Raw genomic sequence first — 57,671 nt, forward strand, 5'->3', positions numbered from 1 at the left:
AATTTTTTTCAAAAGCTGTACTTTGTGGTTATAAACTTCTGGTCGTACCCTTGCCTCTTTTCTGGTATAGAACGGGTCATACGAGCATGTTAAGTAACACTCTGAAAGAAAGGAACTTTTTTAGATCTCTTAGAGCCTACATCGCTGGTGCTGGAGATAAAGAATGGCTCAAAGGGGTTTTGCTACTCGCGCATTATCTTTACTTGGAAAAGATATTTTTTTTGTCTCGCAGCTTCGAAACAAAAGAAAGAATTTTTGGAATGGAAAAGTCTAAACTAATAATCAGTTTGCTTGAAGAAGAACTAGACAAAGAAAGAAAGGAAAAGGAATTATTTTTGGCTCGAATAAAAACTTTGGAAGAAGAACTTGAAAAAGAAAAAAAGCATGGGCTTATTGGAACGATGCGTCGGATAAGCAAAGAATATGAAAGAGCTAAGAAAAGGCTTTTGGGAAAATGATCGGTTGTTTACTCTAAATCAGCAAAGCTTCTTATTGAATGATACAGTTTTTGGGCTAGTTCTAGAAATTTTACCCTAAACAACACTCACTTGACCAAAGGTAAGCTGTTGAAAGTTTAAGCTAAGCCCCCTTGTTTTATGTCTTTGTGGCCGCTCAATCTAGGGGTTTATTAAAAAAGCTTGCAGCCAAAAGTTGCTTTGTACATAAACCTTTAGCTGCAGAGGCTGCGGCGTTGCCTATCTGCAGTTCTGATTTGCAGAATTATACATGCAGAATTATACACAAAGGCAAAGTCTATAGTCCTTCTTATCCTCTCAAAGGGAAAGATATGCACCTACCGACAAAACTTAAAGACACTATTCTTTAAAGAAATCAGGTTGTTCTTCAAAAGGAGAGTTAAGAAGAAAGTGGGTTAGGGGATTGAGCCCGATGTGTAAGAGGTCAGGATGAAGTTTTAGATAATTTTCAGTTGAAAATTTGGGATGTGGGTTTTTTAATTCTTTCCAACCGAATAAAAGAAAGTGAACAAGGGGGTTTATGCCCATTGGTTGGATTTCTGGACATTGACTTACGTAATACGAGGAATCAAAATAGGGGCTTGGAGAACGACCCTCTCTGCCTCCATGTTCAATATAATGTTGAAGTGGATCTACACCTGCAGCAAGAACATCTGGATTTTTTTCAAGGTAATAATGGGAATCAAAAAGCAAGGAATTTCTGATCAACTCACTCAGCTGTGCCTTTTGTCCTTCAGATAAATTTTCAAAAGAAAAGGCTTTTGATAAAGGAAAAGATTTTGGTTTCAGTAGGGTAGTTTCACTGAACAAAAGATTGATTACGTAACGGGCTCTTTTGAGTTTTTCAGTGAGAGTTTTTTCAGTATTGAAGAGTCCCAAAGGAACGTATCTTTGTCGCGTTTCGGCTTGATGAGAAGCCAGTTGGAACTGAGACATACAACTACCCAGCAGTGCCTGGATAAAAGCCTTGTAGGAATGGGGCAAGGAATCGAAATAACCGTGAAGAAATGAAAGGAAAGATTCATCTGTTGAAGCCCTAGAGGCTACCCATATCAAAGGTTCAGGGAACACCGAAGCTTTAATGCCTTTCATTCCCAAGAAAGCGAGGAATTCCGACCGTGCTCTTTCTGGATTTTTCTCAGTGAAATCTGATTGGTTTTGAAGAAAAACTTCTTTTTCAATGATAAAAGGAAAATCTCTAATCGGTAAAAGAAAATGTCCTAAATCTAAGGAGTTTCTCAAGAATGGGATCTGGAGGGCGTAGAGCTGATCATTGTTATTTAAAAGCAAAGGATTTAATCCAATGAAGAAGCTTATTGAAGAGCTTTCATTGTTAGCTAAAAAGCTAATTAACGGCTCAACAAGAGCGGGATTTAGATTTTCTTCTTCTTTTAAAAAAAGAACAAATTTGGCTTTGGCCTGCCTAACCAAAGATTTCCATCTGTCTAAAAAAGAGATCCATGGAGGGAAAAAGAGCTGGTACACTCCATTAGAAAGAGCTATAGGTGAAGAGTTTGTTTCAATAGCTCTTTGTTCATCCATTCCAAAAAGCCATTCGATTGATTCATTTGTAGGGAAAGCGGTAGGTGGTTGTTTTTCCCCATGAAGAACATAACAAATACTCAATAAAGGAGTATCCTTTTGGGGATCTGTAGGATTATCCTTTTTATTGCTTAAAGTTAACGTTTCTTTCTCAAGAGCAAAGGAGAGATAATTTTCTATGTTTGGGTAGGCGTTTTCATTATGCTTAGTAGTTCCATAAAGAAGGATTTCAGTCGATGAAAGGCAAGGCAAATGAACAGCTTCGAGCGCAAAAAAAGCTATGCCTTTTGCGACTGGTAATATGATCTGGTCATAATACCTGTTTTTTAGATAAGAGTATAAAGCAAAGGGAGGCCTAATCGCTTTTGTACAAATAGGGAGGTTGAGTAATTCAGGGCTTTCATCAAAAGGCAATTGCCCTATAGCCATTCCAAGCTCAGCAACTGAAGATGAAAATTCTTTCTCTGGGGTTCCTTCTGCTAACAGTAGACTGATCTGAAAATTTGGATCCTTTGGCTGTCTTTTAGCTAACTCCCAGGCTTCGTCATCGGCCGGAGAACTAAAAACAATAGCTAGCCTTTTTTTATTTTCAAGCAAATTTGGATTTTCTTCTCCTTGTTGCAGCCTGAAGAGTAACCATTCAAAATCGGTAAGTAATTGTTTTTTAAATGTGCTGTCAAAAGCTTTTTTTCTTAGAGAAAGAATAGATTGATATGCCCATTCTGCCCACAAGGGTATGTTCCATTCTATGCTTGGTTCATGCTTTAGTTCTGGCTGAATAATCTTTAGGATTTCAGTTTTTGTTGCTTCTGTTAAGTCAATGTCAAGAGCTTGAGTTAAATAAGAAAGCTCAGCATCAAAATCTTGAAACCAGTTTTCGAAAACGACAATGGCTCGAAGCCTGTCTAATGAATGTCTAATGGCATCGAAATTATAACGAAGCCAAATTTTCAGTATGCGTTCTTGGGGGATCTTATCCCTGAGATGAATAGAATGAACAACATCACGTGGATTTCTAACCGACAAGATAAAGATGGGTTCAGCTTGAAGTTCTATCCAGATTTTTTTGTAAATAGGCAAAAATCTACTTGTTCTTGGATCTTTGAACCCAAAAACTCCACCGTTTTCTTCCATTCTTTGGGATAGCACTTCCTTGAGTTTTTGTTGTGCATTAAGGAGAGGAGGTGATAAAAAAAAGTCTTTCGGGTACGGATCAACCGAGTTTTCTTTCCACCAATCGAGTCCTAGTTGGATTAAAAGTCCATCTTGTATGGCGACAATCTCTTGATCTTCCCAATATCCTTTTTTATTGTGTTCATTGGCACCAATGAGATTTTTGCCAAAGGGAATTCCAAGGGTATTGAGAATGTTTCCCAGCAGAGAAGTCCCACTGCGATGCATGCCCAGAACACAGTAAATTTTGTTTTTGGTGCCTACCCATTCATTCATCTGCTGAATTAAACAAAACAATCATTATAAGAGGATCGAAATATACACTCAATAGAAAACAAATTGTTTTCTTTTTTCTGGAAGCTAATCATAATAATCAAATGTTTTTTGGAGATAAGAGTGAAAAGATGAGTTTCTTTTCTATTTTTTTAAAAAAAAAGGAATCAGTACCTGTGCAGGGTCCAAAAGGGATTAGTATTCTTGGTCATAGAGGGTATGTTGGAGGTCTTTGGGAAGAGATAGGAAGACTTCAGTTTGATTTTGTTTTGAATCAAGGACTAAAACCACAGGATGTTCTTTTAGATATTGGATGTGGCGCTCTTCGAGGAGGAGTTCATTTCATCAGGTATCTGGATAAAGGGTGTTATCTAGGAATAGATCGTGAAAAACTACTCATTAGAGCTGGTAAAAAGGAATTAGGAAAGGAGTTATTTAAACTTAAAAAACCTGAGTTAGTTGTTTCTTCATGTTTTGAATTTCACAAATTTTCTAAGAAACCTGGCTGGGCACTTGCCCAGTCTCTCTTTACGCATCTTACAAGGAAAGATATCGAGGATTGCCTGAAAAAATTAAGAACGGTCATCATTCCTCCATGTTTATTTTTTGCGACCTTTTTTATAGAAAACGAGCCAATGAAAAACCCTGAAGTTTCGGATTCCTTGGGTTACTTTGGCTACACCCTTGAAGAGGTTCAGCAAATGGCTAATAACCAAGGTTGGCACCTAGAATATATTGGAGAATGGAATCATCCAAGAAATCAAAAGATGGTCAAGTTTTATCTATAAATCCACTGTCTTTAATCCTGAGAAAAGGGAAGATTTCCCTTGATCAAAATACACAAGTTAACTGTTAAAGGGATTTCTGTGAGTGTTTTGGTTGCCGTTTGAATATATCGAACAATCAACAGAAGGCCCTAAGTAACACAGGCTCATTCCATTCGAATGATCATTGTTTTTTCCCATAGGCTCCTAATCATGAGCTAAGAGTTGACCTCTCAATAGATAAAGAGTAATAATTCCAAAATTCCCAACTTTAAGACAAGGACCACCGTGCTATTAGGAAAAAAGAGACTAAGATATAGAACATAAAATCTTTTCTTTCTTAAAAACTCGAAGGATAATTTTTTTGATTTTTTAGAAAATTGGGGAAATTTCACCCAAAAATATATTTATAGTATAAAATTTCTCTTCTCCTTTTCTTTTTTTCCCTTTTGCAACAAGCTTCAGCAGAAGTGATCACTTTTGGCATTAAAATTGCTCAGGACTCATTCACCATGACGGGTTTTTCAAGGAATTTAATCCTTGTCATAATCTTTATTTCTCTCTCTTTGCTGCCCTCAATGTTGAAAGGAGAGGATGGATTAACCGCGGATAATAAGGATAGGGTTAAAGAGAAGGAACTGGCTTCGAAAAACAAGGAGGATAAGTCTCAATCTATCAAAAAAGGGAAACCACCTTCTGTTGGTCCTGATCAGCCTACTCCCTTGGAAGAGAATGGACAAGAAGAAAATATTTCGAATGCAGCAGCTAAGAAACCGGACATTGTTTATCAACAAAGAACCTTAGAACAAACCGTGAGCCAACTCCCAGAAGTCCAGGTTGTTGCAGTGACTCCTTTGCCGGGAATGGGTCAACCCCTTGAAAATTTGGCTGGAAATTATCAATTAGCCAAGGGCGAAACTTGGTTAAGACAAGAGGAATTTAGCTTGCCACAGTTTATGGAAAGAAACATGGCAAGTGTTAATGAAGTCAATCTCAATGGCAATCCATTTTTACCTAACATCAATTATCGAGGATTTGCTGGTTCTCCTATACCAGGGACACCTGTTGGGATTTCGATTTTTTATGATGGGGTAAGGATTAATGAACCGTTTACGAACAATATCCTTTGGGACTACGTGCCCCAGCTAGCTGTTGCTTCCATGGAGGTCGTTCCTGGGTCAAACCCTATTTATGGACAGAATACTCTTGGAGGAGCAATTGTGATTCAAACTAAGGATGGAAGACGCAACCCAGGCTCTATGATCCAGGATTATGCAGGTGCATGGGGAACGAATGACTTGGAGTTTCAACATGGAGGGTATAAAGGCAAATGGGACTGGTTCCTAAGTGGCAACTGGTTTAGTCAAGAGGGTTGGAGACAACAGAGCTCAAGCTATGTCAAACAGCTCTTTGGAAAAGTAGGTTATCATGACGATGGGACGGGTACTGACATTCACTTGGAATATACAGGAGCTGATAATCTATTAAATATCTTGGGTCCTACTCCTTTGGATATGCTCCAAACTGCAGGAAGATCCATGATCTATACAGGGCCTAACCCTCAGCATGACAATCTTAACCTAGTCAATCTGATTGCTAGCCAAGTTTTAACCGAGGAATGGACAATTGGAGCTAACGCTTATTTTAGGCAGTCTGACTTTTCGTTTAACAACGGGAATATTGCCAATAATGTAGATCAATTCCTTGGGTTTAACTATCCATTGGATGCTCAAGCTCTGGACCAAAACGGTATGCCTATTCCAGCTGGAGAATGGGACTTTGGCAATATAAACCAGACGGGAGCTGGGGCAAGAATTCAAGCCCAGTGGGATAAAAAATTTGATGCAATGGACAATTACATGGTTGCTGGAGCCAGTTTTGATTGGTCTCAAAACATTTTTAACTCGGGTTTTTATCCAGCGGCGATGGGACCTAATTACAACAACATCACCATCCCTGGATTTCCCTTCCAACAGCAGTTCGTTGTTCCTGGATTTTCAGATTTTGTTGGACTTTATCTGACCGACACCTTTTCCCCTACTCCATGGTTCCATCTTACGGGAGCCTTAAGAGATAATTATGCACAAATGATTATAGGTGGATTTGGCGTAGATAACAATGGACAGACTGTTTCTTTGAGTGCGGCTGAGCGGTTCCATCAATTAACTCCAGCTGCTGGTTTTACTTTTCAACCGCTAAGAGCTTTTAGTCTTGTTGATCCGCAAATGGAAGATTTAACGTTTTATTTCAATTACAGTGAGAGTTTTAGAGCCCCCATGCCTGGGGAAATTGTTGGAGCTAATCCAGCTATTCCTGTTATTTTACCCATTGCACAGCTGGGGGATCCAGAGCTTGCTCCGGTCCTTGCCCAGACTTTCGAAAGTGGTCTTCGAGGATCGATCAAGCCAGCTAGCTTATCTTGGGCTCTTTCCTTTTACCGAACGATTATTTCTAACAATATCGTTTTTCAGAATACAGGACATTCAAGTGCTGGTTTTTTCCAAAATGTCGCTGCTGAACAAAATCAAGGAATAGAAATCACTCTATCGGGTAATTACAAAAAACTGGGTTGGTTTGCCAATTGGTCATTTCTAGAAGCTACATTCCAGTCTGAGCTTTTTTTAGAGAACGCGATTAGCACCTCTGTTCCTGTCTTTCCAGGGAATAGACTTCCTAATCTGCCAGAGCAGATGTTCAAGGCAGGAATTAGCTATCAGATATTTCCTAGGTGGCTCATTTCGGCTGATTTCCAATACTATTCCAGCCGGTTTCTTTACGGGGATTGGGCAAATGTTTATCCCATGATGCGGGGCTTTTCTGTGCTTAACATTCAAAGCTATGTTACAATCAATAAATATGTCCAGCTCTTTGCTTTTGCGACCAACGTGTTCAATGAGTTTTATGCCGGCGCAGGGATGATTTCCCAGAATGTTTTTACTGGGGCACCTAATGGAGGGACTATTGTTCCTTTTATTACACCAGGCTCACCTTTTGGTATTTGGGGAGGACTAAGAGTTACTTTTTAAAGCAACGAGGATAAACCTTGGTCATTGCTAAAAGCATGGGTCAAAAATATATTACTAAAAAAATTGATTAAAAACTTCTAGGAGTTTCAATCGGGTGGAAGATACCATTATTGCTGCTGCTACTCCTCCAGCTTTTTCTGCCATAGCAATCATTCGGATGAGTGGTCCGGAAAGTTTAGATATCATCAACTCGTTGCTAAGGGAAAAGTTAACTTGGGAACCTCAAAAACTTTACTATAAAAAACTTTATTTTGCAGATGAACTTCTAGACGATGTTGTACTGGCGTACTGGAAATCCCCACGGTCTTATACGGGTGAAGACATGGTAGAAATTTCTTGTCATGGGAATCCTTTTATTGTGGAAAACATTCTTGAAGCTTGCCAAAAGAGGGGTGCAAGACTAGCTCTTCCTGGAGAATTCACAAAAAGAGCTTTTCTAAATGGCAAAATGGATTTGACCCAAGCCGAAGCGGTAATCGATGTGATCCAGGCGGGGGGAAGGCTGGCACTCAAATCGGCCCAAGCGATGCAGTCTGGAAGGTTGTCTCATGAACTGCTCGAAGTGCGCACTGAACTCATTGAAATATTGGCCGAGATTGAAGCCTACATCGATTTTCCCGAGGAAGATATTGAGCCACAGGTTGGCAATTTACTTATCACAAGACTTTTAAGCATAGAAAATAAACTCAAAAGCTTGATTGCTTCAGCTCCTTTAAGCCGGGTATTACGAGAAGGTTTTACGATAGTTTTGGCAGGGTCACCCAATGTCGGCAAATCCAGTTTATTTAACGCCTTGCTTAAGGAAAATAGAGCCATAGTTTCTCCTCACCCGGGGACGACTAGGGATACAATTGAGGCTGAATGTCGGATTTCATCTTTTCTTGTAAGGCTTATTGATACGGCTGGTCAAAGAGAGTCTTCTGACCAGATAGAAGAAGAAGGGATAAGAAGGGCAAAAGAGGCGGTCAAGAAAGCTGATCTCATCCTCTATCTGGTTTCTGCTCCAGGCGATCCTTCTCTAGACCCATTTAGACTGCCGGAGTTGGATCCTCATCAAAAAGTCATCGCAATTGCTTCAAAAGTCGATCTTGGGTTGCATCCAGCCAATAAAGACAAGCTTGCTCTCTCGACGGTGACGGGTGTGGGGCTAGAGGAACTCGAAGAAGAAATAAAAAAGATTTTAAAGGCGTTTTTCCCTCAGGATTTTTCCTTTGGTATCAATTCCCGCCAGCAGGCAGCGTTGCTGAAAATAGCTGAAGCTATTCATAAAGCTATCTGTGGAATAAAGAACCAGCTTGCTCCAGAGTTGATCAGCAGTGAGCTAAGATCTAGCCTGGATATAGTGGGGGAAATTGTTGGGCTTGTGAGTGCTGAAGATATTTTAGACAAAATATTTCAGAAGTTTTGTATAGGCAAGTAACCCGATGATCTATAGAAGACTTTTAAGACCACTGCTCTTTTCTCTTGATCCTGAACTGGCTCATCATCTCTGCTTAAGGCTTCTTAGTCATCCTCTTTATTCTTCCTTTTTAAAACTCTGGTCCTCTTTACAAAAAGGTACTGTCCTTCTTCCTAAACAACTTTGGGGGCTTAAGTTTCCTAATCCCATTGGTCTTGCTGCAGGTTTTGATAAAAACGGGATTGGAATTCAGGGCTGGGAATGGTTGGGTTTTGGATTTGTTGAAATAGGGACGGTTACCCCACTCCCTCAAGAAGGAAATCCAAGGCCCCGGCTTTTTCGACTACCTACAGAAGAAGCACTCTGGAACAGTTTAGGTTTCCCTAGCGAGGGAGCAAAAGCGGTATCCGAAAGGTTAAGCCAACTGATTCAAAAAGCTAAACCCAGGATTCCCATCGGCATTAATATTGGGAAAAATAGATTAACCCTTTTAGAAGATGCAGTTGAAGATTATAAAAAATGCTTTTCTTATTTCAAGAATCTTGGTGATTTTTTTGTCGTCAATGTGAGTTCACCTAATACCCCAGGGCTGCGATCGTTACAACAAAAAGCCTTTTTAGAGAATCTTTTTGACAGCTTAAATTGCCTTAACCTAGCTCCTCGAAAACCTATTCTGGTTAAAGTCTCTGCGGACATAGAACATAAAAAACTTGCTGAAATATTAGAAATGCTTATCCGCAAAGAATCGTGTGGAGTTGTGATATCGAACACTCTTCCTGCCCAAGGGCCAAGCGGAACAGTGGGCGGGATTAGCGGTAAACCTTTAAGAAAGCTAACATTGGAGTTGATTCGGTTTGTGAAAAGGGAAACAAAAGATAAGCTCCCCATCATCGGCGTAGGAGGCATATTCAATGCACAAGATGCTTTAGAAAAATTGGAAGCGGGTGCTGATCTTCTTGAAGTTTATACTGGCTTTGTTTATAACGGGCCTTCTTTCCCAAGAGAACTTTGCAAAGAGCTGGCTCGTTACAGAAAAGATGGTTATGTCTAGACCTCGAAAAGCTTTTCTTAATTTATAGGGTTAGCTCTCCCCCCACTTTAAGGAGACGAAAAGGAATATCTTCTTGTTGGAACTTCTTTTTGGCTTCCTCATGATCAATTTTAATCGCATCAAAAGTATCGAAATGAACCCCCATGACTTGTTTGCAGTTAAGAAGCCTAGCTGCTCGAATCGCTTCGTCTATACCCATAGTAAATACTCCCCCAACAGGAAGAAGGGCTAGATCGATTTGGAAACATTCACCAAAAAGTTTCATGTCGCTCATCAGTGCAGTATCTCCGGCATAATAAAGGATACCTTCTGGTCCCTCCACGACAAATCCACCAGCGGTGCCTCCATAGGAACCATCAGGAAGGCTGCTTGAATGGGCTGCTTGAACATAGTGGATTTTGCCAAAATCAAAAGTTCGGCTGCCTCCTAGATTCATGGGAAAAACCTGGGTCACTCCCTGCTTTTCTAGCCAAAGGGTAATTTCAAAATTAGAAAGGATTGGAGCTTGAGTTTGTTTAGATAGCTGAGCGGCATCAGCAATATGATCGAAATGCCCGTGAGAGACCAAAATGTATTGGGGATTAAGGCTATTGATGTTGATGGACTTTGCACGTGGATTCTGAGTTATAAAAGGATCGACAAGGATAAATGAACTGCCTATTTCTACTCCAAAACAGGAATGCCCGTAATAAATAACTTTCATAAGTTCATTATAATAGAAATATAAGATTAAGTTTTAAAAAAAATTAACGATGAACAATGTTTTTTCAATGTGCCTAGGGTTAAAGATTCAATCCTCGTTATATCTAAAAGTCGTATTGGGAGCAAAAAACAAACCAAAATCCTGTTTCAGGACTTCTAAAAGTTCGTTGTTATCATTGAGTTGCCTAGTCCTTGTGAAATAAGGATTGATTAAAGTTAAGCTTTTGTTACGTAAAAATTTCCTTAGATCAGCCGATAGGGATTGCACAATCAATGTTTTTGTAAATAGTGAGTCGGGGTGTGTGGAAACGTAGTAATTTGCGATTTTATAATCAACCAGTTCTTGTGGTTCAAGAGAAAAGGAATAAAGGGAAGTCCAGCTGTTGTTTTCAAAAAGTTGAAGTAGCCAATGTTGGTTTTGGCGCAAAACTCTATATTGCCAGCCAAAATGAACGCTCTTTTGGTTATCTTCTAGGAGGATGGGCAAGAGAAGTCCATGACCCCCAAATCCAACATCAGCGATCCAGAAGCTTCCATTGCATTCGACTAAAAGACTCATATGAGTTCGGGGAAGCAGCTTGTTGGTTTTGTAATGAACTCTTGCAGCAAGCCTGGTCAGTTTAAAGCCAAGCCGTTCAAGAACATGGGCAAACAAGATATTCTGTTCGAAACAGTATCCTCCTCTATTGCCTATCACGAGTTTTTTTTCAATGTCTTGAAGCTCTAGAGAAATACTTTTACCAAGCAGTATATCAAGGTTTTCAAATGGAATAGACTTTGCGTGAGCAAGATGGATCTCAAAGAGTGTGTCCAAAGAAGGCGATGAACTTTTTCCCTTGTATCCGATACGTTCAAAATAGCTCTCAAGATCAATTTTGAAGAAATTATCTTCCATTACAAGAAGATTACGAAATTTTGAACCCCTTTACAATTTTGGGTTTTCAAGAACAGTTTTAAAGGACAGAAAAAAATAAAAGGCTAAAGAGTCGTTTTTTTAGCACCCTATCCCCCCAGTAAAACATCTCTGAACACATGAGAGTCTTACGAGACCTAAAAAACGTTTAGGTTGACATAAATTAAGGCTTGCCTAAATTAGGTAAATCTAAATTTATATTTGATGCCTGCCTTTATTTTTATCCTATTCATTGTTTTATTATTACTAGGCAAGCTTGGTGCTCAGAACACTCCAGAAGATATCCCCCCTTCAGCTGTTGCTCCCCTGTCTCAATCCAGCAAGGTAAACCCCACTAGTGATTCTCAAAGGGCTTCTTCTGCGACCGCCGAGCCTATTGTACTACCTGTGGTTGAAGTCAGTGAACAGGCGCCTTTGGGAGCGGCCTCATCGACTACCACCGCTTATGGTCCAGAACTCAGCGTGTTTGATACGCCCAGAGAAATTACCCAAATTTCTAGAGAAGCCCTCGACACGCTTTCTCCTGGAAATATCATGGGTTATGACGAACTAGCTCCACTGGTCCCTTCATTGACCACTATGGCTCCTGCAGGAGATTATTCAGTAGAACCTTTCATTCGGGGACTACCAGCCACCGTGTTTAGAAACGGGATGCTTGTTGGACTCGAAAGCTATGGGACCAGTGGACCATTACCCAATTTCTATGCCTACGAAAACATCGATATTGTTCAGGGACCAGTTCCAGCCGTGTTTGGAGCACGGGAAATGGCTGCCGGTTATGCCAATCAGATTACCAAGCAACCTTATTTCGATAAGTTCCGAGGAGCTGCCCAGTATTCTATAGGGATGTATGATCAGAACAGGTGGAATGTCGATATTGGGGGGCCTTTTGCAGGGGGCAAAGCAGCCTACCGCTTCGATTATGCCGGTCAATATTCAGGCAGTTATTACGAGGGGGCTTATATGCATAGCCAAGATTTTTATTTAGCTTTGTCAGCAAGACCGTCAGAGAACTATTGGATCGATTCCAATTTCGAATTTGATACCATGGGGTTCAATTTACCCTTGGGCATTAATAGGCCAGATCAAGCCTTGATCGACTCTGGTCTCTACCAAAGTGGGAACATGATCGGTTGGCTTGGCCCTAATGGGACATTTCATCCAGGGATTGGAACCTCTGTTCCAGGGGAAGGCTACGTGATTCAATGGGGTCCGCAAGTGCCTATCAGTCTAAGGAATAACCTAGCTAATCTTGCTGGATCAGGTAATAGAACGAACTATGGGGTAGCGCAGATAATCCAAACCCTTAAGCTTTCAGATGAATTAAGAGTAGTTAACAATACGATGTTTGAGTATTTTAATGTTGTTCAAAACCCATTAGCTAATTCCAACTGGTCATATTCGCCAGGAGATTGGCTCATCGAACATCGAATAGAAGCCCAAGCACAACTAAACCAATCGATAAAAGGGCTTTCTCTTTCGCATTCTTTGGATGGAGGCATCTTTTTATGGTTTCAAGACAATACCGATTACACGGAAACGAGTCGGATTGCTGATAATTTTTGGAACATGGCAGCACCTCTTTCCCGGTCTAATCTCTTGCCACCCATAACGCTAGCTGAAGCTCTTCGAGCCCAGGATATTTACTTGACCGATATTCCCATACCTGGGATCCCTTATATCACCTACAACACGAATAATTTTGCAACAGCCCGTTCCGAGTTTTTTCAGCTTTCTCCGTTTATCCAGGATATCATAGCTCTTGGAGATAAATGGAGCTTGATTCTTGGAGCCAGGCTGCAGTGGTATTCAATTGCTAACAGTGAGCCTCCAGGTACCCCTTCATTCTTGATGCTTCAAAGTTACTATTCGATTCTTGAACCTCAGTTTAACGCAAGCCTCTCCTACAAACCTTTTCCATGGATGAATGCTTATTTTAGCTATGCTTATACCCAGGTGGCTGCTATGGATGTTTTAGGGGCTTTTTGTCCAGAATTTAGCTCACAATATTATCATCTTGAAAACATCGAATATGAATCGGGGGTCAAATTTAATTTATTTCATGACAAATTATTTCTTTCTACCGAAGGTTTTTATTACTCCACTTTTTTCCCCGTAACCGTTTTGCCAGGAGGCTTTACCCCTATAACTCCTGCTCAAGTCATTGGGGCTGAAATTGCAACCCAGTATCAGTTAGATCGGTCCTGGAATTTTTCAGCCGGGTTTGATTATTTGACTGGAGAAGAATTTTGGACCCAAAGTGTTGCCCAAACGGGTCCAACCGTTATCCAAAATTACTCGGCAGCTGTTGCTGCCCGTTATAATCTGCCCGTGGATCCTTATACGACTTTGCCACCGGCCGTTTATCCATTCATCGGATTTCCTCATGAACATGGAACGGCAATGATCAGTTATAATTCTGGTCAAGGGTTTGGAGGTTCTTTCTGGTTGTGGATTCAAAGTAACATGTTCCTTTCTTATAATTATGCCACGCAGATTCCGATTGACTATACTCTCAATGCCAGCCTCTATTATGGAACAAAGTGGTGGAAAATCCAGCTTCAACTCTATAATCTTACTGACAATCATTATTGGCTTCCAACGGGAACAGGATTCCAGGGAGATAGAGTCTATAATTATGATAAGGTATTGATTGGCTTGCCATTTTGGGTAATGGGAACCGTCAGTGTGTTTTTCTAATATTTTACAACTGTCTTATGGGTTATCATGAAAGTTGGAGAACAAAGGGTTGTTACCATAGAAAAGATTGTCTATGGGGGGGAAGGGTTGGGAAAGTTAGAAGAAAACATGGTGGTCTTCGTTCCTTTTTCTGCCCCGGGTGATAAGCTAAGGATAGTCATTCAAGAAATTAAAAAGGGTTACCTAAGGGCTACCCTTAAAGAAATCCTGGAAGCAGGGAAAGGAAGAATAAATCCTCCTTGTCCTTATTATGGGCTTTGTGGAGGTTGTAGCTACCAACACCTTGATTACGAAACCGAACTTTCTATTAAAGAAGATCAGTTAAAAGAAATCTTTTTTGGGTTTTTAAAAGAATATCCTTCCTTGGTGGAAAAAATAATTCCTTCTCCTTTTCCCTATGGATATCGTAATCGTGTTAGTCTTCATAATCGGAATGGTAGGGTAGGGTTTTATGCAAGAGGATCCAGTCGAGTTATCCCCATAAAGTCATGCCTGATTGCTTCAGAACAAGTCAATAAACTTTTAGCAAAGAAGAGCTATGGCTCAAAAAATCGATTTTCAGGGGGAATAAAACATTTTTCCATCCGGGAGCCTTCGATTCCCTCTACGGGTTTTTATCAGGTCAATCGGTTTCTGCTTGGAAAACTCAAGGAGGTTGTATCGACACTGATCGGTACTGATGTTCCTTTCATTATCGAAGGGTATTGTGGAGCTGGGTTTTTTACAGAACAATTAAGTAAAAACGCCCAGCTGATTTATGCTATTGAAACCAATCCTAAAAGCTTAGAAGAGGCAAAAAAACTTGGACTCAAGAATGTTTTTTTTATTGAAGGGAAGATAGAGGATAAAATAGCTGATTGCTTATTGCGGCTTGGTAGTTCAAAAGCTGCCTATCTTTTTGATCCTCCTAAAGAAGGTTTGTCCAAAGCACTGATTTTATGGCTGATCGATCATCCTCTGTCTAAACTTGTTTATGTTTCTTGTAACCCCTTGACATTGAAAAGAGACATCCTGAAGCTTGAAAAAAGTTATGTCCTAAAAAAAATAGTTCCCGTAGATCTTTTCCCAAGAACGCCAGAAATCGAATCGGCTGCGGTTTTAGTTCCAAGATAATTGTTCTTCATGTGTGCGGTGATGTTAGTTGGCAAGCCTTTTATTTTATTTTTTTAACTATAGAGCGTAGAAAAAGACCGAAAATCAGCAGGCTAAAGGCTAAGCCACTTAAAAAACCTACCTTTTGATGCCAACACAAATGCCCATGAGAAAATAAAGAAAAGATAAAAACCCCTCCCAGGGGTAAAAAGATAAGGAGTAGGGGAAAAATCAAGAAGAGAAATATCAAGATCCCCTTGGTCATTTTCTTTTCCCTAGAAGGAATGACGATGGGTTTACCTAGGCCCAAATCAATGATAAGAGGACTGTCTTTTTCCTCGGTCCGAATCTCTTTATTTTCATCTATTTCTTCAAATTGAGCCAAATCATCCAAAATTATCCATTCTTGTTTTCCTTGAGTCGAATTGAGCTCAGCTATCTTATCTTTTGGATAAAAATCTTTAATTCGATTTTTCATAGAAAATTTCTTAAATATATATTTGGCTAAACCAAAGAAAAAGGGCTTTTATACCACAGTCCTTTAGTGCTCGTTTAAAATTGCTTTATTGCCCAAAGCCAGTTGCTTTTGAATGAAAGCATAGAGATCAAAGGTGTGTTGATCAAAAAGACAAAAAATAACTTTTTCAGGGCGTAAGTGAGATTCCAGGAACTCACATACCACTTTCCATGCAATCTTAGCTGCTTTTTCAGGGGGAAAACCGTAAACCCCCGTGCTAATTGCAGGAAACGCTACAGAATGGGCGTCAACTTCGATCGCACGAAGCAAAGCTTGGTTGTAGCAAGAAGCCAAGAGTTCTTTTTCCTTTGCTTGACCTCCTTTCCATACGGGACCTACGGCATGAATGATCCATTTTGCTTGCATGTCAAACCCAGGAGTGACCTTGGCTTGTCCTGTTGGGCATCCATTTAACTTTGCGCAGGCTTCAGCAAGCCTTGGCCCTGCCGCCCTGTGGATTGCCCCATCCACCCCTCCTCCTTTAATCAGCCTTGAGTTGGCTGCATTGACTACCGCATCAACCTTGAGTTGAGTAATATCTCCTTGGACAAGTTCTATCCTTGAGATTACATCCTCTATGCCCATGAATTAAATGTAAGGGGTTGTGGGGATGTTCTGCAAAAAAAAAATTTCTTTTTATGAAACCTTTAAAGAAGTTTTTTTAAAGTCTAAGATCCTTGTTCCATGGGAACAAACTCTAGAAAATATTGGTAAGCTAAAAAGTGATGCTTTTTAAGTAATTTATAGCCTGCAGCTTTAAATTCAGCTATCACTTCTGATTCCGAAAGACGATGTTTTGAAGGCGGGCCATAAGGAGAGCTGGGATAAAAATCAATCAGGGCCACTTTCCCTCCTCTTTTAAGAGCAGAAGAAAGCCTTTTTAGATATTCGATTCGATTGTCCATGTGGTGATAAACTTCACATAAAAAAATAATATTGACCGATCGATTATTTAATTGGGGATTATTGGGATCAACTTGCTTTACGACCACGTTTTTCAGATTTTTCTCTTTGATTTCTTTTTTCATGTATCGAACCATAGCGGGCTCCGAGTCCAAGGCATAGACTTTGCCTTTTTCCCCAACAGCCTGGGAAAACCTTCGACTGAAATATCCAGTTCCGGCACCTATATCTGCAATACTATATCCAGGCTTGATATCGAGGGCTTCGATGACACGATCGGGTTTTTGCCACTGATCCCTTTCTTTGGATTCAAACATCTGGGCATAGCGCTTAACATCATGAAAACTATGATGAAATCCTTTCTTAGCCTTTTGCTCTATGGATGAAGACTCCATTTCTTGACTAAATCCCCTACACAGGGTCAAAAAGAAAATGATGTAAAAAAACCAAAGCCAAACTTTCGATGAGTGAAAATAAGTGGTCATTTATTGATTCCTTTTGTTTTTGCGTTGTTTAATCAACTTCAAGTTGGAAATTATAGGTTGAAAAACTCTAGGTTTTCCCCTTCTTTTTAATCAATCCAAAAAAAAATGCAACCCTTCGCTGTATAAGTAGCGGCTAGATTTTCAGCAACCAAAATAGCCGGCAGAAATTTTCTTCTCCATCGACTGACCATGGATTTCTTGAAAAGACATGATTGATTATCACTCCCTGGCCTTAAAATGTGATTAAATTTTTTATTATAAACTTTCCAGTTAACTAGAAATATGGAAAAATCGGGCCTATCTCGCAACGTTTCTTTTTTTAAAGATGACACGGGGTTATTTTTTGAATGTAGAACTGGATTATTTAAAAAGAGTCGTTTTTTTGGTCTTTTGCCTTGCAGCTTTTTGGAATCCATCTTTACAGGCTGAAGTTAAAACTAAAGAGTTGGATGATATATTTGTTTCCAAGGAGCTTCTTTTAAAAAAAGAAAATATAAAGAAAGATTGGGAAAAAGACCTGTTTTTGGGCATTTTTTCAGGGGGATTTTGGCCTTCGGTTACAAGAACTTCATCTTCCACTGTTTATCCTTCAGCTAAGGTAGAACATTCTGAAGGATACAGCCAATCTCAGTCCGGTTATTTTGGAGGGTTTTATTTAGGTTACGATTTTAAGCAAGCAGCATTGCCCCTTTGTGGAGATAAAAAATGGAAAGCGATCCCAGCAGTGGCCGTTGTCTTTAACTATGGTCAGATTAGTACTTCAGGTTTTTCTTACGAGAGCCAGTCCCTTCATCCTTCTTACTCCAATGGCAGCAATCAATCATTCATTCCTGAAATAGCGGCCGTTGTCAATTTTTCAAACAGTTCGCCTTTTGTTCCTTTTGTAGGATTTACCCTAGGTGCGGCATTGAGTTGGCTTGTTGATCCCTCTGCAATCAATTTCCAGGGTAAAGAACTTTTAGCTCCTGACCAGACTGCTTTTGGCTCAGCTTTTACATCGAAGTTTATTGCGGGATTAGCCTTCAGGATTTTTCCTCATTGTGATGTGCTGATCGCTTATACAACAAGGGTTATTGCCCCGATGGATTTTAAATTAGAGCCCTCGCCTTTGACAGGGGCCTCTACGGTTATTTCTCATTCAGGGTGGTACCAGGATTTTGAAGGTTGGGGAGCTATTCAGTATAACTTTTGGCCATGAAGCAAAAAATTTAAGTCAGTTCCTCATCTTCCAAAGGTTCTTTTGGCTTTAAATCAGGTTGCACGTAGCATTTCTTTGCTCTATTGCTTTGTGCTTCTTCTTTACAAAAGAAAGTGGTTGAAAGAAGTTATATCTAAATAAGGTTATAATCTCTCTTATGAAAATAAAAAGCTTACTAGGTTTAATTCTTTTCTTTATGATTGGTGGGTTTGCTTTTGGATCCCAAGCCTCTTTGCTGACGAAAAAAATCAGTTGCAATTGCGGCAAGCGCTGTGCCCATGCTCAAAATTGTTTTGGATATAAAGACAGTTGTGATCATGGCAAAAGAAAGAGTTTGTAAAGTCTGACCACAAAAACAATAGGCGCTTTACAATAACTTAAAGGAGAATTTTTTCTTCAAGAAGGCCGGTAGGAAGAAGCGCTAAAAAAGACTGTAAATGGCTTAAGGATTTCTAAAGCTTTGCTAACATCGCTTTGGGCCAACTGACACTGGTTGTCAGCACAGATGTAAATTGAAGGTTGATCTCGGTATTGAGCAGTGAGAGAACCATAGAAATCGGCCGATTTGAGTAAAGCGGGGACTTTTTCTTTTGGATCTAGCACTAATAATATCCGGTTAGGTATAAACAAACGGGACAAGGTGTGGAATAGTTGTCTTGTATGGGCATTTTCTTTTTCTCCTACAATGATGATTTCAACCCGTGGAGATCGGTATTCATTATAGACAGCAAGAAAGTAGGGTAGGGCGGTAGGAAATCTTTCTAACATAGGCCAGCAAAGCTTAAAGAGCTCTTCTAGCCTTTGCCTCCATTTTTCTTCACCCGTCATGGAATAAAGTTTTAACAAAGAATGAGCGGATAAAGAAATCGTTGCGGGCTCTGCTCCATCATATTCCTCTCTAGACTCGATAGATTTTGCTGAACTTTCGACCGCTTTTGTCAAGTAAGTGTGCCTGTAGGGATCTCGAAACTTTTCTTCAAGGATTTCTTGAAATTGTCTTGCCAAAGAAAGCCATTTTTCGTCTTGATCCGCTTCAAAAAGATGGAGTAGTCCAACAGCAACTGAAGCATAATCGGTGGAAAAACCACCAATCGTTCCTCTTCCATGGCGATAAATACGGTAGAGGGTTTGATTTTCAGGATCCCAAAGATTGTCTAAAAGAAAAGAGGCCGTTTTTTTAGCTTCCTCAACTAACCTCTTATCCTCAAATACCATGTAGGCCTTTGAAAGAGAAGAAAGGCAATAACCGTTCCATGAACAAATAATTTTATCGTCAAGAAAAGGCCTTGATCGATTGATACGAGTTTTTTTCAACATTGCCTTTGCTTTAGCCACCAAATTTTTTGTCTCCTCCAAGGACATGGACAATTGTTCAGCTAAAGTAGGCAAAGTGGTGGCTAGATAGAGTATGTTTTTTTCTCTGAGTCCTTCTTCGGTGATTGATCCCTGGGGGAGATTGCCTTGGGGAGTTGCTCCAAAAAATTGGAGAAGTTTTTCAATTATGTTTTTATCTCCAATCGGCTCTAGACTTTCTTCAAGCTCTTTCATCGTCCACAGGTAATAGGCTCCTTCTTCTTCCTGTCCAAGAGCATTGAGACTGTCAGCATCTTCAGCTGAATAAAAACCTCCTGAATCAGAGTGAAGATGGCTAAATAGATAATCAAAAAAACAGAGAGAAGTCTCTTTAAAAAGGGGATCTTGGGTTATCTGGTAGGCTTCGATATAGGAATAACCAAGGGTGGCCTGGTCATAGAGCATCTTTTCAAAGTGGGGCAATCGCCACTGTGCATCGACAGAATACCTATGGAAACCTCCCTCTAACTGGTCATGGATTCCTCCGCAGCTCATTTTTTGGAGGCTAAATAAAGCCATTTGCAGGCTTTTTTCCTTGTATTCCAGGGAAAAATCAGAAGATGACCCCGCTCTGAATAGAAAGTAAAACAGGCTAGGACGCGGGAACTTGGGGGGAGGACTAAATCCGCCATGGATCCTATCAAAACTAGCCCAGAGCTGCTCGACAGCTTTTTTAGCTGCGATCGTTAAATTGGGAGGGCTTTGCGTTTCAATAGAACTATTGATCGCTTCTTTCATTTTAAGAAGGATTTCCTCTCCTTGCTGCTCGAGAAGCGATCGATTCGATTGCCAGAGTTCAGCTATTTTTTTGAGAATGTCGATGAACCCAGGTTTCCCCCATTTGCTTTCCAAGGGAAAATAAGTGCCCCCAAAAAAGGGTTCTAGATTTGGAGTAAGCCAAACATTTAAAGGCCATCCTCCTTGTCCCGTAAAAGCTTGAACAAACTCCATGTAAAACTGATCAATATCAGGCCGTTCTTCTCTATCAACTTTTATAGGGATAAAAAAAGCATTAAGCAGTTCGGCTACAGTAGGGTTTTCAAAAGACTCTTTGGCCATGACATGGCACCAATGGCATGTTGAATAACCTATGGAAAGAAAAATAGGCTTGTTTAACCTTTTTGCTTTCAGAAGACTTTCTTCATTCCATGGCTGCCAATCAACGGGATTATTAGCATGTTGGAGCAAATAGGGACTTTTTTCTCTACAGAGTGCATTCATTAAAGGGTTTAGATGTGGCGAAAAAACGCTAAAAACAGTTCTTTCTTTTTTGTTATCTTCGGTTAATTCTATTGAAAGTCAACTGATTACTCTTTTCTTTTGCAGGGAGCGACACAATGGGAATGAAAGATCTCTGAAAGAATGGAATGGTCACAATGAAATGGGCTAAGAAAACTACCCTTTTCTTATTACTTGGATTTTTTTTAACCCTATCAGCTGCTTATTGGGCCTATGGTAAAGAAAAAAAGGAAGGGGAGATTGTTTTGACAGAGAGTCAAGCCGAAGAAATAGGAAAGAAAATTTGGGATAACGAATCAGGCGGTAAAGTATCTGGACTGGTCTGTTGGAATGCGGGAGAAGATTTTGCTTCGTTAGGGATCTGCCATTTTATCTGGTATCCAGCGACTAAAAGAGGACCATTCGAAGAGAGTTTCCCCCAATACCTTGAGTTTGCTTTAGAAAACGGAGCTAAACTTCCCAGGTGGCTTAATCCAACTTCTAGCTGTCCATGGTCTACCCGCAGTTCGTTTTATGCGGCCATGGGTGGCAGACAGATGGAGGAGTTAAAACTTTTTTTGTTAGATACAATACCTCTACAGGTTAAATTTGCTATTAAGAAACTTAACGAAGCCTTTCCCAAAATGTTAGCGTTATGTCCGGATAGCCAAAAAGGAAAACTGAAGGCTAATTTTCAGCAGCTTTCCCGATCAACCCAGGGATTATATGCTTTGATCGATTATGTTAATTTCAAAGGTGACGGTACTTGGCCAACGGAAAGATATAAGGGGAAAGGATGGGGGCTTTTACAAGTTCTCGAAGAGATGGAAGGGGATAATATCCTGGATGCTTTTTGTGAAGCAGCTAAAAAAGTAATAAAAAGAAGGGTAAACAATGCACCTCCTTCTCGTCACGAAGAAAGATGGCTTAAAGGTTGGCTTAACCGTATTGACACCTATTGCAAATAAAGAGGTTAACCAAAAGGATTATGAAAAAGGCCAAAATGGGTAGTCTTTAAAACCTATGGATACATGCTATAACGGTATAAGGGGAAGCTTAATTATAATTCTATTTCTTTTAACTTCTTCTCTTTCTGCGCAGGCATGGAATTTAGAAAAAACCATTGAGCAAGGGGCAGCAATGATTTTGGAGATGAAAAACCGCTATAAAGATAATATTCCAGAACCTTTATTCCAAGAAGCCAAAGGAGTTGGAGTGGTCAGCATACTTCAAGCCAGTTTGTTTATGAAAGAAAGACGGGGAAAAGGTTGGGTAGCCATTCGCCTTCCTGAGGGACGCTGGTCTGGGCCCCTAGCTGTGAATGTATCAGGATGGGATTTGGGATTAGAAGTGGGTTTCAAAGCCGTGGAGCTCTTCTTGCTTTTTAATTCTCAAGAAACGATTGATCTGATTGTAAAAGGGACAAGATGTAATATTGGAGTAGGGCAAAGTGCCCAGCCAGGGTTAGTTGAAATCACTGAAGATCAGGTTTCCTCACCGACGGCTTCCGTTTATGTGTATCTTGTCTCCAAGAAAAAAATGAAAGGGATACAAATAGGGAACATTGATCTTGTTGCTGATCCCGATACTAATTGGAAATATTACCAGCAAAAATGTATTCCCTTTCAAATTCTTTCCGGCAGAGTCCCTGTTCCTGAAAGTGCACAGAGATTAATCCAGGCGTTATCTGAACCTTATCGGAGTGTGCCTGTAAGACAAGCAGAAAGAGTCGTAGCTTCTCCCCAGCCTATCCAATAATCCTTTGTAAGCGCTTTTCTTATTCCCTTTTTTGTTCGATGGGAAATGTGATCTCCATGGTAGTTCCTTTGCCTACATCACTGATAGCCCTGAGAGTGCCGCCATGGAGTTCCACAATCTGCTTGGTGATCGAAAGTCCTAATCCGGTTCCTCCTTGATCTCGATTCCGGGATTTATCTCCACGATAAAACCGGTCGAAAATAAAGGGAAGATCTTTGGGAGGAATTCCAAAACCATTGTCGATGATTTTTAGGACGAAGTTTTGACCCATTCTTTGTGCTTGAATGACCACTTCTCTGGGAGGAGTAGAAAACTTGATAGCATTATCGATCAGGTTGTAAATGGCTTGTTGAAACCAAAAAGGATCGATTTCAATGGGTGGAAGATCTTTTTCAACCAAAAGATTAACTGTGCATTCCTTTTGTTTGAATAGGGGATGAAGATCTTGAAGTGTTTCTTCTATGAACTTAGAGAAGTTGATGGATATGGGCTCGATAGTCAATTTGCGTGATTCAAGCTTGGCAAGAAGCAACAGATCTTCAATTAAAAGAGAGAGCCTTTCGCAATGTTTTTTCAGAATTTCATAGATTCTTTTGGTTTCTGCTTTAGACAGTTTTGGATTTTCGATCAAGGTTTCGACGTAACCCTTAAAGATAGAAAGGGGAGTTCTCAGTTCATGGCTGACATTGATCACGAACTCTTTTCTTGCTTCTTCAAACATCTTTATTTCGGTAATATCACGAAAGACTAAAACCATAATGTCACTAGGCAACTCTTGAGACTCATTGGTTACAGGGACAGCATCAACAACAAAATAGCCGGAGATTGTCCCTCTTGTTTCTGCACCCAAGAGTTCTTGGGTTAAAGGTTTTTGGGATTTGAAGGCTTCTTCGATCATTTTTTCAATTTCTGGAAGCTGGACCAATTCGACTAATTTTTTGCCCTGTGGATTAACATTCAAACCAAAAATCCTTTTAAATGAATCATTGGCTATCTTTATGAGATGACTCCGATCAATGATGACGATGCCTTCAGCCATCGATTTAAGAATGGTGTTTAAATTGATTTCTTCTTCTTTTGAAGCACGGATTAATCCTTGAAGAGTAGTGGATATAGACTCAAGGTTGCTTGAAATGGCTAAAAAGAGGGGATTCCCACTCAATAGAAAAGAGGAAGGGCTTTCTTTATTTTTTATAGCTTCGGTAATCTTTTCAATCTTTTGCAACCGGGATATCCAGAATTTTTGTCTCTGGAAAAAAAGAAAGAGAAATCCTATAGACAAAAAAAATACCAGACCGATCAGAAACCAGAGCATAGCTTAAGTAAAGTTAGATAAAAATGTAGTCTCGATCCCTTAATTACAAGAGCCTTAGTTTGGTTTTGTAAACCTATATCCAATACCCCTAACGGTCCTCAAGAATTGTGAAGCTCTCCCTAGTTTATCCCTGAGCCTTCGGATATGGGTATCGATGGTACGCGTATCGATAGTTTTATCGTAACCCCAAACATCTTTTAAAAGCTGCTCGCGACTCTGAACGGTCCCTTCTTTTTCAACCAGCGTTGACAAGAGACGAAATTCTATAGGGGTCAACTCGATCTTCCTTTTTTTGTAATAAGCGACTTTATCAATCGGATCGAGCCTGATTTTATCATCTAGGTGAAGTTGCTTGAGAGCTGCATTATTTTCAAATCTTCTTCGAAATATGGACTGTATTCGTAAAATTAACTCTCTTGGACTAAAAGGCTTGGCGATGTAGTCATCGGCACCCAACTCTAACCCTAAAATCCGATCCGATGGATTCGATTTCGCTGTCAGGATCACAATAGGAATGGACGAGGTATCAGGATCTTTCTTCAAATATTTACAAACATCAAGTCCAGAAAACTCGGGTATCATCAGATCAAGAACGATCAAGTCGGGCATCTGCTTGCGAGCGATACGCAAAGCCTCCATCCCTTCTTTTGCCTCGATCGTTTCAAAACCTTGGGATTTCAGCTGCATGCAAATTAAAGACAGAACATCTTCTTCATCCTCAACCACAAGTATTTTTTTCTTTCTTTTATCCATTCCCATATTGGCATTAGTAGATACTCAGCACATTTTTTCTTGATTTAAAAAGAAAAGAAGTTGGGAATTAACCTTTACTTATATTAGAATAAAAAAAGGATATAGATAAAGAAAAATTTCATTAAAAAAAATACTTTTACTTATATTTCCTTAGAAGTTTACTTTATTTTATCAAGCTTATCGTATCATCATTTTTTTCTTTAATTTTCTCTTATTCTAGGTATATTAAAAAGATGAGTTCCAATTAGATCTCTGTTTCTCTTTGAGATTTCTCGAATGTTGAATCGAATTTTTCATTGAACCTAACAAAAACACAACCTATGCCGATTGAATCAGATATTTCTACCGTATCCAAAGTAGAAGTGAGTTATGATGCTTCTCGCATAGAGAAATTAGAGGGGTTAGAGGCGGTTAGGAAAAGGCCGGGAATGTATATTGGACCCACCGATGAAAGAGGTCTGCATCATTGCGTCTTTGAGGTTCTCGATAATTCGATTGATGAACACTTGGCCGGCTATTGTACAAGAATAGAAGTCATTATTCATGTCGATGGATCGGTTTCTATTTTGGATAATGGTCGGGGTATACCGGTTGATCTCCATCCTAAATTTAAAATTCCAGCCGTTGAACTTGTTTTAACGAATCTCCATGCCGGGGGAAAATTTAGTCAGGGAGTGTATAAATATTCAGGGGGATTGCATGGTGTGGGGGCCAAATGTGTAAATGCTTTATCGGAATGGTTCAAAGTCGAAGTTTTTAGGGATGGGAAAGTCTATAGGATGGAGTTTAGGAGAGGCAAAACCTCTAAGCCGCTTGAAGTTGTTGGCAAAACGCAGAAAACGGGCACGCTTATTACCTTTAAACCTGACCCTGAAATTTTTACCCAAACCTTGGAGTTTAAAACCGAAATTATTGCTAAAAGGTTGAGGGAACTTGCCTTTTTAAATCCAGGCTTGGAGATATTGCTCTTGGATGAAAGACAATTAGGGGATGCCAAGCCCACTCCTTACAGGTTCTTTTTCAAAGAGGGCATAGCGGAGTTCGTATCCGAGTTTACCCAGGATTTGAAACCCCTTTGTCCTCGGCCGATTGTGATTCAAAAACAGAAAGACGATCTTATTATTGATTGTGTTCTACAATACACCGAGGGTTATACAGAACAGATTTTTTGTTATACTAATGGCATTCCTAATCCCGATGGAGGAAGTCATTTGTCGGGGTTAAAAACAGCCCTTACTCGATCGATTAATCAATATGGCAAAGCGAATAACCTCTTTAAGGAAAAGGATCCTCCGATTAGCGGGGAGGATGTTCGGGAAGGGTTAGTGTGTATTCTTTCTCTTAAACATCCTGCACCGAGTTTTGAGTCACAAACCAAAGTCAAGCTTGTTTCTCCAGAAGTAGAAGGGATTGTTTCCTCTCTGGTTTACGAAGGTTTGATGAGTTACTTGGAACTTAATCCTCAGGTTGCTAAAAGGATCGTTGAAAAGGCTTTGACTGCAGCACGGGCCCGGGAAGCAGCAAAAAAAGCCAGGGAAGCTGTACGTAAAACAGCATTGAGCGGGGGAGGGTTACCTGGGAAACTTGCCGATTGTTCCATTAGAAATCCAGAACAGGCTGAACTTTTTATCGTCGAAGGAGATTCCGCAGGAGGATCGGCAAAACAGGGTAGAAATAGGCAATTTCAGGCTATTCTTCCCATAAGAGGAAAATTGATTAATGTAGAAAAAGCAAGGTTGGACAAGGTTCTTAATAACGAAGAAATTCAAACCATTATTACGGCAGTGGGGACGGGGATCGGAGAAGGTGATGGAGAAGGATCCTTCCTATTAGATAGGTTGAGATATCATAAGATTATTTTGATGACCGATGCCGATGTGGATGGTTCTCATATTCGCACTCTTCTTTTAACTTTTTTTTATCGACAGATGCCCGAGCTGATCAACAAAGGGCATGTGTACATCGCCCAACCTCCTTTGTACCTAGTAGGAAAGAAAAAAGAGGAGTATTACGTACAAAGCGATGAAGAGCTCAACAAGATTCTCATTGAGCATGGAGTTAAGAATGTCGAGCTTTTTACGATTACGACAGAGAAGGTTTTTCGTGGCAATGAGCTGTTGGGACTGCTTTCAAAGCTAGAAAAACTGTGCCAATTCTCTAAATACTTGGAACTGCATGGTATAGATTTTGATTTGCTCCTGTCTAAAAAAGATACCGAGAGTGGTAAACTGCCTGAACACATCGTCCGGGTTTGGGAAAATAATCAAGAAAAGCTTTACTTTTTCTTCGATGAAAGACAACTTGGACAGTTCGCTGACGAAAATCCAGATCTCCTTCTTTTTGAAACTTCAGGAGGAGAGATCATTCCCCCTAACCTGGCTGATGTCCCTGAAAATGAAGGGGTAGTTGGCGGAAGACGAGCCACTTACCTGGAGTTGTTTGAAAGCCCCATGGTTATGAAAATTCTAAAAGAACTTTCTCAAGTGGGTTTTGAAGTCAGCCGTTATAGATCAAAAGATACTCCGCTTTATAAAATGATTGTCAAAAAGGGGGAAAAAGGAGAAAAGCAACTCGATATTTTTTCAATTGGACAAATCTTGGACCTAATAAAAGAAAATGGGAAAGAAGGGGTTGAAATCAAACGGTTTAAAGGTCTAGGAGAAATGAACCCCAAGCAGCTCTATGAAACGACAATGGATCCTCAAAAAAGAAAGCTTCTAAAAGTGGAGATTGCTGATGCCATTGAAGCTGAAAAGATATTTGTCACCCTCATGGGGGAAGAAGTTGAACCCAGGAAACGGTTCATAGAAGAAAACGCCTTGCACGTAAAAAACTTAGATATATAAAAACGACTCTTTTTTTGTTATCAGCCTAAAACTTATGCCACAGCAACCTGAAAACGGCAACCAGGAATTGGATAATAGGAGCAGTGCCTCGGTACGACTTGTCGATGTTTCCGAGGAGATGAAGAGCTGTTTTATAGACTATGCGATGTCCGTGATCATTTCACGGGCATTGCCCGATGTAAGGGATGGCTTGAAACCTTCTCAGAGAAGAATTCTTTTTGCCATGCATGAGCTAGGCCTAGCCCCCAACCGGAAACATTTGAAATGTGCAAAAATCGTGGGCGAAACGATGGGTAATTTCCATCCTCATGGGGATCAAGCGATTTATCCAACCCTTGTCCATATGGCTCAACCTTGGGCAATGCGAGAAGTGCTCATTGATGGGCAGGGAAATTTTGGATCTATTGAAGGCGATCCACCTGCAGCCATGCGTTATACTGAAGCTCGGCTTTCTAGTGCGGGAGCTTTGCTGATGGCGGATATGGAAAAGGATACCGTGGATTTTGTCCCTAATTATGATGAAACGCGGATGGAACCTTCGGTATTTCCTGCTGCATTCCCCAATTTAGTGGTAAACGGTGGAACAGGTATTGCCGTGGGTATGGCTACAAATATACCTCCTCATAATCTTTCAGAAACGATAGATGGGTTGGTGGCTTTGATTGATCAACCTGGGCTTTCTACCGATGATCTTTTAAGATACATACAGGGACCCGATTTTCCTACCGGTGGGGTGATCTTGGGCAAGGAAGGAATAGCCCATTATTTTGCCACGGGCAGAGGCAGTCTTAAGGTAAGAGGTACAATCCACTTTGAGGAACTCAGGGGGGGCAAATCAGCGATTATTATTGATGAAATTCCTTATAATGTCAACAGGGCTGCTCTTGTCGAAAAAATTGGCGAACTTGTAAATCAAAAAGTTATTCCTGAAATTTTGGATATAAGGGATGAATCCGACGAAAATACCCGGGTGGTCATCGAACTGAAAAGAGATGCTATTCCCAAGGTCGTTGCTAACAATCTTTATAAACACACTCCCTTGCAGACCAATTTTGCCGTCAATATGGTTGCTATCGACCGGCTCCGGCCCAAGTCTCTCAACTTGAAAGAATTGTTGAGTTGTTATCTTGATCATAGGCATGAAGTCGTGGTGAGACGAACTCGGTTCGATTTAAATAAAGCCTTGGAAAGGGCCGAGATCCTCGAGGGTTTTTTAATCGCTTTAAGCAGGCTAGAAGATTTTATCCAGATTATAAGGCAATCTTCTAACAGGGATGAAGCCAGAAGAAAACTGTTAGGTTTGGAGTTCTTGGCTGAGGAAATAGAAGCTCTTGGAATTGCTGATTATGATCAAAGACTAAACGAAGGAGAAATCTATAGGCTAACCTTGAGACAAGTTGAAGCTATTCTGGATTTAAGATTGTATCAATTGACAGGCCTTGAAAGAGAAAAAATAGCTTCTGAATATGCAGAACTTTTGGCTAAAATTAAAGAGTTTAGGGAAATACTGGCTAGCGAAGAAAAAATCTGGGCCATAGTCAGGGCTGAGCTTCTTGAGGTTAAAGAGAAGTATGGGAATCCAAGAAAAACAAAAATTGTGGCCGATGAAGGGGAGGTCGCTTTTGAAGATCTTATCGCTAATCAGCGTGTGGTCATTACCTTGACCCACAACGGGTTTATTAAGAGAACAAGCCTGGATAGTTACCGGTCTCAAAGGAGGGGAGGAAGGGGAGTCATTGGCATGTCCACATTGGATACAGGAGTTGAAGAAGAGCGAGATTTCGTTGAATCTTTATTTAATGCGTCAACGCATGATTACCTTCTTTTTTTTACAACCGATGGCAGAGTTTATATCCAGAGAGTCTATGAAATTCCTGAAAAAGAAAGGGCGAGCAAAGGTAAAAACATAGCCAGCATTCTTGAATTAAAACCGACCGAAGAGATCGCCTCTATGTTAAGAATTGTGGCAAATCCACAATCTTTGGATGGAAGAGAATATGCTTTGGATAAAGAAGGCTATATCTTTTTCTGCACCTCAAAAGGGAAGGTTAAAAAAACAGCTATTTGTGAGTTTCGAAACATTCGAAAAGGGGGGATAACCGCTATTTCTATCGATGAGAATGACAAACTTATTGATTGCATGTTTACGGATGGGCAAAAAGAGATTGTTTTGATCACCAGAGAGGGGCAAAGCATAAGGTTTGCAGAAACAGATGTCCGTCCTATGGGAAGAAATGCAGCTGGAGTAAACGGCATTGATTTGCAGCCTGGAGACGAGGTCGTGGGAGCGACTGTGGTCGATAATAGGGCAACATTACTAGTCGTCAGTGAAAAAGGAATAGGGAAAAGAACTTCTTTCGATGAATATCGCAAGCAGAAAAGAGCGGGATTTGGGATAAAAACGATGAAAACGACAGATAAAACGGGTAAAGTGGTATCAGCCCTTACGGTTTTAGAAGACGATGAACTCATGCTCCTTACTCTTAAAGGCAATGTGATCAGGATTCGGATTAAAGATCTTCGAAAAACGGGAAGGAATACACAAGGAGTGCGACTCGTTCAGATGGATAGTGACGATAAAGTTACTTCCATAGCCCGCATTATCCCAGATAAAGAAGAAAACGAAGAAACTTTAGTTCCTTGAAGTTAAAATAGAGGTGTGGTGTTTCTTGCTAGCTCTTTTTAATTGACAATGGCTAAAGCTTAGAGGCCAGCTGCTTTTTTAAGCCTATCATTGATGGCTACACCCAACTCTTTTTCAGGCAACAGTAAAGCATAAATTTTTTCTACCCCACTTTTATCCAGTTCCCGCATCATCTGAAAAAAATTGACAGCGGCTTCGGAAAAAGATCTTTTTGGGGAAAGATTTCTTGCTATTTTAAAGCCTTGACTGTCTTCTTCTCCCCAATAAAGAAGGGCACAATTTTGCCTTTTATGAGGAGGTATGTCGGATAACCTATGGATAATTTCTAGCGGGGTTGAGGGTGCATAATGTTTTGGAAACCTGCCGGGTGCAAGATTCCATCCTGTGTCGGAAGAGGGGACATTGACTGGACCTATTTTTCTTTCTATTTCTTCTTTTGAAATGGCTCCAAATCGAAGCAGTAAGGGAGGATTTTGAGCAAAAGAAACAACGGTTGATTCAATTCCAACTTGGCATGGTCCACCATCTAAAATCATGGGGATAAGCTGGTCGAACTCTTCATATACGGCTTGAGCGGTGGTTGGACTGATTTTGCCAAACCTGTTAGCGCTAGGTGCTGCAAGAGGTTTAGCGAATTTTTCAATTAATTTTAGAGTTAACGGATGTTTAGGTACTCTAAAACCAGCAAAAGGGAGTCCTGCGGTAACAATGTCAGGAATAAGATCTTTTTTTTTAAGAACAAGGGTTAGAGGACCAGGCCAATAGTTTTCTGCAAGTATTCTTGCTTCATGGGGTAAATGGGCGACATAAGAACGGACTTCTTCAAGGGAAGAACAATGAACAATAATAGGGTCTATTCTTGGCCTTTTTTTAAGTTCAAAGATTCGAACTACTGCTTCAGGATTCAAAGCATCAGCAGCTAAACCATAAACGGTTTCGGTAGGAATGGCAACGAGCTGGCCTTTGTGTAAAATATCAACAGCCTTTTCTATTGCCTTTTTTATTTCTGCATTAAATTCATTATCTTTCATTAATTAAAAAAAACGATTTGTTTATAATAGGGCTTTTTTAAGAAAACGAGGGAATGAAAAAGGGCATTATTTAAAAAGTATGCAAAAAACATTAATCTTCATTTTTTGCTTTAATTTTTAAAAGAAATTTTTGAAGAAATCGAATCCTATCCATGAGATAATGAGCGAATGATGAGAGTTGTTTTTATAGGAACGGGAGAATTTGGGGTTCCAAGTCTTGAGGCTATAGCATTGGATGGAAGATATGCTATACCTGGGGTTGTGACTCAAGCAGATAAACCCATAGGCAAGCAAAAAGAACTAATCCCTTCACCTATAAAAAAAATCGCCTTGGAACACCACATATGGGTTTTCCAACCTGAAAATATAAACTCTGCCGTATCCATTCAACAAATCCAATTTCTTAAACCCGATGTTCTTGTCGTGTGCGATTATGGACAAATATTATCTAAAGAAGTACTTGCAATTCCTTCGGTTGGAGCCTTAAACATCCATGGTTCGCTTCTTCCTAAGTATCGAGGTGCTTCCCCCATTCAGGCTGCAATAATGAACTTGGACAAAGAGACCGGAGTAACAGTCATATGGATGGATGAAGGGATCGATACGGGAGATATTCTAATGAGTGATAAACTCTTGATACGTTCCACAGACACAGCAGATTCCTTGCATAAGAGATTAGCTGAGCTTGGTGCTCGATTAATTATCCAATCATTAGAAGCGATTATAGCGGGTAAAGCTCCTCGAATTCCCCAAAACGATGCCTTGGCTTCTTATGCTAAAAAAATCAAAAAAGAACAAGCTCTTATTGATTGGACAAAAGATAGACACGAAATCGATGCAATGATTCGAGCTTTTAATCCATGGCCAGTAGCTTTTACTACGCTATGGATTGGAGGAGAAAAAAAGATCCTTAAAATATTTAAAGTGATTATTTCACATCGGGCCAGAGGTGTTCCGGGAGAAGTAGTGCGGATCGATCGACACGGCATTCTTGTGGCTACTGGCCGTACTGGGGGGCTTTTGCTCAGGGAGGTTCAACTTGAAGGAAGAAAAAGGATGCATGCGGCTGATTTTGCCCGTGGGGCAAGATTAGCTATAGGTACCATTCTAGGGAAACAAGATGAGCAATGAGCCTTATGGAACGTTGCTGGGAGCGATAAGTTTAGATGGAAAATTTTTAACACAAGAGTTTTCTTTAGATTTATTATGCCAGAGGCTTCTAACTCTAAAAGAAGATTCAATAGAAATTCTGACCGATCTGGATTGGACTATTCCCTCCCATTTTCGTTTTAAAAAATTTAATCCTCAGTCTTTTGACCTGAACGTTGCCTCCTTAAAAGCTCCTTTTTTTCTTTTGTGTTCGCCACTTGCCAATAAACTTGCGTTGGAGGTTGGAATCGTAAGCAGGATTTCCGTACTCTGGACTCCCTCTTTTTATTTGGGAAAAAAGCAATATTTATTCGACGCTTTTTTAGCTGCAAATAAAAGAATAAAATTAAACCTGGAATCGTGGGAAATATTTCCCGAAGGGTGTGCTTGTCATTATAAGATAGCCAAACATTAAAAAAGATAATTTTTTATACTCTAGAAATTCTTTCTATATGGTATAACAAAATTCATGATAAAAATAAGAATATTATTGGCTTTTCTTTTTAGCTTTTTCATAGTTTTGAGCTTACATGCTCAAAGGCCATTTAGTTTACCCAAGCAATTTTCGGTTTCACAAGTCATAAAAGTGGGTAATGGAGAGATCATTCAAAGGATTTTTGTTGATGGAGATAAAATTAGGGTAGAGGGACCCACGGGGATCCAACAACAAATAAATATTATTCGTAAAGATAAAAAAGTGATTTATACCCTTTTCCCCGAGGAACACATATATTTTGAGCATCCCGTCAAAGAAGAAACCCCTTTATATGATATTACTCCTGGTGATCCTGCAGCAAAATGGACACTTCTTGGGACAGATAGTCTTCAAGGGGTGAGTTGTGATAAATACTTGATGGAATCCAAAGCGGGCAAAGCTACTTTTTGGATTGTTAAAGATACGGGAGCCCCCCTGCAGATTATGCCTGAAAAGGGAAACATATTAGTGGTATGGAAAGATTACAAAGTTGGCCCACAACCCGAAGACCTTTTCGTCATTCCCTCAGGTTACCAACAAATTGAAAACTACTCGATCGACCAGGAAGAGAAGACTCAAGAACTTCCCCAGGGAAACTCAAAACCCATCATTCCTTCTTCTCCTCATAATGCTCAGTAAAAGGCAGGGATAGAGGGATTAAGAGTTAAACTGATGGAGTTTTGTTTTTTCTGAACTGATCATTTTATTTAAATTAATACCCAGGACCAAGGGTGTGAAAGTGATAGGGGAAAAAGACAACAACAGCCAGATTGGATCAATAGGAACTTTCTTTGAAGCTGCTGTTTAAATCACTCAAGCTGGCTAAAACCACTGTATAGAAAACTACTAGCCTGGGGGTTATAAGGAGAGAAATTTCTTCTTGTTGATCTGAAAAACGAAAATAAAAGTTAGGGGAAATTTCTAGGTAAACAGATCAGCTATCCTTTAAAAGCGAAAAACACTGCACCGATAATAAACAAATAGGCAATCAAGAGGTTCCAGCTGGGTGATTCTTTGAAAATAATCCAAGCAAGCAAAGTAAACACGGCAAGGGTAATGCATTCTTGGAGAACTTTGAGCTGAGTGACACTGAACGAGGAAGATCCTATTCTATTGGCGGGTACTTGAAAGATATATTCAAAAAAAGCAAGACCCCAACTCATCATTATAGCCGAAGGCAAAGGTTTATTCTTGAATTTCAGATGGAGATACCATGCTAGGGTCATGAAAATATTAGAAAGAATTAGAAGCAAAACGGTTTTCATGGGTCTGGATGCGATTTTTATGTTTTTAATTTGCATAACCAATCACAGCAAAAAAACTCCACATCGAAAGCTATTGAATTTTATTTTGGGGAAGCCACTGAAGAACTTTTCAAAATCGAAGATAATTTCTGAAATCAAAGATCATAGAAGGGCTCCCAACATAAAAAATTTTTAAATTTTTCCTATTTTATCTATAAACTGACTATCTTCAAGTGTTGTTGTATCCCCGGTAATCCGTCCTTGCAGGCTGACTTCCTTTAAAAGTCTTCTGACAATTTTCCCACTTCTGGTTTTGGGCAGTGTATCAAGAAAACGGATCTCTTGTGGCCTGGCCAAGGAGCCAATTTCCTTGACAACATGATCTTTTAAAACTTGAACAAGTTCAGTTGAAGCCAAATAACCTTCTTTAAGAGTAATAAAAGCGATCAGGGCCTCTCCTTTATAGGGATCAGGAATGCCTACAACGGCTGCTTCGGCTACCGCAGGATGACTGACTAAGGCATTTTCTACCTCGGCAGAACCAATACGATGGCCAGAAACGTTTATGACATCATCGATCCGACCCGTAATCCAGAAATAGCCTTCTTCATCTTTGTAAGCTCCATCTCCTGTAAAATAAACTCCAGGTATTCTACTGAAATATATTTTTTTGTAACTGTTTTCATCTTTGTATATTCCCCTAAACATGGAGGGCCACGGTCCTTTGATAACTAAAAAACCGTTACGGCCTGGGGGTAGGGGATTGCCCTGTTCATCAACGACTTCTGGAGATATGCCAAAAAAGGGAAAGGTTGCTGAGCCAGGTTTCATTGGCGTGGCTCCAGGTAAGGGTGAAATAAGAATTGACCCTGTTTCTGTCTGCCACCAAGTATCTACAATAGGACACTTTTCTTTGCCCACATGACGATAGAACCACATCCATACTTCTGGGTTAATGGGTTCTCCCACACTCCCAAGTAATCTTAAAGAAGATAACTCATGGTTCGCAATCCACTGCAATCCCCATTTGATAAATGCCCTTATGGCAGTAGGAGAGGTATAAAAAATAGTTATCTTGTATTTTTCAATCAACTGCCAAAACCGGTCGAAGGAAGGAAAATCAGGAGCACCTTCATAAATAAAAATCGAAGCTCCATTGGCTAAAGGCCCATAAACAACATAGCTATGTCCTGTAATCCATCCGATATCAGCCGTACACCAATACAAGTCTTCTTCTTTGAGATCAAAAATCATTTTGGTACTAAAAGCGGTCTGGACCAGATATCCACCCGAAGAATGAACTATTCCTTTAGGTTTGCCCGTAGTCCCACTGGTATAAAGGATGAAAAGAGGCTGTTCACTATCAAGGACAGCTGGATCACAAAATTCTTCAACCCCAGCTCGTTCTTTTTCCATCCAGTAATCCCTTCCCTCGATCATTTGAACCGCAGAGCCTGTTCTTTTAAAAACAAGCACCTTTTTTATTTGATTGCTTAGGCTAGCCGCCTCATCTACTCTGGTTTTAAGAGGAATTATCTTTCCCCTGCGAAATCCTCCATCAGCTGTAACTATTAGACGAGCCCCACTATCGAGTATTCTTTCTAGTAATGACTTCGAGCTAAACCCGGCAAAGACGACATTATGGATAGCGCCAATTCGAGCACAGGCAAGCATGGTGATAATGGCCTGAGGGATTAAAGGCATGTAAATAACAACCGTATCAGACTTGCCTACTCCATGTTTTTTTAGAACATTCGCCGTAATGCAGACTTCTTTGGTTAACTCTTCGTAACTGTAAGTGAGGCTTTCTCCATTTTCGCCTTCCCAAACCAAAGCTCTTTTGCTTTTTCTATTTCCTTTCAAATGCCTATCCAAGCAATTATAAGAGACATTTAAACTGCCCCCACAAAACCATTGAGGATGAATAAGCTCTCCATTAGATGTCTTTTCCCAGGGTTTAAACCAATCTATTTCTTGAGCTACTTTTCCCCAGAAGAGTTCAGGATTATCGATCGACTCTTTGTATAATGCCTTGTATTTCTGTTGAGTATCGATAAGTGCTTTCTGAGAAAAAGAATGAGGAGGATAGATTTTTAGCGATAAATAAGATCTTTCTTGACTCTGTTGGTCACCCATAGGAATGCCCTTTTTGTTGTTCCATTTTTAGTAAGAGGAAAATTTTTTATTTCGTAAAGGATATTCCAATATATTTATCGAATATCATACTTTCTCAACTTGGCATAGAGAAGAGGTCTAACAATACCCAATTTTTTGGCAGCCGCTGAGCGGGTTGGACATTCAGCAAGAGCTTTTTGGATAAACATTTGTTCAAGTTCTTCCAAAGCTTTGGGCAAGGGGAGGTTGAAAAGATGTTCCATTTCATTTGATTCGAAACGATTGACAAAAGGAAGATCAATATCTAAAGGATCGATTGTTCTTTTTTGGAGAGTTAAACAAAGTCGAATGATCAAGTTTTCTAACTCTCTTATGTTACCAGGCCAGTGATAACGAAGAAGGACCTCTAGAGCCTTTTTTGAAATATGTTTAGGGTTATCCTTGGAATATTTAGAGATAAAATAGTGCACGAAATCGGTAATATCTTCTTTTCTTTCTCTAAGAGAAGGAACCCGTATTCGAATAACGTTGAGTCGAAAGAATAGCTCCTTGCGGAAATGACCCTGATGCATCTCTTTTTCAAGATTGCCTTTATTAGAAGCAATTATCCGAATAGCCTTGTGTGAGAGGTCTTTTTTTGATTGGTCAAAAAGCCGAAGTATTTTGGATTGTAAGCTAGGTTTTAGTTCTTCGATCTCGTCAAAGAAAAGTGATCCTCCTGTAGCCTCTAGCCACTTTCCTTTTTGTCTTGCCGGGGGCTGTTGTCGATCAAGGCTGGTCAGATTCTCCCCGAAGAGTTCATTTTCTGCCAACTCTTCTGGAAGTGAACTGCAATGAATGGAAATAAATGGATAGGAAGCTCTTGAGCTATTGAAATGAATGGCTTGGGCAATGAATTCCTTGCCACTGCCCGTTTCCCCTGTTATAAGGACAGGCTGATCGGTAGAAGAAGCGATAGCAACCATTTTTCGAAGTTCGTCTGCTAATTTGCTCCTACCAATTATAACATATGAAGAATGGGATTGGGGAGGGCTGCTCATAGTGCTTGTGTTTTAAACACGGCCTATTTTCAATAAGTTGGTTATAACTTTCTTCTTTTTCTATAACATATCGTGCACGTTGTAAAAAGCCAGCGCCATAAAATAAGGGTTGACATAACAACAAAATAAGCAGTTTTGTATTCTGAGTTATTTTTGTTTTTTATAAATCCTTTATGTAAAAAACTCATAAAGAATAGGAAAGTTTCTTGTTAAGAAACCACAAAAGAAAGAGACCTAAGTATTGTTTGAAGTTTATTAAACCATCAGTTCGAAGTGTGTCTTTTGGCCTTCGATCGAATTAGGGCCTACCCACAGGAAAAATCGACCAGCCTCAAGTTTCTTTTCCCCTTCGAAGTCTATAAAAGCCAGATCTGAAGGGCTGATAGAAAATTTTACCGTTTGCTTCTCTCCTGGTTGAAGGCAAACTCTTCTGACAGCTTTAAGTTCTTTTATAGGCCTTGAAATGGAAGCCGTAGCATCCCTGATATAAAGCTGGATACTTTCTTCACCAGCTATATTCCCTCTATTTTCTATTTCCACGTAGACTTCGAGGATTTTATCAGGGGTAATTCTTGTGAGATTGAGCCGAGGAAAGCTGTAATGAAAGGTTGTATAACTTAATCCATAACCAAAAGGGAAGAGGGGTGTTGTGGCTTGATCAATATAGCCTGAACAAGGAATAGACCAACCGGAAGGCCTACCTGTAGCTAGATGTCTATAGTAAATTGGGATTTGACCGACAGATCTTGGAAAGCTAATAGGTAGTTTTCCTGAAGGATTACAAAGACCAAATAGAATTTGTCCTAAAGCTCTTCCTGTTTGTGTCCCCAAAAACCAAGCCTGAATAACTGCCTTAGCTCCAGAAATAAACTTGCATAAATCAAGCGGCCTGCCACTGAATACGACAATGATCACCGGAGGTCCGATTTGGAGGAGGGTTTCAAGGAGCTGTGATTGCCCAGCTGGCAAATCCAGGAAAGCTCTTGACGCCGCTTCCCCTGACATTCTTGCTTTTTCTCCAACTGCTGCAATGATGAGCTGGCTTTTTTGGGCAATCTCTATGGCCTGTTGCAACTGTTCTTTCGAAGAAGAAAAATAATCAGATCCTCTAGCTACAACGATTTTTGTTCCCGGGGGAGCATACTCTTTCATCCCCTCGGCCAGGGTTACGACTTCTTGAGGATCACCTATTGCTGGCCATGGACCTAAGTGTTCTTTCTTTTCGGTACTGAAAGGCCCAATCAAAGCTATTGAACTTATATTAGGAGCAATGGGCAGAATAGCTTGTTCATTTTTAAGAAGGACAACCGATTTTTGGGCTGCTTCAAGGGCGATTTCTCTGTTAGTTTGGATTAAGGGTTGGAATTCTTTGTTGTTTTTTTCGACCTGTGGATAGGGAGAAGAAAACAGCCCAAGTTTATGCTTAAAACATAGAACCCTTAAAACGGCCTTATCGATGGTTTCTTGCTTTACTTTACCTTCCTGAACAAGTTCTTTTAGGTATTTTAAATAGAGACCACTGGCCATATCGATATCAATGCCTGAATTGATGGCGATTTGAGCTGCCTCTTTTTCATTTTCAGCAATGCCATGTTGTATAAGTTCTTTGACGGCATTCCAGTCACTGATAACAGGTCCTTTGAAGCCTAGTTCATCTCGTAATAAGTCTTTGAGTAAGTAAGGGTTTGCGGCGGGTGGAAGTCCATTTATAGCAGGAAAAGCAGCCATCGTTGAGAAAGCTCCTTTTTTAAAAGCTTCGCTAAAGGCTGGCAGATAAACTTCCTTGAGCAGCTGAATTGGAATATTGACCGTATTATAATCCCTGCCCCCTTCAACAGCTCCATAACCAACAAAATGTTTTGGACAAGCCGCAAGAAGACTCGAAGAACAAAGAGTGTTTCCTTGAAATCCTTTGATCCAACTGGAACTTAAAAGCGCTGCCAGATAAGGATCTTCTCCTGGACATTCAGCAACTCTTCCCCAACGAGGATCCCTTGTTACGTCTACCATTGGGGCGAAGGTCCAATGGATACCATTGGACCGAGCTTCTAGGGCTGATCCATGGGCTACTTTCTCGACCAGTTCGCTGTCCATGCTAGAAGCTAAAGCGATGGGAATGGGGAAAATGGTTTTGAATCCATGTAAAACATCATAGGCAAACAGGAGGGGAATTTTTAACCGGCTTTTACATAAAGAGATTTGCTGAGCAAGCTGAATCTGATCAGGATCTGAGATGTTCAAGAAAGAGCCTACATAACCCTTTTCGATAAGGGTTTTTTGCTCATGGGAAAGGCAGCCGTTTTGGGCAGAAAGTTGAACAAGTTGTCCAATTTTTTCTTCCAGTGTCATTAAAGATAGCAGATTTGTGATTTCGGATTCAATCATAACACTGGATAAGAGGGGGAAGCTCAAAACCAAGCTACGCTAAAGAAAAACTTCCAAGAAGATTGCTCAAATAAAGACAGCGTGTTTAATGGATCCCTCCAGACAGTTGACCTTGGACAGTTCGGGTTTCTTTCCCAAGGGCTTTCTTCCATTTCCAAAGAATTGGACAGCCTATGAAAGGGAAAGATTGACGAAATTTTCTTTCAAGAAACTTCTGGTATGTTTCTTTAATCCATTTCTGGTTATTCACAAAAAGAACAAAAGTGGGGCAGGGTAGAGTAGTTGAACCCTCTTTTTCTTTAACTTGAGTAGCATAATAAATTTTCAGTCTTTTACCCTGAACAAGCGGGGGAGGAAACTGATTTAAGCTATCCTGGAAAAATTCAACAAGCTGGTGGGTGGGTATTCTTTTTTTGCGTTGCTGATCAACAAGTCGAACTGTAGTGAGAAGCTGATTAAAATTCCATTTTTTTTCCGCACTCATACCTATCACAGGAGCATAACTTAAAAAGGGTAACTCGTTTTGAACATACATAGTCGCTTTTTTATTCCATTCTTTGGCATTGAAATGATCTACCAAAAGATCCATCTTGTTAAGTATTATGATACAGGGCTTATAAGCTTTTTGGATTAAGCCTCCAATTTTTTTGTCTTGAAAACTAACTCCCTTCTTAGCATCAATAACAAACAACACGATGTGTGAGCGGTTGATAGAGTGAACTGTTCGGCCGGCGACTTTTCTTTCAAACTCTTTTTGTTGTTTGTTTTTTTTCCGTAGTCCAGCTGTATCGATGAGGCTAAAAACGCTACCCGCAATCTCAATATCCACATCGACGGCATCGTGAGTAGTGCCTGGCTCTTCGTGAACCAGAAGACGATTTTCTCCGAGAAGAGAGTTGATTAGAGATGATTTTCCAGCATTGGGTTGACCAATCACAGCGATTCGAGTTGCCGCAGTAGGATTGCTTTTTTGACTCTCTTCAGGCAGGCGGGAAAAAATTCTTTCGACAAGTTCTTGTATACCGAGGTTATGGGCTGCGGAAACGGGAAAAATTTCTTCAATACCCAGTTGAGCAAACTCCGCACAAAATTGTTCCATTTCCGGCTGATCGATCTTGTTGACGACAAGGAATACAAATTTATTTTTTTCTTTCAAAAATTTAGCTATTTCTTTGTCTAAAGGATGAAGCCCGACCCTGCCGTCGACAACGAAAAGGACGATATAGGCTTCGTTAATTGCTCCATTGATCTGGTCATGAATCGATTTGTCTAGAGGGGAATGGAAATCAAAACTCATGCCCCCAGTATCGATCAGCATTAGTTCTCTTTGCCCTTTTTTGACAAAGGAAATTATCCTATCACGGGTTACCCCGGCGGAGTCGTAAACCAAGGATATGTCTTTAGAACATATCCTATTAAATAGAAGAGACTTCCCTACGTTTGGTCTACCCACAATAGTTACAATTTTCATTCCTAGACAAAATTACCCTTTTTGGGTGTTGAAGAGATAGAACGACTTTCTTGGTAGATAAGATACTTTAATCCTCTAAAGAAATAAACCAAGGTTGAAGCTATGACGAAAAGAGCACATAAATAGACAGAAATATTACTTAGAAAAACAGTGCCAAGAAGGGAAAAACCGATAAGACAAAAACTGCCAAAAGTTGCGACTTTGCCTGTCCAATGGGGCTGAATTTCTACTTCTTTATGTATGGCCTTAAAAAAAAGAATGCCAAATAAAAGAAGGATATCTCTGCTAGCAATCAAAAAGGGAAGCCAAAGGGGAATCTTTGCTATTTTTGAAACATTGATTGTCGCCAGAGAAAAAAGCAGAACAAAAAGAAGCAGCTTGTCCGCAATCGGATCGAGTATAGCACCAAGCTTACTTTTTTGGCCACAGTTCCTCGCTAAATATCCATCAAGGCAATCGGAGAAGGCAGCAACAAGAAAGATAATGAAGGAACCGGCCCTCAACCGTTCGTCTGGCTGGTTAATTTCATCGCTCTTTTCATATTGATCGAGGAAAACAAGGATCAAAGGTACTGAAAAGATTCTAAATAAGGTTATCCAGTTAGCAGGAGTCATTATTTTCATTCTTTTAAGAAGACTACCTTATATAATCTATTCAAAACCCTATTTTTACCTAACACGGCTAACATCGGGTAAAGACTAGGACCGACTGTCCGCCCCGTGAGTGCAACTCGAAGCCTATGGATGTAATCAGCGGTCTTTCGTCCCCTTTTCAAGGCTAAATCTTTGATCGTTTCTTCGAGTTCTTTTGACTCGAAAGAAGAAATTTTTTCTAGGTAAGGAATAACCTCTGCCAATATTTTTTTCCCATTATCGTCAAGGTATTGTTGAAAAATTTCATCTTCGTACTCAATCGAATCAGTCAGCAAAGGTTTTATCCAATGGACAAGTTCTTTTCCTGTTTTGACTTTTTCTCGAACTATCCCTATTGCTTTTTTTAAAAACGAAGGATCAGTATTGTTATCGATAAGTCCCGCTTTTTCTAGCCAGAAGAAAGCATGAGGATAGAGCTCATCCAGAGGTAAAGAATGCATGTACTCGGAGTTTATCCAAAGGAGCTTAGGGTAATTAAACCGGGCATTACTTCGATGAATTTGGGGTAGATCGAATTTGGCGATCGCTTCTTCGATATCGAAAATTTCCCTGTTCTCTTTAAGAGACCACCCAAGCAAACAGAGATAATTGCGAAAGGCTTTAGGCAGAAATCCTTCATCAATGTATTCTTGGACTGAAGAGCCTTTGTCTCTTTTACTCATTTTTGTACCCCCTGGATTAAGGATAAGGGGGATATGGGCATAAAGGGGCGGAGTCATGCCTAAAGCTTCAAAAAGGGCAATATGTTTAGGGGTATTTGAAAGATGATCTTCTCCCCGGATAACATGACTGATTTTCATCTCTGCATCATCGACTACATTAACGAGATGAAAAACAAAAGAGCCGTCCTTTCTGCGGATCACGAAATCCTTTTCTAAAGTACAATCAAAATAGATGTCTCCACAGATTATATCAGGAACAATTATCCGTTTTCTAGGCATCTTAAAATAAACAGCTTCATCTTTGATATAAGCGAATCCTTGAGCAATTAGTCTATTGCAATAGTCGGTATAAATTTCTTTTCGTTGACTTTGAAAATAAGGGCCGAACTGTCCTAGAGTTTTTCCATCCGGCATAGGTCCTTCATCCCAATCAAGCCCTAACCATTTAAGGTTGTCGAATATAACGGATAAAGCCTGTGGAGTATTCCGACTGGTATCGGTATCTTCGATCCTTAGAATGAATGTTCCTTCAAAATGCCTTGCATATAACCAGTTAAATAAAGCTGTACGAGCTCCTCCAACATGAAGGAATCCTGTTGGAGATGGGGCAAACCGCACCCTGGGTGTCATTTTATTCATAAATGTCATCGCAAATAAGATAAGTTAATATGACCTAGAGATCCAACTCAAGTTATTCCACCAAAAATAGCTATGAAAAATCTTTCATCGATTTTTAATAAGCCAGATAACCGCTGGAAAAAGTTACGACAGAATTATCCCTCTGTTCAAACCATTGTTCATAATAAGTTCGCCTGAAAAAAACAGGCTGGTCTTTAAATATCTCCATCGTTAAAGCGATGGCTCCAACGCCATCGAAAAAACGGATATTTTTTTCTTTTTGAAGGTGGTTGATAAATCCCATAAAATTTTGCGCTTCTACATATCCCCACAGTTCTTTTTCCCATAAATCAGTGTTTTTCAGTACTTCTTGAGTGACTTTGAAGGGATGGCCGAATCGGGGACCAATATGACACCCATCGATACTGATAATCAGACCAACTCTGTTTTTGTAAAGGGATATGATTTCCCTAAGCAGAGCAGCAAGCTTCTTCATTTTTAAAAGTTCCTCTTGACCGTTATTGTACAAGATCAATTCATATAATCCCCCACACAGGACTGGTAAAAAATACAAGGGTTTTTGGATGCCCATCCAGTAACGTAAAGCCTGCATAAAGACGAGAGGAAATTCTATCGAATGTTCTTTTTGGTGACCTAAAGGATCAGACAGACAAAACCCGACTCTTCTTTCGATATTCTCGACCAGCTCCTTTTTATTGTAGGCCCTTCCTAGAGGAGTGATGTAGTCTCGGTTGTCAATGCTCCATTCGATACGGCTATGATGGCCAACCCCAAGAATGATAAAAAAGTCGGCTTCAGACATGGAAAACCATCGAGAAAAGGCATATGTATAAGCTTTAGGACTAACCTGAAAATCTATGTGTGGAGCCAGAATTGCGATGGTCTCTCTTTGTTCTTTGGCAAGGGTGCCATTTTTAGGCCAGCAACAGGCTCCTGGGGCATCAAAAAAAGAACGGAATTTTGTCAAACATTCTAGGGCTTCTGCAGGATATGAAAAACCATGACAGCTGGCATGAATAGCGCGGGTTTGCATAGCGAGCTTTTCTAAATTCATGAAAATAAACTGATCGATTAAATTTAAAAAGCTTGAGTGTTCTGGTCAAATAATCGTGCCATGTGGGACCACTCCATCCTTTGGAATAATAACGATCCCATCCCTGATGTAATAAAAATCCCCATCATAATTTTGAGGTTTGCCTTGGGGAGAAATTTTTACGTTGTTTCCAATGCGACAATTCTTGTCTATGATTGTTTTTTCAATTGCAGAATGACTCCCTATCCCTATTCTTGGCAAGCCATGGCCTTCGGCAGCTAGTGCCTGGCTTTCTGTCTCATAATAATCGTTTCCAAGCAGTATAGTATCCATAAGACAGGCTTGAGGTTGAACAATACTTCTTATTCCTACAAGAGAATGGATAATTTTTGCTCCCGAAACAATGCAACCCTCAGCAATGAGTGAATTTTCGATTGTAGCGTTGAAAATTTTTGAGGGGGGTAGGTAGCGGGGACGGGTAAATATGGGGAAATGGCTATCATAAAAGTCGAAGTTGGAGTGCAGATCGCAAAGATTGAGGTTGGCTTGGTAAAAAGCCGAGATCGTTCCGATATCCTCCCAATATCCGGGATAAATATAAGAAAAAACTCGGTGAGATCGAATTAAAGAAGGAATGACATCTTTGCCGAAATCTGGTTCAGAGCCCATAAGGGCATTAGCAAGGGTTTTACGATTAAAGACATATATTCCCATGGAAGCGAAGAAAAAGAGCCGATCTTTAGGTAGGTGATAAAGGCTTAAAAAAGGATCGTTAATGGCAAATTCCTTAAGGACATCTTTCTCTTTGGGTTTTTCAACGAAAGATACGATCCTTTTTTCTTCATTGACCCTCAAAATACCCAGTGAAGAAGCCATATCTATGGGAACCGGTGTAATGCCAACGGTTACGTCGGCACAGGTCTCGATGTGTTGTTCAATCATGACCCGGTAATCCATCTTGTAAAGTTGATCTCCAGCAAGGATTAATATCATGTCGTGAGGATGGCTTCCAAAATGGATAAGGTTTTGTCTAACCGCGTCAGCTGTTCCCTGATACCAATAAGCTCCTTTTGGAGTTTGTTGGGCGGCCAGAATTTCGACAAATCCTTGGGAGTAATCGTCAAACCTATAGGTTTGCTGGATGTGTCTATGCAAGGAAGAGCTATTAAATTGGGTGAGTATAAATATTCTCCTTAATCCGGAATTAATGGATAAGCTTATTGGAATATCTACAAGCCGATATTTGCCTGCCAAAGGAACGGCGGGTTTAGCTCTTTCTTTTGTCAATGGGAAAAGCCTTGTCCCTGCTCCCCCTCCAAGAATAACGGTGATGACATCCATTGAAGAAAATGAAAAAAGATGGGATCTATTCATAATATTTGATATTTATTTTGATTTTATTTAAAAATAACGCAATATGTGTGGGATTTTTGCATACTTGGGGAAAAAGGAAGCCCAACCGATTTTGCTTGATGGGTTGAAACGGTTGGAATATCGAGGCTATGATTCGAGTGGGATTGCCATCGCGGACGGCAAAAGGATAGAAGTGATCAAAAAGAAAGGAAGAATTGCCGACCTTGTACAACTTATCGGCCCAAGACAATTTCATGGCCGGTTGGGTATAAGTCATACCCGCTGGGCAACTCACGGTATACCTAGCGATGAAAATGCTCACCCACATTTTGATCAATCCCAATGTCTTTCTTTGGTCCATAATGGGGTAATAGAAAATTACCAGCTTTTGAAGCAAAGATTACTCAATTTTGGACATAAGTTTCAATCAGAAACGGATACAGAAGTCCTTGCTCATCTTATAGGCTATTATTATGAGCAGGAAAAAATAGACGATCCCTATCAACGGCTTATTCATGCTCTTAAGCGGTCGCTTAAGGAAATCAGTGGAACCTATGGTATAGCTTTAATCCACTCCGACGTTCCTAACCTTCTTTTAGGAGCAAGGCGAGGTAGCCCCTTGGTTTTAGGCATAGGAAACGACGAGTTTTTTTTAAGCAGTGATGTGACCGCGATTTGTCCTTATGCCCATAGGGTCGTTTACTTAAACGATGGGGATCTGGTTGCCATCACTCTGGACACATTCGATATCCAATCCTTGAACCAATCCTTAAACAAATCGAATAATGGGTTTGAAATTAGAGATGTTGATCAATTGGAAATGACTGCCAGTCTGAAGGGCTTTCCTCACTACATGCTTAAAGAGATCTATGATCAGCCTGAGGCGATCAGAAATGCTTTCCGTGGACGCTTGATTCATGAAGAAGCAACGGCCAAGCTTGGAGGCCTTAATATGAGCCCACAAGAGCTTCTTAGAATAGAGAGGATTCAAATAATCGGTTGTGGTTCAGCAAGGCATGCGGGTATTGTGGGTGAATACCTGATCGAGTCCTTGGCTCATATTCCAGCCGAAGTCGAATTTTCAAGCGAATTTAGGTATAAAAATTCTCCATTGGATAGGCACACGGTTGTGTTTGCAGTTAGCCAATCTGGAGAGACCGCTGATACGCTTGCGGCTGTAAAAGAAGCGAAAAGAAAGGGGCTTAAAGTCCTGGGCATTTGTAATCGCGTCGGTAGTTCAATAGCTAGGGAGACAGAAGGAGGGGTCTTCATGCATGCAGGACCTGAAATTGCCGTTGCAGCGACAAAATCATTTAGTTCACAGGTTCTGATATTTTCTCTGCTTGCTTTGCTTTTAGGCCGATTAAGGTATCTTTCTGCTCGGGAAGGACATGAAATTGTTGAAGCGATCGAAGCGTTACCTGATCAGGTAGCCGAAGTGATCAAGTTAGATTCACAGGTAAAAGAACTTGCAAGAAAATACGTTCAAAGCCGAAGGTTTTTGCTTTTTGGCCGACAGTTCCAATACGGGGTTGCCTTGGAAGGAGCACTGAAGATTAAAGAAATCTCTTATTGTTGTGCTGAAGGCAATCCTTCTGCGGAATTGAAACATGGCATTATAGCTTTAATTGATAAGTCTACCCCAAGTATTTTTCTTTGCCCAAAAGATGGGGTATATGACAAGAACATAAGCAACATGGAAGAAATCAAAGCCAGGGGAGGGCCTATCATTGCTATTGCAACTGAAAATGACGACCAGGTTGCTAAGATAGCTGATGAGGTGTTGTATATTCCTAAAGCCCCAGAATATCTTACGCCAATACTCACCGTTATTCCTCTTCAATTGTTTGCTTATCACTTAGCTATTTTTCTGGGTAGAGATGTGGACAAACCAAGAAATTTGGCTAAAAGTGTAACGGTTGAATAGGATTAATCCTCTTCACCGACCTGTCGTTCTAAAAGATCCAATACCGATTCATGAATTTTTTTGTTCTCATAGAGTATTCTATAAATTTCATCAGCGATGGGTTTTTTCTGTTTTGAAAAAAGGAAGCTTCGTTGGACAGAAAGAGTTGTGGGTAAGCCTTCTATGACAGAAGATTCTAAGGCGGTTGCTTCATTCAGAGGAATACCGGAGGCAAGCCTTGTCCCCAACCTAAAATTCCTGCTTTTCATACTGCTTGCAGTAAGCAACAGGTCTCCTACCCCACTGAGGCCAAAAAAGGTTTCGGCTTTTCCGCCTGCAGCTATTCCCAGTCTTGTCATTTCAGACAATGAGCGAGTCAGAAGAGAAGCATGGGCATTTTCTCCAAGCTTTAATCCATAGCAAAGCCCCCCGGCAATAGCATAAATATTTTTTAGGGCTCCTCCTAGCTCTACACCGATGAGATCGGTTGATCGATAAACTCGAAATCGCTTAGAATGAAAAATATTTTGGAAAAATTTCCCTAGGTTTTCTTCTTCTGCTGCAACGACAGAGGCAGCAGGAAGACCTGCAGAGATTTCTTCAGAAAAATTTGGACCGGAGAGTGCCCCAACCTTTGCATTCTTCCAAATATCCTTGATTATTTCTGTGACCCTTTTGCCAGTACTGACCTCTAATCCCTTGCTCAAGCTTATTACTGGGCATTGAGGATGGGGAAAATGGGAAAGAGTTTCTCGGACATGTTGAACGGGTATAACCACACACAGGCAGTCTAGTTTCTCTTTCCAATCAGTGTCAGTATGGTGGAAACTGAGCGGTTTGAAATGGTTTTCTTCAAGAAGTTTTTTGATTGTTTTACCCCATCGACCTTGGCCAAGAATGCCGATTTTCATTTATTTTGTTTTGAAAATTTCAATTTTGGTTCTGTTCCATTTAAAATTCTTTTGATATTGGATCGATGCCTCCAGAGCGCCAAACAAGAGGCCGCAATAGAGAAAAAGAAAAAGAGCGGGCTGTTAGGATAAAGCAAAAAGCTAAAGAGAGGAAATAACAAGGCAACACAGATAGAGCTAATGGAAACGATGCGAGTTAAAAAAAATACCGATAACCACACAATGACAAGAAAAAAGAACACCTTAGGCATGAGAGCAGCGAGTACTCCTGCAGAAGTGGCAATACCTTTGCCTCCTTTTCCTTTAAGCCAAGGGGTATAATTATGGCCGAAAATGGCAAAAAGACCGCAAAGCAGAGCAAAAAGATCAACTGAGGTTGAATTAAGACTAAACCGAAGCCAAATGACAAGAAAAACAGGTAGGAAACCTTTTAAGAAATCCAGTACAAGGACAACGAGAGCCCATTTCCATCCTAGTATTCTTCCCACATTGGTAGCCCCAATGTTTTTACTGCCAAGCTGCCGGATGTCTACTCCCTTGGCTTGACCGATCAAAAATCCAAAGGGAATAGAACCCAACAAGAAAGAAAAAAGAATACCACCCAAGAGAAAAAAGGGCGAAATAAGAATAGCTTCCATAGCTTTATTGAAATTGGGAACCGATTGTTCAATTGAGTTAAATCATATAATCAACAGGGATTATTTTTTAAAAACTCTTAGCGGTTAAGTCTAATGCTTTCTGTCTTAAGGCATGGTCAGCCAGAACAAGCTTTGTCATGGCTTCGACTATAGGTACAGCTCGAGGAAGCACACAAGGATCATGTCTACCTCTAGCCCGTAAGATGACTTCTTCCCCTGTTACGGTCACTGTCTGTTGTTCACGAGCAAGCGTTGCCACAGGTTTAAAGGCTACACGAAAATAAAGATTTTCCCCGTTACTTATCCCTCCCTGGACACCCCCGCTCCAATTTGTTCTCGTTCTTACCTTGTTGCCTTCCATGTAAAAGGGATCGTTATGTTCTGATCCTTTCATTCGAGCTGCCCGAAACCCCGAGCCGATTTCAAATCCTTTAGAAGCGGGCAAACTCAACATCGCCTTTGCAAGATCAGCTTCGAGTTTATCAAAAACAGGCTCACCCAGCCCTGTTGGCATTCCTCTCACTACGCATTCAATCACCCCCCCTACACTATCTCCTTCTCTTTGTGCTGTTTCGATTTCTTTCAAAACCTGTTCAAGATTGCTTGCGTCGGGCCACCGTAGGATATTCGACTCGATACTCTCTTTACTGACCGTGTTAGGATCACACATGGCCTTTAGCCCGTGTACTTCAGAAACCCAACTGATTACTTCTAATGAAGGATAAATCGTATGAAGAACTTTGCCAGCAACCGCTCCTCCTGCAACTCTGCCAATAGTTTCCCTTGCTGAGGCTCTGCCCCCACCCTGCCAATTACGTATTCCATATTTGAGTTGATAAGTGAAATCAGCATGGGAGGGCCTGTAAATATATTCCATCTCTGCATAAGCTTCAGGACGTGCATCTTCATTTTTAACCCAAATCATTATGGGAGTTCCCAGAGTCATTCCATTAAATGTTCCAGAAAGGATGGCCGCTATGTCTTTTTCTTTCCTTTGTGTCGTGATTTTGCTTTGACCTGGTCGTCTGCGATCAAGCTCCTTTTGGATATCTTCTTCGGTCAAAGGAATTCTTGAAGGACAACCGTCAACAACTACTCCTACCCCTTTGCCATGGGATTCTCCCCAGGTCGTTATACGGAATAAATGTCCAAAAGTATTGGGCATATGATCTTCTGTTTGTTTAAAAAGAAATCTCTACGTTCTTTTTTCCCTAGATCTAAAAAAAGGATGTCACCGAGTCCATAAAAATAATTTAACTATTCTCTGAACAATAAGATAGGGATAGAGCTGTAATCAAAGAAAAAGATTATTCATTTGTAATATTTCATGGGTAAAGATCTTAACGAAATATACCTCTAGTTTATGAGCAGAAAGCCAAAGATGGATATGATGAAACTCCCTTTGCTTTAACCCATAAGCGGTGCAGAAACACGAAAAAGACGAGGATTTCTCTCTATACTTTTTCTTTTTCTTTGTTTAGAGAGGGTTATACTTAGAATGAAATAATTTCTCTGTATGCCAAGGCATATTGTACTGGTGGGAATGATGGGAGCGGGGAAAACAAGTGTGGGTTTATGGCTGGCTAAAGCCAAAGCGATCCCTCTCTATGATCTGGATCAGTTGATCGAGGAAAAAGAGGGCAAAACTATACCTCAAATTTTTGCAACTGAAGGGGTAGAATATTTTAGAGAGAAAGAGATGGAGCTAGTAAACCAGATTGTCTCCTTCCCTCCTGGAGTAGTAGCTACAGGTGGGGGAACCCTAATCAATCCGTTAAACTTTATGCTTTTAAAGCGTCATGGGCGACTGTTTTATCTTCAAGCCTCGTTGGATCTTTTGTGGGTTAGGTTAAAAGACAAAACAGATAGGCCTCTTCTTTTGGGTAAGGAACCCAAAATTACCCTCGAAAGATTGTTGAAAGAAAGGGAATCCCTCTATAAAGCTGCAGATATTGAAATTGCGGTTGAAGGTAAAACGGTTGAACAGCTTGGAGAACTTTTATGGAACTATTGGGAAAAAATGGAAAAGACAAATCTTTCCTAAAAAGTTTGCGTGTTGGATTTATTGGTCCTGGTAAAATGGCAAGGGCTCTTTTAAGCGGTCTTGCATTAAGGAATGAAAGAAAATGGCTTTGCAATACAATATGGGTTTCAGGTCGTTCCAAAGAGAGTCTTGAGTCCTTTGCAAGGTTTTTTGAGCAAGAAAAAGTCCAGCTCACTTTGGATAATGTGGAACTGGTCAAAAATACAGATCTGATTTTTTTATGCGTAAAGCCTTTTCAGGCAGAAACTGTCCTAAGACAGATAGAATCAGTGGGTCTTGACAAATGGATTATCTCTGTTGTAGCTGGACTGTCTATAAAAAAAATAAAACACATTTTGCCCCATTGCCTGATTGTTCGAACCATGCCCAACCTTGCCTGTCAAATTGGCAAGGGGATTGTTCCCTTTGCTATAGAAGAAGAGACTCAGAAAAACAAACAGTTGGTCAGTCTCATTCATTTAGCACTCTTACCTCTGGGCCAACCTATTGCTATCAGTGAGGAGCTGATGTCAGCGGTTACCGTGTTAACGGGCTGCGGCCCTGCTTACATCTGCATGCTCATGATCGGGCTCATCGAGAAAGCTAAAGCCTTTGGGTTTGCTGAAGTCGAGGCTGAACAGTTAATCGAAGATATGGTTCTTGGTACGATTTTATTGCTCAAAGAAACAAAAAAAACCCCTTATAAACTCCTTTCAGAAGTCAAAACACCTCATGGAATAACTGAAGCAGCTTACCAGCTAATGGTACGTAAAGGTTGGGAAGATATTTTGATAGAAGCGATAGAAACGGCCAACAAAAAAGCCGAAGAGCTGGAATCCCGTCTTTAAAAGCTAAAAGCTATGAGCCTGACCTTTTTTCCCATTAACAAACAAATGTATGATTATGCTGTTTGTCACCGCAGCCATCACTCCGATCCAGTAATGGTTGAATTGAGAAAAGAAACGCTTGCTTTAGGAGAGATTGCCGAAATGGCTATACCTCCGGAAGAAGAAAGTTTTCTATCGATTATTGTTGCAGCTTCTAGGGTAGAAAAAGCGATAGAAGTAGGCACTTTTACGGGCATAGGAGCCATGGCTATAGCTAGAGCCTTGCCGGTAACGGGCAAGCTTCTTTGTTGCGAAATCAATCCTCAATGGATCTCCATTGCTTCTAAATATTGGGCAAAAGCGGGTTTGGAAAGCAAAATTGAAGTCCGTATTGGTCCTGCATTAGAGACAATAAAATATCTGAAGGAAGATCGCTTTTTTGACTTTGCTTTTATTGATGCGGATAAACAGAATTATGAAAATTATTATGAGTTGTTATTACCTAGGATCAGACCAAATGGACTTATTGTTTTTGACAACATGCTGTGGAAGGGTAAGGTAGTCTGTCCTGATATCACTGATAAAGACTCTGTTGTTTTAAGTCGATTGAATGAGAAGTTAAAAGATGATCCAAGGGTTGAATCCGTACTTATCCCCATGGCCGATGGAGTCGTCATAGCAAGGAAGAAAGGATAAATGGTTATGATTTTCGATGTTAGCGATTTCCAGAAAGAAGTTATTGAAAGAAGTCAAATCAAGCCTGTTGTTGTCGATTTTTGGGCTGCTTGGTGTGGGCCTTGCCGTATGCTCTCGCCCATCCTTGAAGAGTTGGCTGAACAAGCAAAAGACAGGTGGGATTTAGCAAAATTGAATGTTGATGAATTGAATGAAGTGGCCATAGAATGTGGGGTGAGTGGGATTCCAGATGTAAGAATTTTTATTTCAGGCAAAGAAAAAGATCGTTTTATTGGCCTACAACCCAAAATAGCTATACAGAACTGGCTTGAAAAAAACCTTGGAGAAGGCACAAAAAAAGCAAAATGGCAAGATTCGATCGAACTGTTTCAACAGGGAAAGTTTCATGAATCTTATGTGGCTTTTGAAAAAGCCAAGGATAAACCTGAGGATGCTCAAGATAGCTTGACATGTGCTCGGTTAGTACTCTTGGCTAATCCTCAAAAGGCATTGGAAATGCTGGATTCTTCTGACCGATTGGAAGATCCTGAGCTTTTTGATGCGATATCGTTTTTAGCCCGTTTATTGCTTGGAAAAGAAATTGAAAATTGGGCGGATGAGAAGCAAAAAAAAGATTTTATGGAAGGGATAGAGGCTCTTAAGTCAATGGATGTAGAAAAAGCACTTTCTCAATGGATAAGTCTTCTTCATCAAAATAAAAATGTGGGCCAAGGGTTGGTTTTGAAAGCTGTTCGTAGTTTATTCTATTATCTTGGGCACAGACATCCTCTTTCTCTTAAATATAGTCGCCCTTTTTCTACGGCCATAAATATCTAGTCGTTGTTGGTTTAATCCACAGGTTCAACATGCACAACAACATCGGTTATTTTTACTGAGTCTGCAGAACATAGCTTCTCTTTAACCTTGTGTCCAATAGTATGTCCCTCCCTGACAGTGATGGAGCCTGAAACAACTACATGAATGTCCATCAGTAAACCTTGTCCACTTTTGCGAATACGACATTTTTCTATATTGATTACTCCTGGGACTTCTTTCGCAAGGTTCCTTATTTGGAGTTCAATGTTTTTAGGTGGAGCTGTGTCCATGATTTCTAAAAATGAGGGATGTAAAAGTTGAATGCTATTCCAAAGAATGATTGCTCCGGATACAAGGGCGGCTAAAGCATCTGCCAGTTTCCAGCCCGTAATCAAGGCAACGAGAATTCCCAAAAAGGCGGCTAGAGAAGAAAAAGCATCATAGCGATGATGCCAGGAATTGGTAAGTAATACAAGGCTGTCTGTTTTCTTTGCCAGTTTTCTAAATATTCTGAAAAAAAATTCCTTGCTGATAATAACCAACACCAAAATCGGTAGAGTATAGACCGATGGCAGTGCTGAAGGCTGCCAGAGGCTTTTAATCGCCTCATAGGATACAAAAAACGTCAAAAAAATCAAAAGAGTAGAAATAATCAAAGCCGAAATCGGATCAGCCTTCCCATGACCGAAAGGATGATTGAAATCAGGTGGCATTTGCGATATCTTGATCCCTAGCCATACAAGAATAGATGACCCTATGTCGGCAACAGATTCTATGCCGTCGGCTATTAAAGCTGAAGAATGGCCGATTAAACCTACAGAAATTTTAGTTGCAGCGAAAATAAAATTTAAGAGTAGGCTTAGAAGAATATAGCGAAAAATTCTTTGATCTAGGGAAGAGCTCATTGATGATCAAAAATGATTATCTGTTCATCCTATTTTAGCTTACTAATATTTTTCTCCTTTAAGAAAGAAGAGTAAATGTGATTTATTTTATTAAAAATTTATTTTTGATAGATAAAAGATTATGATAATAAAGCTCTTGTAACTTTTAACTTAAAAGGAGGTATTTTGTGAAAAAATTTCTTTTTGCGGTAATGCTCATGGCAATACAAGGATCCTGGTTATTTGCTGCCAAAGAGGTAACCGTAAAAGGTGAGCTTGTCGACCTCGTATGTTATATAGATCACGCTGCACAGGGCGAGAAACATATGAAATGTGGTCGAACCTGTATCGATGCTGGATTGCCTCCAGGTTTAAAAGGAGATGACGGCAAGCTCTATTTAATTGTTGGAGAACATAAGCCTATTAACAAAGAAGCAGTCAAGTATGCGGATAAAAAAGTGACTGTGAAAGGAAAACTTGTAAGTGCTGAAGGCTATCACTTAATTGAAGATGCCGAGATTATTCCATAATGCAGCTCCCATAGGCGAAGCTTCTTGAGGGAAACCCTTTTCTTTTTCAAATAAACAAAGCTTTGCTTCTTTGATTTGAGGCTTTGAGCGGCTATCCTTTTGTCCTATCATCTGAAACAGACAAGGATAAAAAATTGGCTATCCTTGTCAGTGGGCGTGAGTTTTTACAAGGAATACGATGGATAAGCAGTTTTCATTGGCAATTGAATAGGGTTGGCTTCAAAAGCCATAAATGGTTATACACCCATTACGTGAGCCAATGGGAATAAAGTAAATCTCGTCGAGGTGCACCGGAAGCTTGGAAAAGAATGTATCCTGTGCTTTATCAGGATAGGCACAGAGACATTTAGCCGGTCTTCCCAATGAGACTAAAGTTAAAAGCCAAAGGGAGAATTGATGTGAAGTAAAGCTTATGGATTTGAAAGTGAATAGGGACGGTCAGTTTTTGTCCCAACGGGGTAAAGGGCAATCTTTACCCTTGAAACCTATCCAGAGTGCTTTATTGAAGCGATCTGGGTCGAGATGATCTTCTCTAGAAAAATCTTCATCGGAAAGCAAAGCCTCCCAGAAGGAGGCATTATGGAGTAGTGGAGCTTGGCTAGCTTTTTTATTGGGAATGGGCAGATCAGTTTGACTAAGAACTTCAGGAACAGTGGCTGTATAAGTCCAGTTTTTCTGTTTTAGATCAAAAATGTTGGTCATGGGTTGGGAAAACTGATCAAAAACTGATAAGGAACCCAGGCCGAGTATCTTTTCTATCGTTTTAATAAGGCTAATGGTTGTATATCTTGTTGAAACAGTCGTTTTTTGTTTGACAAAGGGTCCAATGACAAGGGCGATGCTCCTATGGGCATCAACATGATCAACGCTGTTTTGCGCGTCATCTTCAACGACAAAAATCAAAGTGTTATCTTTATAAGGGCTATTAGCGACTTTTTGGACAAGCAGGCCTAGCGCATAGTCGTTATCCGCCATCTGTGTTTCGACGGTGTCAACTTTATCTATGCTTTGACCAAACAATCCAAAATGATCATGTGGAAGTCTAACTAGTTCCAAGGTGGGAAGATTTTTGTTTTTTACGAAATCATCAAACTCTCTTTCCCATTCTTTAAACCTCCAGAAATCGGGATATTTCATGTCAAATCCGCGATAATAGGGATCGCTTACTTTAGCCAATGAAGGTTTGGTTGGGAAGAATTGGACGACATTGTCTTTATAAGGCTGCCTCGAGAGAGGAACAAATGAGGGATAGTCTTTAGGAAGATGATATCTTGTTAAATCTCCAAAAAACCCGTAGTTCCTCACTGTAATTCCTTTTTTCAGTGCTTCATCCCAGAGGTATCCTAGGCCTATTTCTCCTTCAGGGCCATCGGGAGATGAAATATCGCTTTTACCAGGAAGAATGTCGGGATCAATGGGAAGGAAAGGATCGGATTTTTTTCTCGACTCTAAATTCTGCTCCCCCACATTGATGTTTCTATTCATTCCTTCCCAATCATAAGTTATTCCTCGACCACTGTAATGCAGAGGAACGGTTTTTTCGGTTATGTCCAGAGCTCTAGCTGCTGTACTCCATAGCCAACCATTTCCACTGACTTCTCCACTATCCAGAAAGTTATCGAGAAGCACAAACTGAGTAGCTAAGTTCCTATGGTTAGGAGCATAAGGAGCTAAAATAGCAAGATTGGGATCACCGTTGCCCGATTTTATGTCACCTAACAGCTGGTCATAACCTCTGTTTTCCTTGATAATGTAGATAACATGATGGATAAGACCATGCAGTTTATTGAAAAGACTGAGCGTTTCTTTGGAAAAGGAAAGCAGATTGTTGTTTTCGAGGGTCATGTGCGTTAGAGTGCTATAGGAGATGGGCTTTGGGCGGGGAAAACTTAAAAGGCTAGAGCTTATTTTTTGAAGGATAAATTGATTTTTTGATAGCCACTGTTTATAAAAATCGTTATTTAAGGCTGAAGGTTTCTCCCATTGATCGTTATTTGGACCAGCTATACTCTTGGTATTGCATACATAAAGCCATTTTCCGTCAGAACGAATCCCAACGGCAGAAGGATACCAACCTGTGGGTATAAGGCATAAAAGTTCAGTTTTGTATTGAGGGCTTTTTATTTTTGTTGCTCCTTGAGCATAAGGACTAAGTTTGATCACTGAAAGGCAGTTCATTCCTCCATTAGTCACATAAACGAGTTTGCCCGAAGGATCGAGAGCAAGATTGTTAGGAGAAGCTCCTTTAAGAAATTTAGCCGAAGAAATTCCCATAGGACTAATCGTTTCAACAGAATCGATTACATTATCTGAGAAAGTATCAATAACAGTCAGCCTATCTGAGTTGTCTTCTGTGACATAAGCCCGATTTAAAGAGCTGTTGACAATGATGCGGTTGGGTTGTCCTTGAAGATATAATCGTCGAATAAGTTTTAAAGTATTATTATCCCAACGAACCACATCTATTTCCCGGTCTCTAAGACTGCTCACATAAATTTTATTATTACCCGTCCAGGCAACATCTAAAGGATATTCTCCTCCGGCTGCTCCGGAATACCTGGGGTCAATTTTCCCAGGACGTAAATCGAGTTCCCCAATTTTTGTCCATTTTTCCAAATCAATTAAACTTATAGAATCATTGGTAAAATTTGCTACAGCAAGGAATTTTCCATCTGGACTAACCCTTATTCCTGAAACCACAGGTTTTACGTCAATACCGTTACCTTTGGAATGATTCAGCAATAGGGGAGGGCGGGAGGAAGACCAGTTTTGCTCAAAGCCTTTGAAGGCATAGACGGCATCATCCATCCCTCCTGAGACATAAAACTCTCTCCCATTGGGATTCCAATCAATGCCTATAAAAGAGTTAGGGATATCTATCACAGCCATTTTTCTAGGATATCCCCGAGAAATGTCGTAAATAAAAATGTGTTGTTTTGAAAGTTCGAAATTAGGTTTGCCATCTGGGCCAAAACGTTTGTTGTAGCCGCTCGTTAACAAAAGAAGGGTATCTTCGCTTGGGCTTATGGCAATTGACATTGCCCCAGATACAGGGATTTCACCCTTCTCTGACTCAATTGTCAAATCCTCGATGCTTGAATCGGGGATTG

General features: G+C 40.2%; 45 protein-coding genes (2 of these 45 only partly in view). 21 read left to right on the plus strand and 24 right to left on the minus strand.

What is annotated here, in order from left to right:
• A protein-coding gene (locus IT6_RS07000; RefSeq protein ID WP_206825755.1) for a glycosyltransferase family 2 protein crosses the window boundary here: on the plus strand, positions 1-458 show its end. Its footprint begins 1,717 nt before the window's first position; 458 of the gene's 2,175 nt are visible here — the last part of the coding sequence; its start codon lies beyond the left edge, outside the window; the stop codon is at positions 456-458.
• Between the two features lie 357 nt (positions 459-815).
• On the opposite strand, the gene IT6_RS07005 is transcribed toward IT6_RS07000, so the two are convergent.
• Positions 816-3,467 carry a sulfotransferase family protein gene (locus tag IT6_RS07005; protein WP_206825759.1) on the minus strand — a complete coding sequence of 884 codons (2,652 nt, stop codon included), beginning with the start codon at positions 3,465-3,467 and terminating at the stop codon, positions 816-818.
• 128 nt (positions 3,468-3,595) lie between these two features.
• Here IT6_RS07005 and IT6_RS07010 point away from each other — a divergent pair, with 128 nt between their 5' ends.
• The 4 genes from IT6_RS07010 to IT6_RS07025 all read left to right on the plus strand — a co-directional run bounded on the left by IT6_RS07010 (position 3,596) and on the right by IT6_RS07025 (position 9,704).
• Complete coding sequence (locus IT6_RS07010) at positions 3,596-4,252, plus strand: class I SAM-dependent methyltransferase (protein ID WP_206825760.1); 657 nt, start codon at positions 3,596-3,598, stop codon at positions 4,250-4,252.
• Between the two features lie 488 nt (positions 4,253-4,740).
• A complete protein-coding gene (locus tag IT6_RS07015) occupies positions 4,741-7,254 on the plus strand; it encodes a TonB-dependent receptor (protein WP_242524142.1) in 2,514 nt (837 codons plus the stop codon).
• A 94-nt stretch (positions 7,255-7,348) separates the two neighbouring features.
• Positions 7,349-8,674, plus strand: a complete 1,326-nt coding sequence (gene mnmE, locus IT6_RS07020) for a tRNA uridine-5-carboxymethylaminomethyl(34) synthesis GTPase MnmE (RefSeq protein WP_206825761.1) — start codon at positions 7,349-7,351, stop codon at positions 8,672-8,674.
• Between the two features lie 4 nt (positions 8,675-8,678).
• Positions 8,679-9,704, plus strand: a complete 1,026-nt coding sequence (locus IT6_RS07025; protein ID WP_206825763.1) for a quinone-dependent dihydroorotate dehydrogenase — start codon at positions 8,679-8,681, stop codon at positions 9,702-9,704.
• A 22-nt stretch (positions 9,705-9,726) separates the two neighbouring features.
• Here the strand turns inward: IT6_RS07025 and IT6_RS07030 are convergent, their stop codons facing one another.
• Together IT6_RS07030 and IT6_RS07035 are read right to left on the minus strand one after the other, a co-directional pair.
• Complete coding sequence (locus IT6_RS07030; RefSeq protein ID WP_206825764.1) at positions 9,727-10,407, minus strand: metal-dependent hydrolase; 681 nt, start codon at positions 10,405-10,407, stop codon at positions 9,727-9,729.
• An 87-nt stretch (positions 10,408-10,494) separates the two neighbouring features.
• Positions 10,495-11,220, minus strand: coding sequence for an arylamine N-acetyltransferase family protein (locus tag IT6_RS07035; protein WP_206825765.1), 726 nt, complete (start codon positions 11,218-11,220; stop codon positions 10,495-10,497).
• Positions 11,221-11,523: 303 nt separating this feature from the next.
• Between IT6_RS07035 and IT6_RS07040 the strand changes: the two genes are divergently transcribed.
• Positions 11,524-14,019, plus strand: a complete 2,496-nt coding sequence (locus tag IT6_RS07040) for a TonB-dependent receptor (protein ID WP_206825766.1) — start codon at positions 11,524-11,526, stop codon at positions 14,017-14,019.
• Positions 14,020-14,046: 27 nt separating this feature from the next.
• On the plus strand, positions 14,047-15,132 hold the full coding sequence (locus tag IT6_RS07045; RefSeq protein WP_206825770.1) for a class I SAM-dependent RNA methyltransferase: 1,086 nt from the start codon (positions 14,047-14,049) through the stop codon (positions 15,130-15,132).
• Positions 15,133-15,172: 40 nt separating this feature from the next.
• On the opposite strand, the gene IT6_RS07050 is transcribed toward IT6_RS07045, so the two are convergent.
• The 3 genes from IT6_RS07050 to IT6_RS07060 form a co-directional block, all read right to left on the minus strand.
• Positions 15,173-15,589: a hypothetical protein gene (locus IT6_RS07050; RefSeq protein WP_134440240.1), complete on the minus strand. Its 417-nt coding sequence runs from the start codon at positions 15,587-15,589 to the stop codon at positions 15,173-15,175.
• Between the two features lie 63 nt (positions 15,590-15,652).
• On the minus strand, positions 15,653-16,213 hold the full coding sequence (locus IT6_RS07055) for an O-acetyl-ADP-ribose deacetylase (protein ID WP_206825771.1): 561 nt from the start codon (positions 16,211-16,213) through the stop codon (positions 15,653-15,655).
• 83 nt (positions 16,214-16,296) lie between these two features.
• On the minus strand, positions 16,297-17,016 hold the full coding sequence (locus IT6_RS07060) for a class I SAM-dependent methyltransferase (protein ID WP_134440241.1): 720 nt from the start codon (positions 17,014-17,016) through the stop codon (positions 16,297-16,299).
• A 325-nt stretch (positions 17,017-17,341) separates the two neighbouring features.
• Between IT6_RS07060 and IT6_RS07065 the strand changes: the two genes are divergently transcribed.
• A complete protein-coding gene (locus IT6_RS07065; protein ID WP_206825772.1) occupies positions 17,342-18,214 on the plus strand; it encodes a hypothetical protein in 873 nt (290 codons plus the stop codon).
• A gap of 396 nt (positions 18,215-18,610) precedes the next feature.
• On the opposite strand, the gene IT6_RS07070 is transcribed toward IT6_RS07065, so the two are convergent.
• Positions 18,611-20,788 carry a thioredoxin domain-containing protein gene (locus tag IT6_RS07070; RefSeq protein WP_206825773.1) on the minus strand — a complete coding sequence of 726 codons (2,178 nt, stop codon included), beginning with the start codon at positions 20,786-20,788 and terminating at the stop codon, positions 18,611-18,613.
• A 155-nt stretch (positions 20,789-20,943) separates the two neighbouring features.
• Here IT6_RS07070 and IT6_RS07075 point away from each other — a divergent pair, with 155 nt between their 5' ends.
• Both IT6_RS07075 and IT6_RS07080 read left to right on the plus strand, forming a co-directional pair.
• A complete protein-coding gene (locus IT6_RS07075; RefSeq protein ID WP_206825775.1) occupies positions 20,944-21,753 on the plus strand; it encodes a hypothetical protein in 810 nt (269 codons plus the stop codon).
• A 55-nt stretch (positions 21,754-21,808) separates the two neighbouring features.
• Positions 21,809-22,543: a lipid-binding SYLF domain-containing protein gene (locus IT6_RS07080; protein WP_134440245.1), complete on the plus strand. Its 735-nt coding sequence runs from the start codon at positions 21,809-21,811 to the stop codon at positions 22,541-22,543.
• A 19-nt stretch (positions 22,544-22,562) separates the two neighbouring features.
• Here the strand turns inward: IT6_RS07080 and IT6_RS07085 are convergent, their stop codons facing one another.
• Together IT6_RS07085 and IT6_RS07090 are read right to left on the minus strand one after the other, a co-directional pair.
• Complete coding sequence (locus tag IT6_RS07085) at positions 22,563-23,858, minus strand: sensor histidine kinase (RefSeq protein ID WP_206825776.1); 1,296 nt, start codon at positions 23,856-23,858, stop codon at positions 22,563-22,565.
• A 54-nt stretch (positions 23,859-23,912) separates the two neighbouring features.
• Entirely contained in the window at positions 23,913-24,611 is a 699-nt protein-coding gene (locus tag IT6_RS07090; RefSeq protein ID WP_242524143.1) for a response regulator, read from the minus strand.
• Between the two features lie 320 nt (positions 24,612-24,931).
• On the opposite strand from IT6_RS07090, the gene gyrB reads away from it, so the two are divergent.
• Together gyrB and gyrA are read left to right on the plus strand one after the other, a co-directional pair.
• Positions 24,932-27,457: a DNA topoisomerase (ATP-hydrolyzing) subunit B gene (gyrB, locus tag IT6_RS07095; protein WP_206825777.1), complete on the plus strand. Its 2,526-nt coding sequence runs from the start codon at positions 24,932-24,934 to the stop codon at positions 27,455-27,457.
• A gap of 34 nt (positions 27,458-27,491) precedes the next feature.
• Entirely contained in the window at positions 27,492-30,101 is a 2,610-nt protein-coding gene (gene gyrA / locus IT6_RS07100; RefSeq protein WP_134440249.1) for a DNA gyrase subunit A, read from the plus strand.
• Positions 30,102-30,160: 59 nt separating this feature from the next.
• Here the strand turns inward: gyrA and IT6_RS07105 are convergent, their stop codons facing one another.
• Positions 30,161-31,132, minus strand: a complete 972-nt coding sequence (locus IT6_RS07105; RefSeq protein WP_134440250.1) for an L-threonylcarbamoyladenylate synthase — start codon at positions 31,130-31,132, stop codon at positions 30,161-30,163.
• Between the two features lie 168 nt (positions 31,133-31,300).
• Here IT6_RS07105 and fmt point away from each other — a divergent pair, with 168 nt between their 5' ends.
• From fmt to IT6_RS07120, 3 genes are read left to right on the plus strand one after another with little or no spacing between them, the layout of a single operon-like run.
• On the plus strand, positions 31,301-32,263 hold the full coding sequence (fmt, locus tag IT6_RS07110; protein WP_134440251.1) for a methionyl-tRNA formyltransferase: 963 nt from the start codon (positions 31,301-31,303) through the stop codon (positions 32,261-32,263).
• Positions 32,253-32,696, plus strand: coding sequence for a hypothetical protein (locus IT6_RS07115; RefSeq protein ID WP_206825778.1), 444 nt, complete (start codon positions 32,253-32,255; stop codon positions 32,694-32,696). Before fmt ends, IT6_RS07115 begins: the two co-directional genes overlap by 11 nt.
• A gap of 54 nt (positions 32,697-32,750) precedes the next feature.
• On the plus strand, positions 32,751-33,395 hold the full coding sequence (locus IT6_RS07120) for a DUF4412 domain-containing protein (RefSeq protein ID WP_134440253.1): 645 nt from the start codon (positions 32,751-32,753) through the stop codon (positions 33,393-33,395).
• Between the two features lie 299 nt (positions 33,396-33,694).
• Here the strand turns inward: IT6_RS07120 and IT6_RS07125 are convergent, their stop codons facing one another.
• From IT6_RS07125 to IT6_RS07165, 9 genes are all read right to left on the minus strand, one after another.
• Positions 33,695-34,021, minus strand: coding sequence for a DMT family protein (locus tag IT6_RS07125; RefSeq protein WP_134440254.1), 327 nt, complete (start codon positions 34,019-34,021; stop codon positions 33,695-33,697).
• Between the two features lie 171 nt (positions 34,022-34,192).
• On the minus strand, positions 34,193-36,136 hold the full coding sequence (gene acs / locus IT6_RS07130; protein ID WP_206825779.1) for an acetate--CoA ligase: 1,944 nt from the start codon (positions 36,134-36,136) through the stop codon (positions 34,193-34,195).
• A 74-nt stretch (positions 36,137-36,210) separates the two neighbouring features.
• Positions 36,211-37,155, minus strand: coding sequence for a sigma 54-interacting transcriptional regulator (locus tag IT6_RS07135; RefSeq protein ID WP_134440256.1), 945 nt, complete (start codon positions 37,153-37,155; stop codon positions 36,211-36,213).
• Between the two features lie 255 nt (positions 37,156-37,410).
• Entirely contained in the window at positions 37,411-39,540 is a 2,130-nt protein-coding gene (bglX, locus tag IT6_RS07140; RefSeq protein ID WP_206825780.1) for a beta-glucosidase BglX, read from the minus strand.
• Positions 39,541-39,625: 85 nt separating this feature from the next.
• On the minus strand, positions 39,626-41,011 hold the full coding sequence (der, locus tag IT6_RS07145; RefSeq protein WP_206825782.1) for a ribosome biogenesis GTPase Der: 1,386 nt from the start codon (positions 41,009-41,011) through the stop codon (positions 39,626-39,628).
• A gap of 2 nt (positions 41,012-41,013) precedes the next feature.
• Positions 41,014-41,634, minus strand: a complete 621-nt coding sequence (locus tag IT6_RS07150) for a CDP-alcohol phosphatidyltransferase family protein (RefSeq protein WP_134440259.1) — start codon at positions 41,632-41,634, stop codon at positions 41,014-41,016.
• A complete protein-coding gene (locus IT6_RS07155) occupies positions 41,631-42,965 on the minus strand; it encodes a glutamate--tRNA ligase (RefSeq protein WP_134440260.1) in 1,335 nt (444 codons plus the stop codon). Before IT6_RS07155 ends, IT6_RS07150 begins: the two co-directional genes overlap by 4 nt.
• Before the next feature lie 94 nt (positions 42,966-43,059).
• Positions 43,060-44,019: an AmmeMemoRadiSam system protein B gene (gene amrB, locus IT6_RS07160; RefSeq protein ID WP_134440261.1), complete on the minus strand. Its 960-nt coding sequence runs from the start codon at positions 44,017-44,019 to the stop codon at positions 43,060-43,062.
• Between the two features lie 45 nt (positions 44,020-44,064).
• Positions 44,065-45,372 carry a glucose-1-phosphate adenylyltransferase gene (locus tag IT6_RS07165; protein WP_206825783.1) on the minus strand — a complete coding sequence of 436 codons (1,308 nt, stop codon included), beginning with the start codon at positions 45,370-45,372 and terminating at the stop codon, positions 44,065-44,067.
• Between the two features lie 43 nt (positions 45,373-45,415).
• On the opposite strand from IT6_RS07165, the gene glmS reads away from it, so the two are divergent.
• Complete coding sequence (gene glmS / locus IT6_RS07170) at positions 45,416-47,278, plus strand: glutamine--fructose-6-phosphate transaminase (isomerizing) (protein WP_206825784.1); 1,863 nt, start codon at positions 45,416-45,418, stop codon at positions 47,276-47,278.
• Positions 47,279-47,280: 2 nt separating this feature from the next.
• On the opposite strand, the gene IT6_RS07175 is transcribed toward glmS, so the two are convergent.
• The 3 genes from IT6_RS07175 to aroC form a co-directional block, all read right to left on the minus strand.
• On the minus strand, positions 47,281-48,168 hold the full coding sequence (locus tag IT6_RS07175; protein WP_206825785.1) for an NAD(P)H-dependent glycerol-3-phosphate dehydrogenase: 888 nt from the start codon (positions 48,166-48,168) through the stop codon (positions 47,281-47,283).
• Positions 48,165-48,806 (minus strand): glycerol-3-phosphate 1-O-acyltransferase PlsY, encoded by a 642-nt coding sequence (plsY, locus tag IT6_RS07180; protein WP_206825787.1) that lies wholly within the window; start codon positions 48,804-48,806, stop codon positions 48,165-48,167. The genes IT6_RS07175 and plsY overlap by 4 nt, the downstream gene beginning before the upstream one ends.
• 67 nt (positions 48,807-48,873) lie before the next feature.
• The gene (gene aroC, locus IT6_RS07185; protein WP_206825794.1) at positions 48,874-49,971 is read right to left on the minus strand and encodes a chorismate synthase; all 1,098 of its coding nucleotides are present in this window, start codon (positions 49,969-49,971) and stop codon (positions 48,874-48,876) included.
• A 351-nt stretch (positions 49,972-50,322) separates the two neighbouring features.
• On the opposite strand from aroC, the gene IT6_RS07190 reads away from it, so the two are divergent.
• From IT6_RS07190 to trxA, 4 genes are read left to right on the plus strand one after another with little or no spacing between them, the layout of a single operon-like run.
• A complete protein-coding gene (locus IT6_RS07190; protein WP_206825795.1) occupies positions 50,323-50,850 on the plus strand; it encodes a shikimate kinase in 528 nt (175 codons plus the stop codon).
• Positions 50,808-51,677 (plus strand): pyrroline-5-carboxylate reductase family protein, encoded by an 870-nt coding sequence (locus IT6_RS07195; protein WP_134440268.1) that lies wholly within the window; start codon positions 50,808-50,810, stop codon positions 51,675-51,677. Before IT6_RS07190 ends, IT6_RS07195 begins: the two co-directional genes overlap by 43 nt.
• A 12-nt stretch (positions 51,678-51,689) precedes the next feature.
• On the plus strand, positions 51,690-52,352 hold the full coding sequence (locus tag IT6_RS07200; RefSeq protein WP_134440269.1) for an O-methyltransferase: 663 nt from the start codon (positions 51,690-51,692) through the stop codon (positions 52,350-52,352).
• Positions 52,353-52,358: 6 nt separating this feature from the next.
• Positions 52,359-53,168: a thioredoxin gene (gene trxA, locus IT6_RS07205; protein ID WP_134440270.1), complete on the plus strand. Its 810-nt coding sequence runs from the start codon at positions 52,359-52,361 to the stop codon at positions 53,166-53,168.
• Positions 53,169-53,179: 11 nt separating this feature from the next.
• On the opposite strand, the gene IT6_RS07210 is transcribed toward trxA, so the two are convergent.
• Positions 53,180-54,052 carry a cation diffusion facilitator family transporter gene (locus IT6_RS07210; protein WP_134440271.1) on the minus strand — a complete coding sequence of 291 codons (873 nt, stop codon included), beginning with the start codon at positions 54,050-54,052 and terminating at the stop codon, positions 53,180-53,182.
• 167 nt (positions 54,053-54,219) lie between these two features.
• Between IT6_RS07210 and IT6_RS07215 the strand changes: the two genes are divergently transcribed.
• A complete protein-coding gene (locus tag IT6_RS07215) occupies positions 54,220-54,561 on the plus strand; it encodes a hypothetical protein (protein ID WP_134440272.1) in 342 nt (113 codons plus the stop codon).
• A gap of 438 nt (positions 54,562-54,999) precedes the next feature.
• Here IT6_RS07215 and IT6_RS07220 read toward each other — a convergent pair whose 3' ends face one another.
• Positions 55,000-57,671: the 3' portion of a hypothetical protein gene (locus IT6_RS07220; protein WP_206825797.1), read on the minus strand. Its footprint extends 133 nt past the window's final position; the window shows 2,672 of its 2,805 coding nt (coding positions 134-2,805); its start codon lies beyond the right edge, outside the window; it ends in the stop codon at positions 55,000-55,002.

Origin of the sequence: Methylacidiphilum caldifontis (assembly GCF_017310505.1) — a bacterium.
In the GTDB taxonomy this organism is placed as follows: domain Bacteria; phylum Verrucomicrobiota; class Verrucomicrobiia; order Methylacidiphilales; family Methylacidiphilaceae; genus Methylacidiphilum; species Methylacidiphilum caldifontis.

Excerpts from the sequence above, each read along its gene's own strand:
- IT6_RS07005 (WP_206825759.1), bottom strand. The coding sequence starts at position 3,467 with ATGAATGAATGGGTAGGCACCAAAAACAAAATTTACTGTGTTCTGGGC.
- IT6_RS07010 (WP_206825760.1), top strand. The coding sequence starts at position 3,596 with ATGAGTTTCTTTTCTATTTTTTTAAAAAAAAAGGAATCAGTACCTGTG.
- IT6_RS07015 (WP_242524142.1), top strand. The coding sequence starts at position 4,741 with ATGACGGGTTTTTCAAGGAATTTAATCCTTGTCATAATCTTTATTTCT.
- IT6_RS07025 (WP_206825763.1), top strand. The coding sequence starts at position 8,679 with ATGATCTATAGAAGACTTTTAAGACCACTGCTCTTTTCTCTTGATCCT.
- IT6_RS07030 (WP_206825764.1), bottom strand. The coding sequence starts at position 10,407 with ATGAAAGTTATTTATTACGGGCATTCCTGTTTTGGAGTAGAAATAGGC.
- IT6_RS07040 (WP_206825766.1), top strand. The coding sequence starts at position 11,524 with ATGCCTGCCTTTATTTTTATCCTATTCATTGTTTTATTATTACTAGGC.
- IT6_RS07045 (WP_206825770.1), top strand. The coding sequence starts at position 14,047 with ATGAAAGTTGGAGAACAAAGGGTTGTTACCATAGAAAAGATTGTCTAT.
- IT6_RS07050 (WP_134440240.1), bottom strand. The coding sequence starts at position 15,589 with ATGAAAAATCGAATTAAAGATTTTTATCCAAAAGATAAGATAGCTGAG.
- IT6_RS07055 (WP_206825771.1), bottom strand. The coding sequence starts at position 16,213 with ATGGGCATAGAGGATGTAATCTCAAGGATAGAACTTGTCCAAGGAGAT.
- IT6_RS07060 (WP_134440241.1), bottom strand. The coding sequence starts at position 17,016 with ATGACCACTTATTTTCACTCATCGAAAGTTTGGCTTTGGTTTTTTTAC.
- IT6_RS07065 (WP_206825772.1), top strand. The coding sequence starts at position 17,342 with ATGACACGGGGTTATTTTTTGAATGTAGAACTGGATTATTTAAAAAGA.
- IT6_RS07070 (WP_206825773.1), bottom strand. The coding sequence starts at position 20,788 with ATGAATGCACTCTGTAGAGAAAAAAGTCCCTATTTGCTCCAACATGCT.
- IT6_RS07075 (WP_206825775.1), top strand. The coding sequence starts at position 20,944 with ATGAAATGGGCTAAGAAAACTACCCTTTTCTTATTACTTGGATTTTTT.
- IT6_RS07080 (WP_134440245.1), top strand. The coding sequence starts at position 21,809 with ATGGATACATGCTATAACGGTATAAGGGGAAGCTTAATTATAATTCTA.
- IT6_RS07085 (WP_206825776.1), bottom strand. The coding sequence starts at position 23,858 with ATGCTCTGGTTTCTGATCGGTCTGGTATTTTTTTTGTCTATAGGATTT.
- IT6_RS07090 (WP_242524143.1), bottom strand. The coding sequence starts at position 24,611 with ATGGATAAAAGAAAGAAAAAAATACTTGTGGTTGAGGATGAAGAAGAT.
- gyrB (WP_206825777.1), top strand. The coding sequence starts at position 24,932 with ATGCCGATTGAATCAGATATTTCTACCGTATCCAAAGTAGAAGTGAGT.
- gyrA (WP_134440249.1), top strand. The coding sequence starts at position 27,492 with ATGCCACAGCAACCTGAAAACGGCAACCAGGAATTGGATAATAGGAGC.
- IT6_RS07105 (WP_134440250.1), bottom strand. The coding sequence starts at position 31,132 with ATGAAAGATAATGAATTTAATGCAGAAATAAAAAAGGCAATAGAAAAG.
- fmt (WP_134440251.1), top strand. The coding sequence starts at position 31,301 with ATGATGAGAGTTGTTTTTATAGGAACGGGAGAATTTGGGGTTCCAAGT.
- IT6_RS07115 (WP_206825778.1), top strand. The coding sequence starts at position 32,253 with ATGAGCAATGAGCCTTATGGAACGTTGCTGGGAGCGATAAGTTTAGAT.
- IT6_RS07120 (WP_134440253.1), top strand. The coding sequence starts at position 32,751 with ATGATAAAAATAAGAATATTATTGGCTTTTCTTTTTAGCTTTTTCATA.
- IT6_RS07125 (WP_134440254.1), bottom strand. The coding sequence starts at position 34,021 with ATGAAAACCGTTTTGCTTCTAATTCTTTCTAATATTTTCATGACCCTA.
- acs (WP_206825779.1), bottom strand. The coding sequence starts at position 36,136 with ATGGGTGACCAACAGAGTCAAGAAAGATCTTATTTATCGCTAAAAATC.
- IT6_RS07135 (WP_134440256.1), bottom strand. The coding sequence starts at position 37,155 with ATGAGCAGCCCTCCCCAATCCCATTCTTCATATGTTATAATTGGTAGG.
- bglX (WP_206825780.1), bottom strand. The coding sequence starts at position 39,540 with ATGATTGAATCCGAAATCACAAATCTGCTATCTTTAATGACACTGGAA.
- der (WP_206825782.1), bottom strand. The coding sequence starts at position 41,011 with ATGAAAATTGTAACTATTGTGGGTAGACCAAACGTAGGGAAGTCTCTT.
- IT6_RS07150 (WP_134440259.1), bottom strand. The coding sequence starts at position 41,634 with ATGAAAATAATGACTCCTGCTAACTGGATAACCTTATTTAGAATCTTT.
- IT6_RS07155 (WP_134440260.1), bottom strand. The coding sequence starts at position 42,965 with ATGAATAAAATGACACCCAGGGTGCGGTTTGCCCCATCTCCAACAGGA.
- amrB (WP_134440261.1), bottom strand. The coding sequence starts at position 44,019 with ATGAATTTAGAAAAGCTCGCTATGCAAACCCGCGCTATTCATGCCAGC.
- IT6_RS07165 (WP_206825783.1), bottom strand. The coding sequence starts at position 45,372 with ATGAATAGATCCCATCTTTTTTCATTTTCTTCAATGGATGTCATCACC.
- glmS (WP_206825784.1), top strand. The coding sequence starts at position 45,416 with ATGTGTGGGATTTTTGCATACTTGGGGAAAAAGGAAGCCCAACCGATT.
- IT6_RS07175 (WP_206825785.1), bottom strand. The coding sequence starts at position 48,168 with ATGAAAATCGGCATTCTTGGCCAAGGTCGATGGGGTAAAACAATCAAA.
- plsY (WP_206825787.1), bottom strand. The coding sequence starts at position 48,806 with ATGGAAGCTATTCTTATTTCGCCCTTTTTTCTCTTGGGTGGTATTCTT.
- aroC (WP_206825794.1), bottom strand. The coding sequence starts at position 49,971 with ATGCCCAATACTTTTGGACATTTATTCCGTATAACGACCTGGGGAGAA.
- IT6_RS07190 (WP_206825795.1), top strand. The coding sequence starts at position 50,323 with ATGCCAAGGCATATTGTACTGGTGGGAATGATGGGAGCGGGGAAAACA.
- IT6_RS07195 (WP_134440268.1), top strand. The coding sequence starts at position 50,808 with ATGGAACTATTGGGAAAAAATGGAAAAGACAAATCTTTCCTAAAAAGT.
- IT6_RS07200 (WP_134440269.1), top strand. The coding sequence starts at position 51,690 with ATGAGCCTGACCTTTTTTCCCATTAACAAACAAATGTATGATTATGCT.
- trxA (WP_134440270.1), top strand. The coding sequence starts at position 52,359 with ATGATTTTCGATGTTAGCGATTTCCAGAAAGAAGTTATTGAAAGAAGT.
- IT6_RS07210 (WP_134440271.1), bottom strand. The coding sequence starts at position 54,052 with ATGAGCTCTTCCCTAGATCAAAGAATTTTTCGCTATATTCTTCTAAGC.